A 57,671-nucleotide genomic window follows, 5' to 3' on the forward strand; every position below is an offset into this window, starting at 1 on the left:
GCCTGTCGATTCCGCTCAGCATGGAGCGCGGCATGATGCTCTCCACCAATACCAACCGCGACTCGCGCGGCCGCGTGCAGGCCCAGGCCAACCTGTCCGGTCTGCTGGGCGACGACAACGCCATCTCCTACGGCCTCAGCGCCAACCACAACACCGGTGGCATGAATGGCAGCAGCACCAGTGCCAGCGCCAACGCCACCTACCGCGCATCGCAGACCGAACTCAGCGGCAGCGTCAGCGCCAGCAGTGGCTACCAGCAGTTCTCGGTAGGCGCGCGTGGCGCCATCGTGGCCCACCCGGGCGGCGTGACGCTGTCGCAATCGGTGTCTGACACCTTTGCCATCGTGGAGGCCAAGAACGCGGAGGGCGCGCGCATCAACAACGCGCCCGGAGTGAAGGTGGACAGCCGGGGCTATGCCGTCGTGCCCTACCTCACACCGTTCTCGATGAACGAGGTCTCCATTGATCCCAAGGGCCTTTCCACCGACGTTGAGCTCAAGGAAACCAGCCAGCACGTCGCGCCGCTGGCCGGTGCCGTGCCGCTGCTGGTCTTCAAGACGGCCTACGGCCGCTCGGCCGTGATCCGCGCGCGGCAGGCCGGCAACATGCCTGTGCCCTTTGGCGCCAGCGTGCTGGACATGGACGGCAAAGAGTTGGGCGTGATCGGCCAGGCCGGCAAGCTGCTGGCGCGCGGGCTATCAGACCAGGGCGAGCTGCAGGTGCAGTGGAAGACCGACACCGGCATGGTGGGCTGCAACCTCTCCTATACCCTGCCTGAAAGAAAGCGCAGCACCACCCACCAGCCGCCGCAAAGCCTGGAACTGCCCTGCGTGGCCAGCAACAAGCTGCTGCCTGCGGCCACCGACGTGGCATCTGCCAAGCCGGGCAAGACCGCGGCAACCTCAACCGCAACCACCAATGCCAAGACAGCCGTGGCAGGCGCCCCGGCCTCCAACGCTGCGTCGGCTGTGGCTCTGGCCGGCATCACCCAGGAACGCATGGCAGCAACGGCACCGGCCACGGCAGTCGCCAGCGCCCCGGCAGTCACTGCGGCGGCAGTGCTGCCCGCTCGTGCCACACAGCCGAGCGGCAGCCAGCAGGCACTGAAGCTGGAGCGCGACCTGGACGGCCTGCGCATGAGCGTCAAGATCAGCGCCTTGCCCACCACGGTGCCAGTCACCAGCAACACGGGCAGAACTCCCGTGGCGGCAGGGCACGACGCAGGCACCGGCAAGCACAAGCCGCCGCAGCAAACCCTGCGGGCTGACCGTCCGCTGGCCATCCTGCAGCCCAGCCTGAAGATCAGGGTCCTGGCATCGGCCGATCAGACATAAGCACCGGAAAGCAGCCCAAATAGGCCCCTGCCAATGCAGGGCCACGTTGATTGCCGGCACCAGCAGGCTTCCATTTCCGACTCCCGCGCCGACTGCAGATACGTTGGTACGGGTAGCCATCGGCATGCAGCTATTTGCCGCCACTGCCCAAACGCTGTTCATCAAGACCCGCAAGATTGACTGCGGGCCTTGTGCCGCAGGGCGGCACAGCCGAGACCTTGCTCTTCTCGCAAAGACCATCGTCCGCTTGTCTGCCGGCATCAGCTGCATCGCAGATCCCCCCAAACCCATAGGCGACAGCCTTCCCACAAGGCTTGGCCCCGCCATTTCTGGACCCGCGCACGCACAGTTCGGATCACCAATTCGTAAGCAACTGAAGACGAGATAGGACTATTCCTAGGGAATCCCAAAAAATCCGCTCAAAAATCAGGAAATTCCTAGAGAGAAAATCGCGAAATTCAGAATTATCCAATTTCATTTCAGCGAGCATGTGTTGACAATAAGCCGATCAGACAAATTGCCAAAAATCAGAATCTGATTCTTCGAAATCTCGTCATCAACGAGAAGAATCCAGCGTCAATTCATATTCCCCAAAAACCTCTTCAGCCATACCCCATTGACGCATAAAAAATATATTACCTGCAACTTTCAGCAGCAGCAACTCTATAGCCGTCGATATCTGGAATCATTCAAAAATATCCAATATCAAATCAGAAATGGAGGTGCATCAAAGAAAAAGTTTCAAACAAGATAATTACTTCAATCCACCATATTCATCAAACTCAATTTCACCAGGCATAAATATGAAATTTTCTGCATTGAAATTTTCGGTTGCGGGCTTGTCCTTGCTTGCACTGAGTTCTGTCCATGCGCAATCCACTCAGAGTGGAATCGTCAGATTCACAGGAAATATTTCTCCTGTCACTTGCATCGTCAATCTAGGAAGTCGAGACCAGAAGATCGATTTCGGTATCGTCCCTCCCAATGACCGCGGTTTTACTTCTGGCGGTGGCGCCGTGGGCAACGTTGCTCTTCCCGCCCATCAGAGAACGATCACCATCAGACTGGATGGCTGCTCAACCCCAGGAGCGAACAATCAGCCCACCACTGCCACGGTCCGTTTTGATGGCCCCATCAGGAACGGCCGCATCAATACGAGCAATGCCACGGCCGACATCCAGTTACTGGAGAACAACTCGACAACGGCCATCTGGGATCTGAGCGGCCCGTCCGCGCCTGTCAACCTGCAATCAGGAACCAATACGCTCAACTACATCGCCAGGTACTACGTGGCTTCCGTGCCCCTTGCCTCAGGAGAGGCGAATGCTGAAGCGACTTTCACCATGAACTATCAATAGGCAGTCCACCGCCTCAGAGAAGCGCCGGCCACCTTCTGGTGGCTGGCGCATTCAACCCCAATGCCTGTGGCATTTCTCTCATATACAGAAATTCAGGATCTCCTATGCCGGTGAAAAATCGCCGATCCAGTCTGCTGTCACATTGTTTCGCCATGGCCGCATTGCTTATTTGCGTCCTCCCGGCCAATGCCAGCATAGTCCTCTATGGAACACGGGTCATATTTTCAGGCGACGAGACGGAAGCCACTCTCAAGATTTCCAATGAAGGAAAATTGCCATCGCTGGTGCAGTCATGGCTGGACACGGGCGATGGAGATATGGCGCCCGAGGGCATAGATGTGCCCTTTGTGATCGCGCCGTCGCTCACCCGCCTGGAAGCCTCGGACCAGCAGATGCTGCGCATCATCCATTCCGGCCAGCCCCTACTCCAGGACAGAGAGTCATTGTTCTGGATCAACGTGCTGGACGTGCCGCCCAAGACCGAGAACGCGAAAGGCTCCCAGGGCAGCCTCGCACTGGCCTTTCGCACGCGCATCAAGCTGATCTATCGCCCCAAGGGCCTGCCGGGCGAGCCCAGGGATGCGCCTGAACAGTTGCAGTGGTCCGCAAGCACCACCCAAGACGGACAGGCCGTACTTCATGCCCGCAATCCGACCGCGTATGTCGCCAATCTGGGTCATATCGCCATAGAGGCAGCTGGCCAGAGTTTCAAGATGAATGTAGGACATGTGCTGCCAGGAGAAACGGCAAAGTTTGCATTCCAGAAGCCCGCCGAAAACGAACAACTACCCAAGGAGCTTCCCGCGGACGCAGTCGTGGTCTACACCAGCCTCAACGACTGGGGCGGGGCCGAGGGCCACAGGGTCGAACTTGGGCGCTGACGGTAGCCGAAGCCCTAACGCAGCACCGAAAGCCTCCATGCCGGTCACGCGTGACTGGCCGAGGTAGGCAGCACGGCGCAGCAGGTGCAAAAAAAGGCATGTCCATCGAGAGGGATTGCTATGAAGAAAAAAGCCGATAGGGTACGGAAGCCAGGCTGTTTCCCGTTCAAGGCCAAACCACTACCTGCCTTGCTGCTGGCAGTACTGGCCTGTTGGCAAATGGATATGCGCGCCTCGCAAACAGAGCACACCGCCGGCAGGATGCCGCCCGCACGCGCACAGCACATCGAATTCAACAGCAGCTTTCTGCGAGGAGGCGACGGGATCGATGTCTTGCGTTTTGCAGAGGGTAATTCTGTGGAACCGGGTCTCTACAACCCGGACCTTCTGGTCAACGGCAACTGGATGGCCCGCACCGAGGTGCGGTTCACTCAACGCAGTCGGGGTGCCAGTGCCCAGCCCTGCTTCAACATGTCCCTGCTGGAGCAAATGGACATTGACATGGCGAGCCTGCCGGCGAATGAGGATGTTGTGGATGGAGACCCGGCGTGCCTGCGCATTGAAAAGGTCGTCCCCGGCGCTTCCGCAAGCTTCAACGTAGGTTTGCAACGACTGGATGTGAGCATTCCCCAGATCCTGATGCGGCGCGTGGCAAGCGGCTACGTGAGTCCGGAGCAGTGGAACGCGGGCGTGACGACCGGCACGCTCGGCTATGACTTCAACACCTACCATGCGCGCGGCGGGCCAGCGGGCAGCAGCACCCAGGGCTACCTGGGCCTGAACAGCGGCTTCAACTATGCGCGCTGGCATTTCCGGCACAGTGGCTCGTTCAGTTGGAGCGATCAGGGACCGAGCCGTTACCAGAGCATCTCGGCCTATGCGCAGCGCGACATCGCCGACTGGTCATCGCAACTGATCCTGGGCGACACCTACACCGACGGGGAGATCATGGACTCGGTCTCCTTCCGCGGCCTGCGGCTGCGCACGGACGACCGCATGCTGCCCGAGTCGCAGCGCGGCTTCGCGCCCGTGGTGCGCGGCGTGGCCAATTCCAACGCCCGGGTGGTCATCCGCCAGAACGGCATCAAGCTGCAAGAGACCACGGTGGCACCGGGCGCCTTCGTGATCGATGACCTGTACCCCACCGGCTATGGCGGCGACCTGCAGGTGGATATCGAGGAGGCCGACGGCTCCGTGCGTTCCTTCTCGGTGCCCTATGCGGCCGTTCCTCGTTCGCTGCGCGAGGGCCAGCACCGCTACAGCCTCACAGCAGGCGCGGTGCGCGGCCTGCGTGAGAGCGCTCCGCTCTTCTCGCAGGCAGGCTGGCAGTACGGCCTCTCGAACATGCTCACGGCCTATGGCGGCGCCACGGTCGCCAAGGGCTATTTCTCGCCCACGCTGGGCGCCGTGTTCAATACACCATGGGGTGCCTTTGGCCTGGACCTCACACACGCCAGCACCCGCATCCCCCATGACCGCAGCTACTCAGGACAAAGCCTGAGAGTCACCTACGCCAAGACCTTCCCGGAGTCCGGCACGGGCATCACCCTGGCTGCCTACCGCTATTCCACCAACGGGTTCTTCGGCATCAACGAGGCCATGCGGGCGCGCGACCTGACCCGGCCCGCTGCCAGCGGCGCACCGCCCCTGCTGTCGCGCCCGCGCACGCGCGCCGCAATGACACTGAGCCAGCGCCTGGGCGAGCAAGGCGGCAACCTGAGCATTTCCGCCTCCATGGACAACTACTGGAACCGCGCGGGCCGCCGCGTGGACTACACGCTCAACTACAGCAGCTCGTGGCTGGGCGTTCCCTACAACCTGTCGGCCTCGCGCCAGCGCGATGCCTGGGGCCGCCCCAGCACGCAGCTGTACGCAGGGGTGACGATTCCGCTGGGGGCGGGAAAGCCCAGAGTCATGAGCCGTTTCACACATGACTCGCGCGGCGGCAACCAGTTGCAGGCCAGCACCTACGGGCAGGCCGGCAGCGATCTCTCCTATGGCCTGAATGCCGAATACGGCAGCAGCGGCAACCAGGGATCGCGCCTCAATGCAGGCGCCAATGCCCTCTACCGCCGCCCGTACACGCTGTTCAGTGGCAGCGTGAGCGCGGGCCGGGCCGGCCAGCAACTGTCACTGGGCGCGCGCGGCGCCTTGGTCGCCCATCCCGGAGGGGTCACGCTGTCGCAGCCCCTGGGCGAGACCTTCGCCATCGTGCAGGCCCCGCATGCCGAGGGCGCGCGCCTCACCAATGCGCCCGGTGTACGCATCGATGCACGGGGCTATGCCGTGGTGCCCTACATGACACCCTACGCCATGAACGAGGTGTCGCTGGACCCCAAGGGCATGTCAATGGATGTGGAACTGCAGGAAACCAACCGGCGCGTCGCACCGGTGGCCGGTGCCGCCGCCATGGTGGTGTTCAGGACGGCCTACAGCCGCTCGGCCGTGCTGCGCCTGACGCAGGCGGACACGTCGCCCGTGCCTTTCGGCGCCGTCGTCTCGGACGAGAGCGGCAAGGACCTGGGCATAGTGGGCCAGTCCGGCAAGCTGATGCTGCGCGGCCTGTCGGACCAGGGACAGTTGCACGCCCAGTGGAAGGCCGGCGATGGCACCGCCCATTGCAGCATGGCCTATTCGCTGCCGGCGCGGGAGCGCTCCACCGGCTCCCGTGTGCCAGCCAGCATGGACCTGCACTGCGTGCCGTCCCATCTTGCCGCAGCGCCGTCCCATCAGGCCGCGCTGACACACAGAGCCGAGACCTCGCGCCCCATCGCCATCCGCCAGTCCAGCCTGCCCTTCCAGGCCGAGAAGCACCTTGGCGATTTGCGGCTGAGCCTGCGCATCAGTGTCTTGCGCACCACGGCCGATGCGAAGCAGTACACGGGCCAGGTGCAGCCGCCCTTGGCGCCGGACGGCCAGGCAGACAACAGCCCTGGCCTGCGGATCGATCGCAGCCTGGTGGGTGAATTGCGGGACTCGCCGACACAAGCCCAGGCCTCGGTCGGCGTCTGAACCGACGCGGTACATGGCGGTGCCCACCCACTTTCCGGCACGCGGTCCGCCGGTCACCTGCCCTGCGATATTGAAATCCAAGAACCGCCTTTTCTTTCAGCAACGGAGCATTTTCATGACCATTACCCGTGCCATCGCATTGTCCTCAGTACTCTTCATTTTTTCCATAGGCCAGGCATACGCGCAAGCTTTTTGCTCTAACGATGGAGTCGGCAATTCCATCAACGATGGCAAAAATCACTATGTCCTCCTGCCCAGTAGAACGCTGGAGGTCCCACTGCCGTTTGATATTGAATCTCGTGCAATCGGCAGTGTAGTGGGCCGCGTCGCCTTTCTCCCTTATATCATCAACAAGAAATATACTGGAATGAAAGGGGGTGCAATGTTCTGTGCAAAATACCAAACCTCTGGCTGGTATGGCGTGGGCACCTTTCACCAGAAGCACCGGGCTTATGAGAGCTCCATTCCCGGCATAGGACTGCGCATAGATTTCAGAAAAATGCCTGTTCCGACCGACCCAAGCAATGCAATACAGAGCTACTTTCCCATCCAGGAACTGTCCGATGCTCCCATCTATATCTATCTGGTGAAGATTGGCCCGATCAAACAGGCAGGACCCCTCAAAGGGGTTTTCCTTCAATACAAGGTCGACGACGTGGTCATCGCCCAATACCAGTTTGACCGTGAGGCCACCGCTCCGACCGGTCCGTTCTGCACCGCGAGCCTCAGCGCAGAGAACCCGGCCACGGCCGCCGTCGCCCATTCTTCCGGTCGCCCCGCTGCTGAGGGCAGGCTGCCGGAAATGATCGCCAAAGCTCCATCCTGCCTTGCGGATGAACTGCCAGGCATCAAGCCGGTCATGGGAAGTTCCAGTGTCGCCCAGCTTTCGTTCAACCGCCACTGATCCCAAGCCTGCCTTTGCGAGGGCCTTGGAGCAGGCGCTGCACTCCTCAGAGATGCCATGCGCCTGCACATGCCAGGGCTAACGGCACACGGCACAAGACGCCACGTTGTTCTTTCGAAGTGGCGCCTTGATTCCAGATGGAGAACCAGAATGAATATATACAAGCTTTTCGCATTTTCCATGGGAATCATTTTTTCCACCATTTCCGCATCCCATGCAGCAATCTGCATGCCGGCTGACTCCAATCCGACCACTGATGGAAAGAACCATTACATTGCATCTTACCCCGTGAATCAGGTCCTGAGTTTACCCATCAACATAAACTCCGAACCAAACGGCAAAGTGTTTGCAACAATTCCGATTAAACCAGTAGTCAACAACAAGACTCATTCATCAATAATTGCGCAAGTGGTTTGCTCCGGCGCTAGCAGACCTTCATTTTCAGGAATCGGAGCACCTGATGTCAGAATCTACCCCAGCAATGTCTCCGGAATAGGATTGCGCATATCGATGAAGGGGATTGGAACAATTCCCAACGAACTGCCCATACTGACAAATTCGTATCCCATTCCCGAGGGAGAAAATTTCATCATTACAATAGAATTCATAAAAACAGGACCCATCAGTACTATTTTTGGAGATATCCAACTGGCAGGACCATACATGGAAATGAAAATTGCCGGAGCACTCGCCGCGCAATACGTTTTCTCCGGTGTCACCCTGGTCCCCACCAATCCCACCTGCACGCTGGTGTCGGACAGCATCAGCGTACCGCTGGGCACGCATCCCGACACACGCTTCACGGGTTTGGGTGCGACCACGGACAAGGTGCCCTTCTCCATCGAGCTGAGCTGCTCCGGCGGCGACCCGAACACCCAGATCAAGCCTTTCGTGACGCTGTCGGGCACGACGGACACGCAAGTCCCCTCAGTGCTGGCGCTGACCGGCTCGCAGGTCAGCGGCGTTGGCGTGGAGGTGCTGAGAAATGGCGCGGTCCAGGGCTTTGGCGCAGCCAACGGCTGGCAGGCGGGCACGATTTCGCAGGGCACGGCAAATTTCCAGATCGACCTGGAGGCGCGCTACCGGCAGATCAGGAATACCGTGAGCGGCGGTGGCAGTGCAAATGCCTTGGCGACCTTCACCATCGACTACCAGTAGGCCGGTCGCAGCACGGCCGTAACACGGCGGTATCGGCTTGGGCCGCGAGACAAAAGGGTTAACCCCAGTCCAAAAACGTCGCAACCTCTGCGACATTTCAACCAAGCAAGGTTGCACCATGTCTTCTTCATGGTGCATCTCCATTCGCATTTCCCACCTTTCCATTCCTCACTGACACACCATGTCCACCACCGTAGGCATCAAGGTTGATGACGCCCTGCGCGAGCGCATCCGCATCTCCGCCCAGCAGATCGGGCGCACACCGCACTGGCTGATCAAGCAGGCCGTCGTCCGGTACGTCGATGCCCTGGAGCGCGGCGCAACCACCATCCGGCTTGCAGGCGCAGGCGACAGCCCTGGCGATGTCACGATCGAAGAGGCGCAACCCAACACCAGCCAAGAGGTGCAACCCTTTCTGGAATTCGCCCAATCCATCCTGCCGCAGACGCCGTTGCGCGCTGCCATCACGGCCGCCTGGCACCGGCCCGAGCCCGAGTGCCTGCCCGTGCTGCTGCCGCTGGCACGCGCCCAGGATGCCCAGCAGGCCGACAGGGTGCGCGAGCTGGCGACCCGGCTGGTACAGGGCCTGCGCGATGCGCCGGCCGGCAGCGGCGTGGCGGCGCTGGTGCAGGAGTTTTCCCTGTCCAGCCAGGAAGGCGTGGCGCTGATGTGCCTGGCCGAGGCGCTGCTGCGCATTCCCGACCGCGCCACGCGCGATGCGCTGATCCGCGACAAGATCAGCAAGGGCGACTGGCGTGCCCATGTGGGCCGCTCGCCCTCGCTGTTCGTGAACGCGGCGGCCTGGGGCCTGGTGCTGACGGGCAAGCTCACATCCACCAGCAGCGAGAAGAACCTGTCTTCGGCGCTGACGCGCGTGATCGGCAAGGGCGGCGAGCCCCTGATCCGCCAGGGCGTGCACCGCGCCATGAAGCTGATGGGCGAGCAGTTCGTGACGGGCCAGGACATTGCCGAGGCGCTGGCCAACAGCCGCGCCTATGAAAAGCAGGGCTTTCGCTACAGCTACGACATGCTGGGCGAGGCGGCCGCCACCGATTCCGACGCACAGCGCTACCTGCAGGCCTACGAGCAGGCCATCCACGCGATCGGCGCGGCGTCCAACGGGCGCGGCATCTTCGAGGGGCCGGGCATCTCCATCAAGCTGTCGGCCCTGCACCCGCGCTACAGCCGCGCGCAGTACGAGCGTGTGATGGCCGAGCTGCTGCCGCGCGTGCTGCGGCTGGCCGAGATGGCCAAGCAGTACGACATCGGCATGAACATCGACGCCGAAGAGGCCGACCGGCTGGAGCTGTCGCTGGACCTGCTGGAGGCCTTGTGTGCCGCGCCCTCGCTCAAGGGCTGGAACGGCATAGGCTTCGTGGTGCAGGCCTATCAAAAGCGCTGCCCGCAGGTGCTGGACCACCTGGTGGACCTGGCCCGCCGCAGCCGCCGCCGCCTGATGGTGCGGCTGGTCAAGGGCGCCTATTGGGACAGCGAGATCAAGCGCGCCCAGGAAGGCGGCCAGGCCGGTTACCCCGTCTATACGCGCAAGGTCTATACGGACGTGAGCTACCTGGCCTGCGCGCGCAAGCTTCTGGATGCGCCCGACGCCGTCTACCCCCAGTTCGCCACGCACAACGCGCAGACGCTGGCCAGCATCTACCACATGGCCCAGGCTGTGGGCGGCAGCTACTACAGCGGCCAGTACGAGTTCCAGTGCCTGCACGGCATGGGCGAGCCGCTGTACGCACAGGTGACGGGCCCGGCCTCCGAAGGCAAGCTGGCCCGCCCCTGCCGCATCTATGCGCCCGTGGGCAGCCATGAGACGCTGCTGGCCTATCTGGTGCGCCGCCTGCTGGAAAACGGTGCCAACACCTCGTTCGTGAACCGCATCGGCGACGCCTCCGTGCCGGTCTCCGAGCTGGTGGCCGACCCGGTGGACGAGGTGATGAAGATCGCCCGCGTTGAAGGCCGGCTGGGTGCGCCGCACCCGCGCATTGCACTGCCGGCCGACCTGTTTGCACGGCAGGGCGAGAAAGACGCGCAGGCCCGCGCCAATTCCCAGGGCCTGAATCTGGCGCACGAGCAGCAGCTGGCCTCATTGGCCGCCGCACTGCTGCACAGCACGCGCCAGACTTATCTGGCCGCGCCCGCAGAGGCCGACCTGCCTGCCGACCCGGCGCGTGCCGAGGGCTGGCAGGCCATGCGCAATCCGGCCGAGCTGTCCGACATCGTGGGCTGGGTGCGCGAGGCCACCGCTGCGGAGGCCGAGGCCTGCGCCACCCGCGCCGCCCAGGCCGCGCCGATCTGGGCCGGCACGCCTGCTGCCGCCCGCGCCGATGCGCTGGCCCGCGCCGCCGATCTGCTGGAGCAGCGCAGCCAGCCGCTGATGGGCCTGATCATGCGAGAGGCCGGCAAGACCCTGCCCAACGCGGTGGCCGAGATCCGCGAGGCGGTGGACTTCCTGCGCTATTACGGCGCCCAGGTAGCTGCGCATTTCGACAACGCCACGCAGCGCCCGCTGGGCGTGGTGCTGGCCATCAGCCCCTGGAATTTTCCGCTGGCCATCTTCTGCGGACAGGTGGCCGCAGCCCTGGCTGCCGGCAATACCGTGCTGGCCAAGCCCGCCGAGCAGACCCCGCTGACGGCCGCCGCCATGGTGGCCCTGCTGCACGAGGCCGGCGTGCCACGCGATGCACTGCAGCTGGTGCCCGGTGCGGGCGAGACCGTGGGCGCCGCCCTGGTGGCGCATCCGCTGGTGGCCGGCGTGATGTTCACGGGCTCCACCGAGGTGTCACGCCTGATTGCGCGCCAGCTGTCGCGCCGCCTGTCGCCCGCAGGCCGCCCCATTGCGCTGGTTGCCGAGACCGGCGGCCAGAACGCCATGGTGGTGGACTCCTCGGCCCTGGCCGAGCAGGTGGTGGCCGATGTGCTGGCCTCGGCCTTCGACTCGGCCGGCCAGCGCTGCTCTGCCCTGCGTCTGCTGTGCCTGCAGGAAGAGGTGGCCGACCGCACGCTGACCATGCTGCGCGATGCGCTGCAGGAGTGGACGCTGGGCAACCCCGACCGCCTGAGCACCGATGTGGGCCCCGTGATCGACGACGCGGCACGCCGCCAGATCGAGGAGCACATAGAGCAGATGGCCGCAGCGGGCCAGAAGGTCACCCGCGTGGAGCGCAAGGACGGCGTGCTCAACGGCCACTATGTGGCACCCGCCCTCATCGAGATCGACAGCACGGAGCGCCTGCAGCGCGAGGTCTTCGGCCCCGTGCTGCACGTGATCCGCTTCAGGCGTGAGCAGCTGGACGCGCTGGTCGATGGCATCAACGCCACCGGCTACGGCCTGACCTTCGGCGTGCACAGCCGCATCGACGAGACCATTGCCCACCTCACCCAGCGCGTGCATGCGGGCAACATCTATGTGAACCGCAATGTGATCGGCGCCATGGTGGGCGTGCAGCCCTTTGGCGGCATGGGCCTGTCGGGCACGGGCCCCAAGGCCGGCGGCCCGCTGTATCTGCACCGCTTGGTGCAGGGGCCTGCCAGCGCGGCGCTGTCGGTCTTCGCACGGGCGGAGTCGCCCGTCCAGGCGCCGCTGCAGCTGTTGGGCCTGCTGCGCGAGACGCTGTCCAAGGCGCCGCCGGATGCCATGTCCGCCGACGAGCAGGTGCAGGCCCTGGCCGCCTGTGACGCGGCAGCCTCCGCATCGCGCCTGGACGCGGCCATGCCGCTGCCCGGCCCCACGGGCGAATCCAACCGCTACCGCCTGCTGCCGCGCGGCCCCGTCTGGGCACTGCCGCGTACGCCGCTGGGCCTGGTGGCCCAGGTGGCAGCAGCCCTGGCCAGCGGCAACGCCTGCCATGCGGTGCTGCCCGACAACGGAACAGGCGCCGACAGCGGCTGCGCCGCCACCTGGCAGGCGCTGCGCGCCGCTGCGGGCGATGCCGGTGTGCCATGGCTGCACAGCGCCAGCGCCGACTCCCTGGGCGATTCGGCAGCGCCCATGGCGGCCTTGCTGTTCGAGGGCGATGGCGACGCCCTGCTGCAGGTCTGCGCCCAGGTCGCCGCGCGCGACGGTGCCCTGGTGCGCGTGGAAAGCCGCAACAGCGACGAGCTGCATGCGGGCCGCGGCTATGACCTGGCCGCGCTGTTCCACGAGCAATCCATCAGCACCAATACCGCTGCCGCAGGCGGAAACGCTCAACTGATGACCATGGCTTGAACCGCCGGGGCCGGCACAACCGGCCCCTGGCAAGCGCCCCGCACCACCCGAAAAAACACGACCAACGCAGGACACTTCAATGCAATTCAACTGGAACGACCCGACGGCGATCATGTTCGCCATCTACCTGGTCGCCATGCTCGGCATCGGCGCCATCGGCTACTTCAGCACCAAGAATCTTTCCGACTACATCCTGGGCGGCCGCAGCCTGGGCAGCTTCGTGACGGCGCTGTCGGCCGGTGCCTCGGACATGAGCGGCTGGCTGCTGATGGGCCTGCCCGGAGCCATCTACCTGTCCGGCCTGTCGGAAGCCTGGATCGCCATCGGCCTGATCCTGGGCGCCTACCTGAACTGGCGCCTGGTGGCGGCGCGGCTGCGCCTGTACACCGAGCGTGCCGGCAATGCGCTGACGCTGCCCGACTACCTGGCCAACCGCTTCGAGGATCACTCCAACGTGCTGCGCATCGTGACGGCCGTGGTGATTCTGGTGTTCTTCACGCTGTACTGCGCCTCGGGCGTGGTGGCGGGCGCGCGCCTGTTCGAGAACATGTTCGGCATGCCCTACAGCACGGCCCTGTGGGTGGGCGCGCTGTGCACCATCGCCTATGTGTTCATCGGCGGCTTCCTGGCCGTGAGCTGGACGGACACCATCCAGGCCTCGATGATGATCACGGCCCTGATCCTGGCGCCCGTGATCGCCTGGCTGGCCGTGCAGGGCCATCTGCAGCCGGGCCAGGACCTGCACGCCATCGTGGCGGCAGAGAAGTTCGACCTGTTCCGTGGCGCCAGCTTCGTGGGCGTGGTCTCGCTGCTGGCCTGGGGCCTGGGCTACTTCGGCCAGCCGCACATCCTGGTGCGCTTCATGGCGGCATCGTCGGTGCAGACCATTCCCTCGGCCCGCCGCATCAGCATGACCTGGATGATCCTGTGCCTGGCCGGCGCCGTGGCCGTGGGCTTCATCGGCATCCCCTACTTCGCGGCCAACCCCGCTGGCGCGGCCGCCGTGAACGCCAATGCCGAGACGGTGTTCATGGAAATCACCAAGCAGCTGTTCAACCCCTGGATCTCGGGCGCACTGCTGGCGGCCATCCTGGCAGCCGTGATGAGCACGCTGTCGTGCCAGCTGCTGGTGTGCTCCAGCGCGCTGACCGAAGACGTCTACCGCACCTTCCTGCGCAAGAACGCCAGCCAGATCGAACTGGTCTGGGTCGGCCGCGCCATGGTGCTGCTGGTGGCCTTGATCGCCATCGCCATCGCCAGCAACCCCGACTCCAAGGTGCTGGGCATGGTCAGCTACGCTTGGGCCGGCTTCGGCGCCGCCTTCGGCCCGGTGATCATCCTGTCGCTGTTCTGGAGCCGCATGACGCGCGGCGGCGCGCTGGCCGGCATCATCACCGGCGCCGTGACGGTGCTGGTGTGGAAGCAGTTCGGCTGGCTGGGCCTGTACGAGATCATCCCCGGCTTCATCCTGGCCTGGCTGGCCACGGTGGTCGTCAGCCGCATGGGCCCTGCGCCTTCGCAAAGCATCCTGAAAGCGCATGCGGCGGTGGAGAGCGAGTTCGAGCGGATCGGGGCACGCTGAGTGGTAATGAGCTGACCCGCTCCATCTGAACCCGACGCCCGATGACGCTTGCGCGCATCGGGCGTTTGTCATTTCAGCACCTATGGCATCGCCAAATCAGATGCACCTCAACGCACATGACGAGCGCTTTGTACGTGGTCGCCACAAGGGGAGTGGTCACTACAATCCATGGGCTCTTTTTTTTCATCGCCGGGCTGCCCCAGGATGAAAAGCGGCCCCCTGCGGGGGACCGCAGGCCTTGCCCTGCAAGGGGAGCGTGGGGGCCATTTTTCAACACACAACAAGTGAGACTGCCGCTATGCAAATGATCCGCCGCACCCTTCTTTCGACCTGCGTGGCCGCCATGGCGGCTGCTTCGGCTGGCGCCGTACTGGCCCAGACCAAGGAGGTCAAGGTGGGCTACGCCCTGGCCGTGAATTCGCACTACGGCGCGGCCGCCCAGGCCTGGGCCGATGCGGTGGAAAAGGGCACGAACGGCGCCTACAAGTTCAAGCAGTTCCCCGCGTCCGCCCTGGGCGGCGAGCGCGAGCTGATCGAGGGCCTGCAGCTGGGCACGGTGGAGGCGGCCATCGTCTCGACGGGCGCCATCAGCAACTTCGTGCCCGATGTGGGCGTGGTGGACATTCCCTTCCTGTTCCGCGACACGCAGCATGCGCGCGCCGTGCTGGACGGCGCCTTCGGCCAGGAGCTGCTGGCCAAGTTCAGCAAGCGCGGCCTGGTCGCGCTGGCCTGGGGTGAGCAGGGCTTTCGCCACCTGTCCAACAACAAGCACGCCGTCAACGGCGTGGCCGATCTCAAGGGCCTGAAGATCCGCGTGACCGAGAACCCCGTGCACATCACGGCCTTCCGCACGCTGGGCGCATCGCCCACGCCCATGTCCTGGCCCGAGGTGATCGGTGCGCTGCAGCAGGGCACGATCGACGGCCAGGAGAACCCGATCTCGGTGCTGGCCTCGGCCAAGCTGTGGCAGGTGCAAAAGCACCTGACGCTGACGGCCCATGTGTACGCGCCCATGGCCCTGCTGGTGTCGCCCTCGTTCTGGGGCACGCTGAACGACAGCCAGAAGGCGGCCTTCACGCAGGGCGCCAAGTCGGGCGCCATCGCTTCGCGCGTGTTCGTGGACACGGTGGAGAAGAAGGGCGTGGAAGAGGCCAAGAGCCACGGCATGCAGGTGGTGGAGAAGGTGGACCAGGCCGCCTTCCGCACCGCGCTGGAGCCGGCCTACAAGGAATACGCGAAGAAGTTCGGCCAGAAGACGCTGGACACCATCGCCAACGCCAAGTAATCCCCTGACGCATTGCGGGCTGCGGCCCGCAATGCAGGGCGCCCCGCTGCGGGCAACACCTGTGGCCCCGCACGGCGCCCGCGCCGATGATCTGACATCCGGCGGCAGCCCGGCCCTTGCGCCGCTCCCCTCCTGCCCTCGCCCATTCCTATGCTCAACCGAATCGAACGCGCCCTTGTGGCCTGCAACCGCTGGCTGCTGATCGTGCTGTTGCTGGCCATGGCCTGCATCGTGTTTGCCAATGTGGTGCTGCGCTACACCACGGGCGACTCCATTGTCTGGGCCGAGGAAGTGGCCCGGCACATGATGATCTGGGTCACCTTCCTGGGCGCGGGCCTGGTGCTGCGCTTCGGTGGCCATGTGGCCATCGACAACCTGCACCGCTCGGTGGGCACGCGCAAGGCGCAATGGCTTCGCCGCCTCGTGGTGCTGGGCGTGGGCCTGTTCTGCGCGGTGATGGCGGTGGCCTCGTCGCAGTACGTCTGGGCCACGCGCTTCCAGACCACGGCGGCCACGGACATTCCGATCTCCTTCGTCTACGCGGCCATGCCCGTGGGCTTCGTGCTGATGCTGGTGCATCTGCTGTTCATTGCGCGCGGGTATATCGCAGACGGCTCGTTCGCGGAGTCGGATGAGATGGATGCCGACGCAGCCGCATCGATCTGATCCACCAGGCAGACACATCATGGGTATCACGCTTTTCATCGCCATCATCGTCCTGCTCACGCTGGGCTTTCCGGTGGCCTTCGCGCTGGCGATCTCCGCTGCGCTGGCCGTCTTCGTGGGCGGCCGCTATCCGCAGCTCATCGTGTTCAAGGAGATGTTCACGGGCATAGACAGCTTTCCGCTGATGGCCGTGCCCTTCTTCATCCTGGCGGCCGAGCTGATGTCGGGCGGCGCGCTCACGCATGTGCTGCTGCGCTTTGCAGCGCAGTTCGTGGGCCATCTGCGCGGCGGCCTGGGCTATGCCAATGTGCTGTCACTGACGCTGTTCTCGGGCATTTCGGGCTCGGCCCTGGCCGATGCGGCCGGCCCCGGCTCGATGATGGTCAAGATGATGGACAAGGCCGGCTATGCACGCTCCTACGCGGCGGCGCTGACGGCCAGCACGGCCATCGTGGGGCCCATCATTCCGCCGTCGGTGAGCATGATCATCTACGCGCTGCAGGATGAGAACGTGTCGGTGGGCGGGCTGTTCATGGCCGGCTTCATCCCCGGCATCCTGATCGCGCTGGCCATGGCCGCCGTGAACTGGTGGGTGTGCAGGAAGCGCGACTACCGCTCCACCGAGCCGCGCCCTGACGGCCGCACGATGTGGATCAACAGCTTCAAGGCGATTCCCGCGCTGATGCTGATCGTGCTCATCGTGGTGGGCATCCGCTTCGGCATCTTCACGCCCACCGAGGCTTCGGTGGTGGCTGTGTTCTACGCCCTGGTCTGCGGCAAGTGGGTTTACCGCACGCTGCAGTGGTCGGCGCTGCCGGGCATTGCGGCGCGCTCGGCCATGCTGACGGCCTCGGTGCTGCTGGTGATGGCGACTTCGGCGGCCTTTGCCTGGGTGCTGACGGTGGAGGGCATTCCGCAGTACCTGTCCGAGCTGATCGTGAGCTGGGAGCTGTCGCCCACCCTGTTCCTGATCGCGGTGAACATCCTGCTGCTGGTGTTCGGCATCTTCATGGAGCCGCTGCCCGGCGTGATGATCCTGGTGCCCATCCTGGCGCCCATTGCGTTCAGCCTGGGCATCGATCCCACGCACTTCGCCATGGTGGTGATCGTGAACCTGACGCTGGGCATGATCACGCCGCCCGTGGGCGGGCTGCTGTTCGTGACCTCGGTGGCCACGCGCGTGTCCATCACCGATCTCACGCGCGAGATGCCGCTGTTCCTGCTGGCGCACTTCGTGGTGCTGTGCCTGCTGACCTTCATCCCCGCGCTGTCCACCTGGTTGCCGCATACGCTGGGCTTCCAGTGACGACAAGGGCCTCCGAGTGAGGCCCTTTTTTTTGCCGCCGGGCCGCCCCAAGGCAAAAAGCGCCCCCCTGGGGGGCAGCGGACCTTGCGCAGCAAGGGTAGCGTGGGGGCCTTATTTTGCCGCCGGGCCGCCCCAAGGCAAAAAGCGGCCCCCTTGGGGGGCAGCGGACCTTGCTCAGCAAGGGTAGCGTGGGGGCCTTTTTTCTGGGGTGCCCAGCGCCTCAGAAGAGCAGGCCGGCCATGCGCTGGGCCGTTTCCTTCAGGTGCGGCAGGCCCTCCAGCGCCTGCGCCAGCGGCATGCGCGCCTCGGGCGCATGTACGGCCAGCGTGGCGCGGCACTGGCCCTTGGCATCGCGCACGGGCACGGCCACGGCGATCATGCCGCGCATGAATTCCTCGCGGTCGCAGGAGTGGCCTTCGCGCACGATGCGCGCGCACTCCTGCGCCAGCGCCTCGGGCGTGGTCAGCGTGTTGGCCGTGCAGGCGGTGAGTTCCACGCTGTCCAGAATGGCGGCGCGCCGGGCCGCAGGCATATGGGCCAGGAACAGCTTGCCGCTGGCCGTGGCGTGGATGGGCACCATCGATCCGGCCTCCAGCTGGATGCGCAGCGGCCAGTGGGTCTCGACACGGTCCAGGTAGCGCACGCGCGTGCCGTCCAGCACGGTGAGGTTGCAGGTCTCGCCCAGACGGGCCACCAGCTGGGACAGCAGCTCATGGCGCAGGGCCTGCCGCGGGTCGGCTTGCAGGGCGCGCACGGCCAGGCTCAGCAGCTTGGGGCCCGGGGAGAAGCTGCGGTCACCCTCGTGGCGCAGCAGCCATTGCCGCGCCTCCAGGTGGGAGCACAGGCGCGAGGCCGTGGCCTTGGGCAGATTGAGCGCGGCGGCAATGTCCATGAGCCCCGGCGGGGCCTCGGCCTGGGTGACGAAATCGAGCACGGCCAGCGAGCGGTCGGAGACCGAGTTCGCTTCGTCCTGCCGTGTAGGGGTGGGGTCCGGGGCAGCGCTGGCAAGGGATGGCGGCATGGGGCGGTGTCGTGTCGTGTGGAAGGCCGGAAACGCTTTCGATCATGCCTGATCGCCAGGAGGCGGCAAGGGTTTGCGCGGGGTTGCAGTCCACGGTGGCAACGAATAAGTTTCATAAAAAGGAACAAATAGTTCCTTCAAAAGAAACTCAAAAGGAGCCACTGCATGCCAGACCCCATCGACAGCTATGACTACGTGATCGTGGGAGCAGGCTCTGCCGGCTGCGTGCTGGCCGCGCGCCTGTCCGAGGACCCGGCCACGCGCGTGCTGCTGCTGGAGGCCGGCCCGCCGGACCGCTCGCCCTGGATCCACCTGCCCATCGGCTACGGCAAGACCATGTGGAGCCCCGTCTACAACTGGAAGTTCGAGACCGACCCGGACCCCAACATGAACGGCAGGCGCATCTACTGGCCGCGCGGCCGCACGCTGGGCGGCAGCAGCTCCATCAACGGCCTGATCTACGTGCGCGGCCAGCGCGAGGACTACGACCACTGGGCGGCGCTGGGCAATGCGGGCTGGTCGTATGAGGAGGTGCTGCCCTACTTTGTGAAGTCCGAAGGCAATGCGCGCGGCGCCTTCCCGGGCCATGGCGCGGACGGGCCGCTCAAGGTCTCGGACATCGGCGCCCGGCATCCGCTGATCGAGGCCTTCATTGCCGGGGCAGGCCAGGTCGGCGTGCCCCGCACCGAGGATTTCAACGGCCGCGACCAGGAGGGCGCAGGCTACTACCAGCTCACCACCCACAAGGGCCTGCGCTGCAGCACGGCCAAGGCCTATCTGGGCGAGGCCCGGCGCCGCCCCAATCTGCGCATAGAGACCGATGCCATGGCCACGCAGCTGGTGCTGCGCGGCCGGCGCGCCACCGGCATCCGCTACCGGCAAGGCGGGCAGGAGCGCCAGGCCCAGGCGCGGGCCGAAGTGATTCTGTCGGCAGGCGCCATCCAGTCGCCGCAGCTGCTGCAACTGTCGGGCATAGGCCCGGCCGCGCTGTCGCAGTCCCTGGGGATTCCCGTGGTGCACGATCTGCCGGGCGTGGGCGAGAACCTGCAGGACCATCTTCAGATCCGCCTGGGCTACGAATGCAGCCAGTCCATCACCACCAATGACCAGCTCAATTCCTGGGTGGGCAGGACCAGGCTGGGGCTGGAGTGGCTGCTGTTCCGCTCGGGCGCGCTGGCCGTGGGCATCAACCAGGGCGGCTGCTTCATGCGTGCGCTCAGGGACGAGCAGGGCCGGCCCGTGGCGGACACGCCCGACATCCAGTTCCACGTCTCCACGCTGTCGGCCGACATGGCAGGCGGCCAGGTCCATCCGTACTCGGGCTTCACCATGTCGGTCTGCCAGCTGCGGCCCGAATCACGCGGGCAGTTGCGCATCCGCTCGCGCGATGCCTTCGAGCCGCCTTCCATCCAGCCCAACTACCTGGCCACCGACCTGGACCGCCGCACCAACGTGGCGGCGGTGCGCGCCGCACGCGCCATTGCCGACACGCCGGCCATGCGCCCCTTCGTGAAGCGCGAGGTCAAGCCCGGCCCCGATGCGCACAGCGATGCGGAGCTGCTGGAGTTCTGCCGCAACCACGGCGCCACCATCTTCCACCCCAGCGGCACCTGCCGCATGGGCAGCGACGCCCTGGCCGTGGTCGATGCGCGGCTGCGCGTGCATGGCATGGCCGGGCTGCGCGTGGTCGATTGCTCGGTCATGCCCACCCTGGTCTCGGGCAACACCAATGCGCCCGTGGTGATGATGGCCGAGAAGGCCGCCGACATGGTTCGCGAAGACAGGCACGGAGAGACAGGGCAGCTCAAGGTCGCATGACTGCCCGTTCCTGCATCCCGGCAATGCGACAGACAACCAGGAGACAGCATGACGACGGCAACCGATCCCAGGGTCATCCGCAAGGTGGTGACCTCCGCGCTCATCGGCGCAACCATCGAGTGGTATGACTTCTTCCTGTACGGCGTGGTCGCCGGCATCGTGTTCAGCAAGCTGTACTTTCCCAGCGACGATCCGCTGATCTCCACGCTGCTGGCCTACACCACCTTTGCCGTGGGCTTCGTCACACGGCCGCTGGGCGGGGTGATCTTCGGGCACTTCGGCGACCGCGTGGGGCGCAAGAGCATCCTGGTGGTCACGCTGATGATCATGGGCGTGTCCACCTTCCTGATCGGCCTGCTGCCCACGCATGCGCAGATCGGCGTGGCCGCGCCCATCCTGCTGCTGCTGTTGCGCGTGGCCCAGGGCATAGGCCTGGGCGGCGAATGGGGCGGCGCCGTGCTCATGGCCTACGAATACGCGCCCAAGGAAAAGCGGGGCTTCTACGCCTCCCTGCCCCAGGTGGGCCTGGCCATCGGCCTGTTCATGGCCTCGGGCGTGGTGGCCCTGCTGTCCTGGCTGTGTACCGAGGAGCAATTCATGGCCTGGGGCTGGCGCGTCGCGTTCCTGATCTCGGGCCTGATGGTGGCCGTGGGCATGTACATCCGCCTGCATGTGAAGGAGACGCCCGAATTCGCGGCCGTCAAGGCACGCAATGCCGAGACCGCGATTCCCTTCATGGACATGATGCGGCGCTATCCGGGCAATGTGCTCAAGGGCATGGGCGCACGCTATATCGACGGCGTTTTCTTCAACGTCTTCGGCGTGTTCTCGATCAGCTACCTGACCTCCACCCTGCAGATCAGCCGCACCGATGCATTGATCGGCGTGATGGTCGCCGCCGTGGTGATGTGCTTCACGATTCCACTGTTCGGCCGCCTGTCCGATCGCCTGGGCCGCAGCCGCGTGTATCTGTGGGGATCGCTGATCACCGCGGTCTCGGCCTTCCCGGCCTTCTGGCTCATGGCCCACAGCGGCGGCAATGTGCTGCTGATATGGATCGCCATCGTCGTGCCCTTCGGCATTCTCTACGCGGCGGTCTACGGTCCCGAGGCGGCCCTCTTCTGCGACCTGTTCGACGCCAAGGTGCGCTACACAGGCATTTCCTTCGTCTACCAGTTCTCGGGCATTTTCGCGTCCGGCATCACGCCCATCATTGCGACGGCGCTGGTCAAGACGGCCGGTGGCAGCCCGTGGCTGGTGTGCCTGTATGTGGTGTTGGCGGGAGCGGTATCGGCGTGGTGTGCCTGGGCGACCGGGAGGGATGGAGGCAGCACCCGTATCTATCAACCTGTCGAGAATGCCAGAGCCAGCCTGTGAACCGATGGATTCCATGCGATTTCAGGAAGGCTCAATCCTGTACGCCAGAAAATCAAATCACTGGCGTGCAAATCCATTCCAGGGATGCCGGCGGAAACTACCCGGCATTCAGCGCATTGCTTCTTTTTGTAAATACGTTAGATAGAATGCGCATGGATTTTCACATCTCAATAGAGAGACCATGTTCAAAAAAGTACTGGCTGCGGCCACCTTGCTGGGCTGCGGCTTGGCGCACGCATTCATGCCCAGCAATGGCACCTGGGTCGTGACCTCCGAACTCAACGGAAAGCCGGGCCGCGGGCTGGCCATCGATGCACAGAACGGCACGCTGGTCATGCAGATGTATGCCTACGAACCCAGCGGCCAGCCCACCTTCTACATGACCTCGGGCGCGCTGACCAACAACCGCTTTGCCGCTCCGCTGATCCGCTACAAGGGCGGCCGCTTTCTGGGCAGCGGCCCGATGTCAGGCTCCGAAGACCGGAACATGGGCCAGGTCAGCATGCGCTTCACCAGCGGCGTATCGGGTTTCATCACGCTGCCCGGCGAGCAGGAAGTGGCGATTTCGCGTTTCAACTTCGGTTACCCCGCCGTTGCATCCAGCCTGAGGGGACTCTGGGCGCTGACTTCGTTCGGCAGCGAAGGCGTTGCTTCCGAAGTGGTGAATATGCAGCTGCAAACGCCTGCCACCGCGAACGGCAATGGCCTGATGGAAACGGCGGACAGGCTGTTTGGTTGCGAACACCAGATCCGGGGCAATCTGGCGGGCGGCGTCCTGTGCGTCAAGGTCAACAACTACGGCCAATTGCTGCGCTCCTACTACTTCGTCTACAGCGTGAACGAGGGTGAAGGCAGCTCCCGCACCAATGGCACCCGCCCCGAACAGGTGCTGGTGGTCAAACGCCTGCTTGACCCGAAGGGCGTGGGCACAGGCATCGTCTACGCGGCCGATGCACCCGTGGACCCAGTGCCCACCGTGCTGCACGACATCATCGAGAACCTGTCCTTCAACGCCGCACCTCTGCCAGCCGAGCAGGAGTGACGCCCCCGCTGCCGGCTACCCCTCAGGACGGCGCCGGCAGCTGCTCCGCATGCCGCAGATCCACATGCGCCTGCAGGAAGTCGAGCACGGCGCGCGTGCGCGGGGGCAGGCGGTCGGGCTTGCCCAGGTAGACGGCGTGGATGGGTTCCAGGTCGCCCGTGTTGAATTCCTCCAGCACGGGCACCAGCCGGCCGGCGAGCACGTCGGCCCAGGCGTGGTACAGCGACAGGCGGGCCAGGCCCGTGCCGTGCAGCGCCAGCTCGCGCATCACATCGCCGTCGTTGACGCGCACCACCTCCCCGATATCGACGGCCACGCGCTGGCCGTCCACCAGAAACGGCCAGTGCGGTATGGCGCGCTGGTAGCTCCAGCCCAGGCGCACATGGTGGCCCAGCTCATCGGGATGGGTGGGCCGGCCCATGCGGGCCAGGTACTCCGGTGATGCCAGGATGACCTGGCGCGTGCGGCCCAGCAAGCGCGCGACCATGTCCGAGGGCGGAAGCTGGCCCCAGCGCACGGCGATGTCGGTGCCGGCCTCGACCAGGTCCACGATCTGGTCCGTGAAGCTCAGTTCCAGGCTCAGTCCGGGATGGCGCTGCAGCAATTGCGGCACCAGGGGCACGAGCAGCATTTTTCCGGTCGATGAGCTGGTGTTGATGCGCACCAGGCCGCGTGGTTCGCTGCGCACGGCCACGCAGGCCTCCAGTTCCTCCAGGTCGGCCAGCACGCGCTTGCCGCGCTCGAACAGCTGGCAGCCTTCGGGCGTGAGATGCAGGCGCCGCGTGCTGCGCTGCAGCAGCTGCACGCCCAGGCGCGCCTCCAGCCGCGACATGCTTTTGCTCACGGCCGAGGGGGAGATGCCCAGGTGGCGCGCAGCGGCCGAGAGGCTGCCGCGCTCGGCGACCAGGATCAGCATTTCCAGCTCGGCAAAGCGGTTGGCATCGGCGCTGCCCGTGTCGGCGGCGGCGAGAGGAACAAGTGCGGGCATGGTGTCTCCGAGAAAAGGATCATCTATTCCACACAGGAACAGATCCGTTTCCATTATTCCATCTACACAAAGGTATGTTGCAGTGCGACATTACTGGACATCACACCAAGGATCACAAGGAATCCGTCCATGCCTCTTTCCCTACTCGCCCTGGCGGCCGGTGCCTTTGGCATCGGCACCACGGAATTCATCATCATGGGCCTGCTGACCCAGGTCAGCCAGGATCTTCACATCAGCATTCCCACGGCGGGCTCGCTGATTTCGGGCTACGCCATCGGCGTGGCCGTGGGCGCGCCCGTGCTCACGCTGCTGACGCGCCAATGGCCGCGCAAGCGCCTGCTGCTGGCGCTGATGCTGATCTTCATCGCCGGCAACCTGGCCGCCGCGTTTGCACCCAGCTATGAATGGCTGATGTCGGCGCGCGTGCTGACCTCGCTGACCCACGGCACCTTCTTCGGCGTTGGCGCCGTGGTGGCCACGGGCCTGGTGCCGGTGGACAAGAAGGCGTCGGCGATTGCGCTGATGTTCTCGGGCCTGACCCTGGCCACCCTGCTGGGCGTGCCTGCCGGCGCCTGGATCGGCCAGATGTTCGGCTGGCGCAGCGCCTTCCTCGCCGTGGCCGCGATCGGCGTGCTGGCCTTTGCCATCCTGGCCGCCTTCGTGCCGCGCGACCAGGGCCGCCCCGAGGTCACGCCGCTGGCGCAGGAGCTTGCCGTGCTGGCCAACGGCCAGGTCTGGCTGGGCCTGGGCATCACAGCCTTCGGCTTTGCGGGTGTGTTTGCGCTCTACACCTATGTGGAGCCGCTGCTGACCCAGGTGACCCGCATGGGCGACAGCCTGGTGGCACTGACCCTGCTGCTGTTCGGCGCGGGCCTGGCCGCAGGCAATCTGCTGGGCGGCAAGCTGGCCGACCGGGGCGTGATGCGCGCCCTGGTGTGGAGCATTGCGGCGCTGATGGTGGTGCTGGCGGCAGGCCGCTGGGCCTTCGGGAACCAGGCCGTGGCCATGGCCTATGTGATCGTGCTGGGCGTCGTGGCCTTCGCCACGGTGGCCCCCATGCAGATGCGCGTGCTGGACCAGGCCGGCCCCCAGGGCGCCAACCTGGTCTCCAGCCTGAACATTGCGGCCTTCAACCTGGGCAATGCCCTGGGTGCCTGGGTCGGCGGCCTGGCCCTGGCCGGTGGCCTGGGCCTGGTCAACCTGGGCTGGGCCGCCGCCGCGCTGACGGCCGTGGGCCTGGTGCTGGTCTTCTGGAGCAGCCGCCTGCCCGCAGGCTCCGCACGCAGCGCAGGTGTGGCCTGCGCCTGAGGCTCAACGGGCCAGCACGGGCTTGAGCGCCTTGCCCGTGTGCGTGCCCGCAGCCACCAGATCCTCGGGCGTGCCGGCCGCAATGATGCGGCCGCCGTCCTTTCCGCCTTCGGGGCCGAGGTCGATGATCCAGTCGGCCTCGGCGATCACGTCCAGGTCATGCTCGATGACGACCACGCTGTGGCCCGCATCGACCAGGCGATGCAGCACGCGGATGAGCTTGTCCACATCGGCCATGTGCAGGCCCACCGTGGGTTCGTCCAGCACATAGAGCGTGTGCGGCGCCTTGTTGCCGCGCCGGGTCACGTCGTCGCGCACCTTGGTCAGCTCGGTGACGAGCTTGATGCGCTGGGCTTCGCCGCCCGACAGCGTGGGCGAGGGCTGGCCCAGCGTGAGATAGCCCAGTCCCACGTCCTTGAGCAACTGCAGCGGGTGGGCGATGCTGGGCATGCTGGCGAAGAACTCGACGGCCTCGTCCACCTCCATCTGCAGCACGTCGCCAATGCTCTTGCCGCGCCAGGAGACGGCCAGGGTCTCGGGGTTGAAGCGCGCGCCGTGGCAGACCTCGCAGGGCACCTTCACGTCGGGCAGGAAGCTCATCTCGATGGTGCGCATGCCCTGGCCCTCGCAGGCCGGGCAGCGGCCTTCGCCGGTGTTGAACGAGAAGCGGCCGGCCGCGTAGCCGCGCGCCTTGGCCTCCAGCGTTTCGGCATAGAGCTTGCGGATGGTGTCCCAGAAGCCGATGTAGGTGGCCGGGCAGCTGCGCGGGGTCTTGCCGATGGGGGTCTGGTCCACTTCCAGCACGCGGTCAATGCCTTCGAAGCCCTGCAGGCCCTTGCAGCCCGACAGCGCAGGCGCCTTGCCCGCGTCCATGGCATCGCGCCCGGCCTTGGTGGCGCGCTGGCCCACCCAGGCGGCCACATTGGCCAGCATCACGTCGCGCGCCAGCGTGGACTTGCCCGAGCCGCTGACGCCGGTGACGGCCACCAGGCGCTTGAGCGGCACGCGCGCATCCACGTTCTGCAGGTTGTGCAAATGGGCGCCGCGCACGGTCAGCCAGTCCAGTGCGTCGGAGGCGGGTTCGGCGTCGACAACGACAGGCACGGCCTTCTTTTTGGATTTGGATACCTTGACAGGCGCGGGTTCCGGCACCGGTTCGGCCACTGCTGCAAGCTCGGCGGCCGCCTGCGGCGGCTGGCCTTCGCCCACCCAGCGGCGCGGCTGGAACGGGTGGCGCATGGCGTGCAGCAGGTAGCGGCCCGTGATGGAGTCCTCGGCCGCCATGATGTCGGCCGCCGTGCCCTGGGCCACCAGGCGGCCGCCGCGTATGCCGGCGCTGGGGCCGATGTCGATGATGTGGTCGGCGCGGCGGATGGTGTCTTCGTCATGCTCGACCACGACCAGGGTGTTGCCCTTGTCGCCCAGCTTGTGCAGGGCGTTGAGCAGGATCTGGTTGTCGCGCGCATGCAGGCCGATGGTGGGTTCGTCCAGCACATAGCACACGCCCTGCAGGTTGCTGCCCAGTTGCGCGGCCAGGCGGATGCGCTGGGCCTCGCCGCCCGACAGCGTGGGCGCGCCACGGTCCAGCGTCAGGTAGCCCAGGCCCACTTCCTCGAGGAATTCGAGGCGGCTCTGGATCTCGGGAATGAGGTCGCGGGCAATGTCGGCCTCGCGGCCCGACATCGCCAGCGCCTGCACCCATTGGCGCACGTCGTTGACCGACAGCTGGGCGATCTCGGCAATGCCCACGCCATGGAAGCGCACGGCGCGTGCCGTGGCGTTCAGGCGTGTGCCCTGGCAGGTGGGGCAGGTCACTTCGGCCAGGTCTTCGATTTCCTGGCCTTCGAACTTGACTTCGCGGCCCCGGTTGTCCTCGACCAGCAGGGTGTCGTCATAGACCTTGCGCTGGTCCTTGGTGAGCTTGACGCCCGTGCCCACGCAGTCAGGGCACCAGCCGTGCTTGCTGTTGTAGGAAAACAGGCGCGGGTCCAGCTCGGCATAGCTGGTGGCACAGACCGGGCAGGCGCGCTGGGTGGAGAACACCTGCAGGCTGCCGATGCCGGCCGTGCTCCGGCCGCCGGCCATGGCATCGGCCAGGTTGTCCAGGCCGGACAGCACATGCAGCACGCCCTTGCCTGTTTCCAGCGCCTGCGCCAGGTGGCCGCGCAGCTCGCGCTCGCTGGCCGCCGTGACGGTGACGCTGGCCACGGGCAGCTCGATGGTGTGTTCCTTGAAGCGGTCGATGCGCGGGAATCCCGTGGTGGGCAGGAATTCGCCGTCCACTCGCAGATGGGTGTAGCCGCGTGGCCGAGCCCAGTCGGCCAGCTCGGTGTAGACGCCCTTGCGGTTGACCACCAGCGGTGCCAGCAGGCCGATGGTCTGGCCCCGGAACTGCGTGAGCAGCTGGGCCGCGATGCTTTCCTCCGTCTGCGGCTGCACCGCGGCGCCGTCGTGGATGCAGTGCTGCGTGCCCAGCTTGACGTAGAGCAGGCGCAGGAAGTGCCAGACCTCGGTGGTCGTGCCCACGGTGGACTTGCGCCCGCCGCGCGACAGGCGCTGCTCGATGGCCACGGTGGGCGGAATGCCGTAGACCGCATCCACCTCGGGCCGGCCCGCAGGCTGGACGATGGAGCGCGCATAGGCGTTGAGCGATTCCAGGTAGCGTCGCTGCCCTTCGTTGAACAGGATGTCGAAGGCCAGCGTGGACTTGCCCGAGCCCGAGACGCCCGTCACCACGTTGAACTTGCCGCGCGGGATCTCCACCGACAGCTGCTTGAGGTTGTGCTCCTTGGCGTTGACGATCTCGATGGCATTCCTGGCGGCCGCCCCCGACATGGCATGCGCCTTGCGCTGGCTCTTGTAGAGCATGGGGGCGACCTCGCGCACGGCCTCGCCGCCCACGCCCATGGCCAGGTCGTACTCGCGCAGCGCCTGGGCCGTGTGCGAGCCAGGCACCTGGCGCACTTCCTCGGGCGTGCCCTGGGCCACGATGGCGCCGCCGCCGTCGCCGCCTTCGGGACCGAGGTCGATCAGCCAGTCGCTGGCACGGATCACGTCCAGGTTGTGCTCGATGACGATCAGCGAATGGCCGGCCTCCAGCAGCTTGCGCAGCGCGCGCATGAGCTTGGCGATGTCGTCGAAGTGCAGGCCCGTGGTGGGCTCGTCGAACAGGAACAATGTGCCCTTCTTGGCCAGCGCCTGCTTCGACTTGGCCTGGGCCTTGGCGGCCTCCGCCAGGAAGCCCGCGAGCTTGAGGCGCTGGGCCTCGCCGCCCGACAGCGTGGGCACGGGCTGGCCCAGCTTCACGTATTCAAGGCCCACATCGACGATGGGCTGCAGGGCGCGGATGACCTCGCGGTCCTGGGCGAACAGCAGGGCCGCCTCGGCCACGGTGAGCTCCAGCACATCGGCCACGTTGAGCTTGCGCGGCTGCAGCTCGCCGGCCGCGTGGCGCTCGATCGTGACTTCCAGGATCTCGGGGCGGTAGCGCGTGCCGTTGCAGTCGGGACAGCGCAGGTAGACATCGGAGAGGAACTGCATCTCCACATGCTCGAAGCCCGAGCCGCCGCAGGTGGGGCAGCGGCCATCGCCGCTGTTGAAGCTGAACTTGGCGGCCGTATAGCCTCGCTGGCGCGACAGCGGCGCAATGGCGAACAGCTCGCGGATGGAGTCCCAGGCGCCCACGTAGCTGGCCGGGTTGGAGCGCGCCGTCTTGCCGATGGGCGACTGGTCCACGAACATCACGTCGCTCAGGTGGTCGGCGCCCAGCAGGCGCTCGAAGGCGCCGGCCGCATCCGTGGGCTTGCCGAAGTGGCGCATCAGCGCGGGCACCAGCACGTCCTGGATCAGCGTGGACTTGCCCGAGCCGCTGACGCCGGTGATGGTGACCAGTCGCTGCAGCGGAAAGTCCACGTCGATGCTGCGCAGGTTGTGCTCGCGCGCGCCTTCGAGGATGAGGCGCGGCGTGGACTCGGTCACCATGCGCTTGAGGCCGAAGCCCACCTGCTTGCGGCCGCCCAGGTAGGCGCCGGTCAGCGTGTCGGCATGGCGCAGGTCGTCGGGCGTGCCGTCGAAGACGATCTGGCCGCCGCGCGCGCCGGGGCCGGGGCCCATGTCGATCATGCGGTCGGCCGCGAACATCACGGCCGGGTCGTGCTCGACCACGACCAGGGTGTTGCCTGCATCGCGCAGGCGCTGCATGGCCTCGGTGATGCGTTCCATGTCGCGCGGGTGCAGGCCGATGCTGGGCTCGTCGAGCACGAACAGGGTGTTCACCAACGAGGTGCCCAGGGCCGTTGTCAGGTTGATGCGCTGCACCTCGCCGCCCGACAGCGTGCGGCTCTGGCGGTCCAGCGTGAGGTAGCCGATGCCCACGTCGCACAGGTACTGCACGCGCGCCATGATTTCGGCGTGCAGCATCTTGAGGGCCTGGGCCTCGCCGTCATGCAGCGGGGCATCGGCAGCCGGCGCCAGCTGCTGGAAGAAATCACGCAGCCGCACCAGGGGCAGCTGCATCAGGTCGTGCAGGCACAGGCCCGGCAGCGCTTCCAGCTGCTCGCGGCTCCAGGCCACGCCCTTCGGCATGAAGCGGCGGTAGCTGCCTTCGTCGCCGGGCGGCAGCACAGCATCGGCGGCCTGCTTGCCGCCCAGGCGCCACAGCAGGCTTTCGGTCTTCAGCCGCGCGCCGCCGCAGGTGGGGCATTCGGTATAGCTGCGGTACTTGGACAGCAGCACCCGGATGTGCATCTTGTAGGCCTTGCTCTCCAGGTATTCGAAGAAGCGCTTGATGCCGTACCAGGTCTGGGTCCACTTGCCATTCCAGTTGGGCGAGCCGTCCAGCACCCAGCTCTTTTGCGCGTCGGTGAGCTTGGCCCAGGCCGTGTCGCGCGGAATGCCTTCGGCCTCGGCGTGGCGCATCATGTCGTCCTGGATCTCCTTCCAGGCCGGTGTCTGCACGGGCTTGATGGCGCCCGTGCGCAGGGTGAGCTTGTCGTTGGGGATGACCAGCCCCCAGTCCACGCCGATCACGCGGCCAAAGCCCCGGCAGGCCTCGCAGGCGCCCACGGCGGAGTTGAAGGAGAACAGCGAGGGAATCGGCTCCTGGTAGCTCAGGCCGCTTTCGGGGCAATGCAGGCCCAGCGAGAACTTCCACAGCTGGGGTTCGGTGGGCTGGGCACCTGCGGCTTCCACGGCGGATTCAGGCAGCACATAGACCGTCATGTGGCCGCTGCCGCGCTTGAGTGCCACCTCGATGGCCTCGTAGGCGCGGGCGCGCTCGACGTTGCCCAGGCGGAAGCGGTCGGCCACCACGTCCAGCATCTTGACCTTGAGCGGCGCCGCCGCCTTGGCCTTCTTGCCCTTGGCGTCTGCGGCAGGCTCCACCGCGCCGGCCTTCTCGGCCTCGCGCTCGGCCTGGACCTTGGTGAAGCCGCTGGCCGACAGCCATTGCTCCACCTCGGCAGCCGTGGTGTTGGCGGGCAGCTCGACGGGGAAGGTGATGGCGATGCGCGGATCACCGGCCTGCCGGCAACGCTCGGCCAGCTCCTCCAGCACGCTGTCGGGCGTGTCGTGGCGCACGGGCACGGCGGTGTCGCGGTCGAACAGCTGCGCCGCACGCGCGAACAGCAGCTTCAGGTGGTCGTTGAGCTCGGTCATCGTGCCCACGGTGGAGCGCGAGTTGCGGACGGGATTGGTCTGGTCGATGGCGATGGCCGGCGGCACACCTTCCACACGGTCCACGGCCGGCTTGTCCATGCGGTCCAGGAACTGCCGCGCATAGGCCGAGAAGGTCTCGACATAGCGGCGCTGGCCTTCGGCATACAGGGTATCGAACACCAGGCTGGACTTGCCCGAGCCGCTGGGCCCCGTGACCACGGTCAGCTCGCCGGTACGGATGTCGAGATCCAGGTTCTGGAGATTGTGCTGGCGTGCGCCGCGAATTCGAATCAGACCGTGCGTCATGGATGTTGTGTGGTCAGTGGGAGCCAAACATTCTAGGCAGTCCATGCGTCAGGCATCGGACGCTTCTCAATACCTGTATTTTCATACAGGTTAAACAAAAAAAACGCCTCCTCAACGCATCCGCGCGACCATAAAAAAACCCCGGAACCAGTCCGGGGCTCGTGCCTCTTTCAAGGTCTTACTTGGCCATCTGCACGGAGGCAGGCATGGCCTGCCCGTCCGGCACGCCCTTCACCTGGGTGATGGCCAGCAGCGACACGACAACAAAGGCCAGGCAACCGGCCGCGATGATCCTCATGGGTATTTCCTTGATCAGGCTGTGAAAAGACGGGCCCAGACAAAAAGGCCCCGCACCTTTCGGTACGAGGCCTGATGGCAGGCAGGTGCTGATTGGAACAGACCTGCTTTGCTCGCGGCTTACGCCGCGCGGCGATCAGAATGCGTGACGCACGCCGACGGCGAAGGACGAGAAGTCCGCGCCCTTCACGCCGGTCATGTAGTTGGCGCCGGCCTTGTTGTCCACCTTGGTGTAGTAGCCGTAGACCTTGGTGCGCTTGCTCAGGTTGTAGTTGTAGCCCAGGGTCCACTGGTTGGCGCCGGAGTCGGCAATGTTGCTCCACTTGTTGGCGTGGCCCAGGTTCACGTGGAACTCGGAAGCGCCCAGGGTGTACATGCCCGACAGACGGAAGTTGTTGCGCGTGCCGCGGATTTCTTCGTCGTTGCGCTGGTAGTAGCCGCCCAGCACGAACTGACCGAGAGTGTAGGCAGCGCGGAAGGCCAGCTGCTTGTCTTCGTCGAACTGGCTGTAGCCGGCGCCCAGGGCCAGGGGGCCCACGTTGTAGTTGGCGGCCAGGTCGTAGCCGTTCTTCTTCTTGGCCAGGGCGGTGGCCTTCTCGTGCATGGAGACCGAGCCTTCCACCGTCAGGCCGCCGAAGTTGGGCGTGGTGTAGGAGATCTTGTTGGCGGTGCCCAGGCCGCTGGCGAACCAGACGGGATCGAAGTACAGCGCGTCGGAGGACGAACCCGTGTCATGGTTGTGCATGCTCACGTAGTCGGCCGTGGCGAAGTACGAGCCGGGGAAGAAGTTGCCCAGGCGCAGCATACCGAAGTTGCCCGACAGGTTCACTTCGCTCTGGCGGCCGAAGGTCAGCGCGCCGGTGGAGGAGGAGCCCATGCCGGTGTCGGAAGCGAAGCCGCTTTCCAGCACGAAGCCGGCCTTCAGGCCGCCGCCCAGATCTTCGACACCGCGCATGCCCCAACGCGAGGAGTTGTTCTCCATCTTGCTGACGCTTTCGTCACCGATCTTCTGGCGCTCGATCGTGGTGTTGATACGGCCATAGATCGTGACGCTGCTTTGCGCCATCACGGTGGTGGAACCCAGCACGGCCAGCACGGCCAGGGCAACGCGGTTCATCTTGATCATCTCGGCATCTCCTTGGGATTGTTGAGTGGGTATTCTTGAAATCTCAGGGCCGACTCCGGCTCTAGATCAGTGCCATTTGCGGCTGCTGCGAATTCTAGGTGCGGGCATGTCAAAAAATGTACGGCCGCCTCTGAAAATGCGCGATCTGATGCTTTGCTGCCACAGGCATGACATGGAAAACCAGTAGAAGCGCCATACGAAAAAGCCCATGGCAAACCGCCATGGGCTTTCGTCAATGCAGCGCCACAAAACACAGTCGGATACTGCGCACACCGCATGCAACCGGCGCGGCCCAACTCAGAGACGCCGAGCAAGAGCCGCCTCGCGGCGAGGGCGTCGTCCCCCTCCCGCGAAGCGAGAGAGGGCGCCGTGCATACGGGGGAAGGCGCGTCAGCGCCTCAGGGGGAGCCCTCAATCATTCGCGTAGATATCCACATCCTTGGTCTCGCGCAGGAACAGCGTGCCGATGATGGCCGTGGCGCCCGCGATGACGATGGGATACCAGAGGCCGCTGTACATGTTGCCGGTCTGGGCCACGATGGCGAACGACATGGTGGGCAGCAGGCCGCCGAACCAGCCATTGCCGATGTGGTACGGCAGGCTCATGGAGGTATAGCGGATGCGGGTGGGGAACAGCTCCACCAGCATGGCGGCGATGGGGCCGTAGACCATGGTCACGAGGATGACCAGGTAGGTCAGGATGGCGACCATCATCACCTTGTTCATCTTCGCAGGGTCGGCCTTGGTGGGATAGCCGTCCTCGGCCAGCACCTTGGCCACGGTCTTCTTGAACTCGGCGTCCTTGGCCTTGGCTTCCTCGGGGCTCAGGCCCTTGACGGAGAACGAGGGGATCTCGGTGCTGCCGATGCGGATGAAGGCCGTCTTGCCGGGAGCTGCGTCCTCGGAGTCATAGCTGACCGAGCCGGCGGCCAGCAGCTGCTTGGCCACGTCGCAGGAACTGGTGAACTTGGAAGTGCCCGTGGGATTGAACTGGAACGAGCATTCCTTGGGATCGGCAACGATCACCACCTTGCTCTTGGCCTGGGCCGCGGCCAGGTCGGGGTTGGCCGCCTCGGTCAGCGCCTTGAACACGGGAAAGTAGGTCACCACGGCCAGCACGCAGCCCAGCATGATGATGGGCTTGCGGCCTATCTTGTCGGACAGCGAACCGAAGATCACGAAGAACGGCGTGCCGATGATCAGTGCCGCCGCGATCAGCAGGTTGGCCGTCACCGCATCGACCTTGAGCTGCTGGGTCAGGAAGAACAGCGCATAGAACTGGCCCGTGTACCAGACGACAGCCTGGCCGGCGGTCAGGCCGATCAGCGCCAGGATCACGATCTTGAGGTTGCGCCACTGGCCGAAGGACTCGGACAGCGGAGCCTTGGAGACCTTGCCCTCGGCCTTCATCTTCTGGAAGGCTGGCGACTCGGACAGCGTCATGCGGATCCACACCGAGATGCCCAGCAGCACGATGGACAGCAGGAAGGGAATGCGCCAGCCCCAGTCCGCGAAGGCCTGCTCGCCGATGGAGGTGCGCACGCCCAGGATCACCAGCAGCGACAGGAACAGGCCCAGCGTTGCCGTGGTCTGTATCCACGAGGTGTAGGCGCCGCGCTTGCCGTGCGGCGCGTGCTCGGCCACATAGGTGGCCGCACCGCCGTACTCGCCGCCCAGGGCCAGGCCCTGCAGCATGCGCAGGCCGATGAGGATCACCGGCGCCGCCACGCCGATGCTGGCGTAGGTGGGCAGGATGCCGACGATGAAGGTCGACAGGCCCATGATCAGGATGGTCACGAGGAAGGTGTACTTGCGCCCGATCATGTCGCCCAGCCGCCCGAACACCAGTGCGCCGAAGGGCCGCACGATGAAGCCGGCCGCGAAGGCCAGCAGCGCGAAGATGAAGGCCGATCCCGCATCGAGCCCGCTGAAGAATTGCTTGGCGATGATGGCCGCCAGCGATCCGTAGAGATAGAAGTCGTACCACTCGAATACCGTGCCTAGCGACGAGGCAAAGATCACCTTGCGTTCTTCCGGAGTCATGGGCCGCGGGGTCGCCTTGACCCCCGCGCCTTGCGATGCGTTGATAGCCATGTCTGTCTCCTTGATTTATTGAATATTTAGCGGGCTTGCCATAGGCCCGCCGATTCACTATCCGCCTGCCTGCTGACGCGAATCTGACTCACCTCTTACAGAAATTGACGGCGAACTGAACGATTTCTTACTAACCCAGCAGCAACCCTGATGCCGTCTTTTTCCATGTGAAAAGCACCGTAAAAACCCTGGCAAACCATGCTGCACTGCGTAAGCACTCGGTCAGAAGCGCTTTCCAGAATGCGCCGCAAGGCTGCAGATCCATGGGGCTGCCGCCGCGATTCCAACTTCAGGAGACAAACCATGACCGATCCGGTGGTAGACAAAATACAGCGCCATCCCAAATACCAGGAGCTGCGATCCAGACGCAATCGCCTGGGCCTTTTTCTGACGCTGCTGATGCTGGTCGTTTATTACGGCTATATCGCGCTGATTGCCTTCGACAAATCCTTTCTGGCCCAGCCCATTGGCGCGGGCGTGACCTCGCTGGGCATTCCTATCGCCATGGGCGTGATCGTGTTCTCGGTGATCGTCACCGGCCTCTACGTGCGCCGTGCCAATGGCGAGTACGACAAGCTCACCCAGGACATCCTGAAGGACGCCACGAAATGAAGAATTCCGCACAACGCATGCTGCTGGCGCCCGCCGTGGCGCTGGCCCTGACGGGGCCCGTGCTGGCCGCCGGCGGCGATGTCGGCGTGGCCGCCAAGCAGGCCACCAACTGGACCGCCATCATTCTCTTCACGGCCTTCGTCGTGGCCACGCTGTGGATCACCAAGTGGGCCGCGGGCCGCACCAAGTCGGCCGCCGACTTCTATACGGCCGGCGGCGGCATCACGGGCTTTCAGAACGGCCTGGCGATTGCGGGCGACTACATGTCGGCCGCCTCCTTCCTGGGCATCTCGGCCTCGGTCATGGCCAGCGGCTATGACGGCCTCATCTACTCCATCGGCTTCCTGGTGGGCTGGCCCATCCTGACGTTCCTGCTGGCCGAGCGCCTGCGCAACCTGGGCAAGTTCACCTTCGCCGACGTGGCCGGCTACCGCTTCTCCCAGACACCGTTCCGCGCCTTCGCGGCCAGCGGCACGCTGGTGGTGGTGGCCTTCTACCTGATCGCGCAGATGGTGGGCGCGGGCCAGTTAATCAAGCTGCTGTTCGGCCTGGACTACTGGATCGCCGTGGTGCTGGTGGGCGGCCTGATGATGATCTACGTGCTGTTCGGCGGCATGACGGCCACGACCTGGGTGCAGATCATCAAGGCCTGCATGCTGCTGGCCGGCGTGACCTTCATGGGCTTCATGGTGCTGGCCAAGTACGGCTTCAGCCCCGAGGCGCTGTTCGCCGAAGGCGTGCGCGTGCGCTCCGAGATCGCTGCCAACAACGGCGCCGACCCCTCGGCCGCCGCCAAGGCGGGCCTGGCCATCATGGGCCCGGGCGGCTTCATCAAGGACCCGATCTCGGCCATCAGCTTCGGCATGGCGCTGATGTTCGGCACGCTGGGCCTGCCCCACATCCTGATGCGCTTCTTCACCGTGCCCGACGCCAAGGAAGCGCGCAAGAGCGTGTTCTGGGCCACGACCTGGATCGGCTACTTCTACGTGCTGATCTTCATCATCGGCTTCGGCGCCATCACCCTGGTGCTGACCAATCCCGAGATGGCCGACACGGTCAAGGGCGTGATCCACGGCGGCGCGGGCACGGCCAACATGGCGGCCGTGCTGGTGGCCAAGAGCGTGGGCGGCGACGTGTTCTACGGCTTCATCTCGGCCGTGGCCTTCGCCACCATCCTGGCCGTGGTCGCGGGCCTGACGCTGTCGGGCGCCTCGGCCGTGTCGCATGACCTGTACGCCACCGTGATCAAGAAAGGCAAGGCCGACAGCGCCGCCGAGCTGCGCGTCTCGCGCATCACCACGCTGACGCTGGGCGCCATCGCCGTGCTGCTGGGCATCGTGTTCGAGAAGCAGAACATCGCCTTCATGGTGTCGCTGGCCTTCGCGGTCGCGGCCTCGGCCAACTTCCCCCCGCTGCTGCTGTCGGTGCTGTGGAAGGACTGCACGACCAAGGGCGCCGTGATCGGCGGCTTCATGGGCCTGGCGTCCTCGGTGGGCCTGACCATCGTCTCGCCCCCGGTCTGGGAAGCCACGCTGGGCAACCCTGCAGGCTCGGCCTGGTTCCCCTATGCATCGCCCGCGCTGTTCTCCATGACCATCGGCTTCGTGGGCGTGTGGCTGTTCTCGGTGCTCGACAAGAGTGCCCAGGCCGCCAGGGAACGCGCCGTGTTCCCCGCGCAGCAGGTGCGTTCGGAAACGGGTCTGGGAGCTTCGGGCGCCTCCGGCCACTGAGCTGCCGAAGCGGCAACCACGCACAAGCCGGGCCATGCGCCCGGCTTTTTTTCATCCCTCGCCACACCAGAGACACTCAGTTTGATCGGCTGGAGAAGCCTTTTGAGCGGATGGGCGATGTCCTGCATTTTCCCCGCCCCTAGACTCGGGGGTCTGCCGAGCGCTTCGTGCAGCATGACTTCTCTCTTCAACGCACAGGATCCATCCGACATGCAACTCACCAGCCAAAGCTTCCAGGACGGCCAGGCCATCCCCGGCGAATTCGCGTTCGCCGTGCCCGATGCGGCATCCCACGTGGCGCTGTCGTCCAACCGCAATCCGCACCTTGCCTGGAGCGGCGCACCGGCGGGCACGCAGTCCTTCGTCGTGGTCTGCCACGATCCCGACGTGCCCAGCCGCGGCGACGATGTGAACCAGGAAGGCCGCGAAGTGCCGGCCAGCCTGCCGCGCGTGGACTTCTTCCACTGGCTGCTGCTGGACATTCCGGCCGCCACCACCGAGATCGCGGCAGGTGCCCAGTCCGACGGCGTCACGCCGCGCGGCAAGAGCGGCCCGGCCGCCCCCGGCGGCCTGCGCCACGGCATCAACGACTACACGGGCTGGTTCGCGGGCGACGAGCAGATGAAGGGCGACTACTACGGCTACGACGGCCCCTGCCCCCCGTGGAATGACAGCATCGTCCACCACTACGTCTTCACCGTCTATGCGCTGGCCACGCCCACGCTGGCGGTCTCCGGCGAACTGACCGGCGCCAATGTGCGCGCGGCGCTGCAAGCCGGCCAGGTGCTGGGCAAGGCCAGCATCACCGGCCTGTACAGCCTGAACCCTGCGGTCTCCGCCGCTTGAGCGAACGCCTTTCCGGGCGCCCTACGTCGCGCCGGCCAGCCTGCGCAGCTTGATGAAGGCCAGCGCCGCCATCACGGCGTCGTTGAGCGCGTCGTGGGCCTCGCGCTGCGGCAGGCCCAGGTCGGCCATCAGCGTGGCAAAGCGCAGGTCGATCTCGGGCGCCTGCTGCTGCCAGGGCAGCAGTTGCCGGAAGCGGTGGTCGTAGTACAGGGCCGAGACTTCGATGCGCTCGTTGGGCAGGCCCGTGCACAGCCAGGGGCGCAGCACGCGCTCGATCATGGCCACGTCGAATTCCAGGTAGTAGCCAACCAGCGGGCGGCTGCCGATGAAGCGCAGCAGCTGCGCGAGCGCGTCCTCGATGGCCAGGCCCCGGGCCAGGTCGCGCTCGCGCAGGCGGTGGATGCGCACGCTGTCGCCGGGCACGCTGCGCGAGGGGCGCACCAGCAGCTCCAGGCGCTCGCTGGACAGGATGCGCTCTCCCACGATGCGCACGGCGCCGATGGAGACGATCTCGTCGCTGCGCACGTCCAGGCCCGTGGTCTCGCAGTCCAGCGCCACCCATTCGCCGGGCGGCGGCGCACCGAAAAGGAAGTCATAGGCGGGGTCCGCCAGCCTGCGCCGCTGCCAGTTGCGCCGCAGGCCCGCCACCCATTTCGACAGGGGTGCCGCGCTCATACCGCGTCCAGCCGCAGGCGCTGGCGCAGCAGTTCCCGAAAGCGCCGCACCACGGCCAGCGTGTCCTTGAGCAGGTCACGCTCCAGGCTGCTCAGGCGCGCCGGGTCCACATGGCCGGTGACGGGCCGGCCCAGGTCGATCTCGGCCAGGCCCGCCTGCAGGCGCAGGCCCATGAGAAAGTGCAGTCCTTCAAGCAGTTCGCGGCCCTGGACTTCATCGAGCACGCCTTCGGCCACCAGGGCCGCCAGGCGCTCGGCCGTTCCCGTGGCGGCGATGTGGTGGGCCAGCGCCAGGCTGCGCACGCCGTGGACGATGGGAAAGATGCCGGCCTTCTTGAGGTGCACGGGCGCCCCCTCGTCACCACGGCCCAGCAGCCGCTCCCACCAGCTGCCCGGCTCGTGCGCGAAGGCGTCGACGGCCGAGGCAAAGCGCGCCACCTGGGCGTCGCTGTCCAGGGCCAGCGCCATCAGGTCCCGCCGAACCTGCGCCAGCAAGGCTGCATCGCCTGCCACGGCGTGGGCGTCCAGAAAGATGGCCAGGTGCATCAGCCCTTGCGGGCTGGGCAGGATCAGCCATTCGCGCACACGACGGCCAAAGTCGGCCACCGTGCCGCGCCACAGCGGATTGCTGAGCATGATGCCGCCCGGGCATTCGGGGTAGCCGAAGCGCTGCAGCTGCGCGGAAAAGCGCGCGCAGATGGCGTCGAGGTCCTGGGGCGGCGCATAGCCGTCGCGCAGCAGCAGGCCGTTGTCCTGGTCGGTCTTGAGCAATTGCTCGCCGCGCCCCTCGCTGCCCATGACGAAGAGGCAGCTGTGGGCCACCAGGTCCGGCGGCGCCAGCATCTGCCAGGCACGCTCGAACAAACGGGCATTGAGCTGCTGCACCAGGCGCGCCATGAGGGCAATGCGCGTGCCGCCCCGGTGCAGGGCGGCCACCAGGCGCGTGATCTGGGCGGCGGCCTGCTCCAGCGCCTGCAGGTCGGCGGCCTGCTCGATCTGCACCGTGATGAGGTGGGAGTGGTTGGCCAGGAAGCTGAACAGGTCCAGCGCCTCCAGGATGCCCAGCACCTGGCCCTGTGCATCGAGCACGGCCAGCCTGTGCACGCGCGCACGCAGCAGCACGACCAGGGCATCGCCCAGCTGGTCGTCGGCGCGCACGGTGAACACGGGCTGGCTGGCGAATTCGCCCACGGCCAGCCGCTCCAGCGGGCGGCCGTCGAGGATGGCGCGCTGCAGCGTGGTGCCCGTGAAGATGCCCAGGCCGCCCTGCGGCAGTCCCGAGACCAGCACGCTGGTCGTGCGCTCTGCATGGAACAGGCGCACCACGGAGACGATGTCGGTGGCCGCATCCACCACATGGGCGGTACGCAGATAGGCCTGGTCCACGCGCGCCAGCGTCAGCGACTGCAATTCGTGCCGGTCGGCGCGCTGGGCCAATGTGCCCAGCTTGTGGCCCAGGTCGGAGAACAGCAGGGCGCCAAAGGCCGTGTTGCGCGCGATCAGCTCGCCCACGGTTTCGCGCGCAAGCTGGTAGGCGATGAGTTCCTCGGCCACGGTGAAGCGGCTGCCTGTGCGGCCGGCCACCAGGGCGCGGCCGTCGAAGCTGTCGTCGGGGCCGTAGCTGGCCAGCACCTCGTCGCCCTCGGTCTGCACCACATGGCCCTTGATGATGACGAAGAGGTGGGTGGGCGCCGAGCCCGCGTCCAGCACCACGGCGCCCTCGGGGAAGTAGGCGATGTCCACGCCATCGCGCACCAGCGCCTGTTCGTCGGGCGTGAGGCAGTCGAAGGGAGAGGCGGCGAAGTTGAACGCGTTGGGCATGGGGCGGGGCCGTTGTTCCAGCCCCGCCATTCAAACCTTCAGGCCTTGCTCCACGCTTGCAGCCGCGTCCCAGCCGTTGTCGAACCAGCCATCGCCTTCCAGGTAGGCGCGCAGCATGGGCAGGCTGTCCAGGCCCCAGAAGAGGCGGCCATCGACCTCCCAGGCCGGCACGCCGAACAGGCCTTGCGCGGCCGCGGCCTCGGTGTTCTCGCGCAGCAGGCGCTTGGCGTTGTCCGCCGCATCCGTGCGCAGCTGCGGCGCCAGCGTGGCGCGCAGGGCGTCGAGCCGCGCCGGGTCCAGCGCGTCGGCGCCGCCCTGCCAGACATGGCGCAGCACCGCGCCCGCGACGAAGCGGTTGACCGTGCCGTCGTCGCTGCATTCCAGCGCCAGGCGCAGCAGCGGCAGCGGGTTGAACGGATGGCGGGCCGGCATGTCCAGCCCCACGCCCGTGGCATGGCCCAGCCAGCTCACATGGCGGTAGGTCCACTCGCGCTTGCCCGCAATGCCGGCCGGCCCCGGGTTGGCATGGCGCTGCAGCAGCGCGCCCAGCAGCACGGGGCGGTACTGCATGTGGTGGCTGATGCCCTGCAGGGCCTGAGGCAGTTGCTCGAAGGCCAGCCAGGCATAGGGCGAGACGAAGTCGAGATGGAAGGTGATCTGCTTCATGGCGGCAGGCTCCTGCAGTGCAGTCCAGGGGGTCTAGGGGACGGCGACCGTGATGCCCGCACGCTCGAGCAGCGCGTTCCAGATGACCAGGCGCTGCGACGCATCGGACTTGGACCAGGCACGGATCTCGTCGATGGTGCGAAAGCACCCTTCGCAATGGCTGCGGTCCGGCGTCATGCGGCAGACCGAGATGCAGGGCGATGGCACGGGCTCGTCGTCAGCGCGCGCAGCGAAGGCTGCGCCGGCCTTGTGGGCCAGCATTTCCTTGGGGCCCATCATGCCGCCACCTCCTGCACCACGTCGGCCCAGGGCGCGCCGGCCAGGGCCTGCAGCGCGGCCGGCGTGGCCGCGAACACCGCATGCGGATGGCCGGCGGCCGCCCAGACGGTGTCGAAGCGCTGCAGTTCCCGGTCCACCAGGGTCACGGGCGTGTTGGCATGGGCCACGGGGCTGACGCCGCCGATGGAAAAACCCGTCTGCGCCTTGACGAAATCGGCGTCGGCACGGCCCACGGGGCCGACCAGGGCGGCGACCTTCTTCTCGTCCACGCGGCGGTCGCCCGAGGCCACGACCAGCACGGCCACGCCGTCGCTGCGGCGGCGGAAGATGATGCTCTTGGCCACCTGGCCCACGAGGATGCCCAGCTGGTCGGCCGCTTCCTGGGCCGTGCGCGCCGCGCCGTCCAGCATGCGCGGCCCCTCGCCATGGCCGGCCTGCTGCAGGAAGGCCGCCACGCGCTGCACGCCTTCGGGAAGATGGTGGAGTTCAGATCCGCACATGCTCACACCGCCTCGCATGCAGACGCGCTGGCGCGCTTGGTGAGCAGTGCCTTGCCCACGCGCGACTGCGTGGGGCGGCCCAGGTGGTCCCTGATGAACTGGCCGGCGTCAATCAGCTTGTCCAGGTCGATGCCGGTCTCTATGCCCATGCCCTGCAGCATGTAGACCACGTCCTCGGTGGCCACATTGCCTGTGGCGCCCTTGGCGTAGGGGCAGCCGCCCAGGCCCGCCACCGAGGTGTCGAACTGCCACACGCCCAGCGACAGCGCGGCCAGCGTGTTGGACACGGCCTGGCCGTAGGTGTCGTGGAAGTGGCCCGAGACATCGTCGATGGCGAAGTGCTGCAGCGTGGCCTCGATGGCCTTGCGCACCTTGACGGGCGTGCCCACGCCAATGGTGTCGGCCACGCCCACATGCTGCACGCCGATGCCCTTCATGAGGCCGGCCAGGTAGGCCACGCGCTCGGGGGCGATCTCGCCTTCGTAGGGGCAGCCCACGGTGCAGCTCATGGCGCCGCGCACGTAGATGCCCTGGGCGCGTGCGGCCTCGGCCACGGGGGCGAAGCGGTCGATGCTTTCGGCAATGGAGCAGTTGATGTTCTTCTGGCTGAAGGCCTCGCTGGCTGCGCCGAAGACCACGATCTCGTCGGGCCACAGTTCGCGCGGCGCCGACAGCGCGGCCTCCAGGCCCTTCATGTTGGGCGTGAGCACGCTGTAGCGCACGCCGGGGCGGCGGACGATGCCGGCCATGACTTCGGCGTTGTCGGCCATCTGCGGCACCCATTTGGGGCTGACGTAGCTGGTGACCTCGATTTCCTTGAGGCCGGCTTCCTGCAGGCGGTGCACCAGCTCGATCTTGACGGCGGCGGGCACGGGCTGTTTTTCATTCTGCAGGCCGTCGCGGGGGCCTACATCGACGAGTTTGACGCGGGAAGGAATGCTCATGGGGTGTTCTCACCGGGATGACGGGTACGGCCCCTATTGTCCAGTCTTGCAGGCCCGGGCACCACCCCATATCCTGCCGGGCCATGCACAACGGCTGCCAGCGCCCCGTTCAGCCCGGCAGGGCCGCCATTTCCTCGCGCAGCATCTCCACCATGCGCGCGGCAGCCGGCGACAGGCGGCGGCCGCTCAGGCGCACCAGGCCGATGGGGCGGCGCAGCACCGGCCGTGCCAGCGGGCGCGCCACCACCTCCGGCCGCTGCACCACCTGCGCGGCCAGCAGGGGCAGCGCGCTCACGCCCAGATCGGCAGCCACCATGGCCGCGATGGTGGCCAGGTGCTCCACGGCGTACTGGGGCGCAAAGCGTATGCCGTGGGTCAGCAGGGCCTCGTCGGCGTACTGCCGCACGCTGGTGCCGGCCGGCATGGAGATGTGGGGCAGATGGGCCACGTCGGCCCAGCCCAGATCGCCACGCCCGCGCGCCAGCGCATGGCCGCGGCCCAGCAGCAGCACGAAGCGGTCGGAGGCCAGGGGCAGGTAGTCCAGGTCGGCATAGGCGGGGTTGGCCGCCGTGAGCGCAAAGTCCACGCGGCCTGCGCGCACCATGTCGAAGGCCGGCCCGGCCAGGCTGTCGAACAGCTCCAGGTGCACGCCCGGATGCTCGGCCGCGAAGCGCGCCAGCACGCGGGGCAGCAAGCCCGCAGCCAGCGAAGGCAGGGCCGCCAGCGCCAGCCGCCCCACCTGCACCTGGGCCACCTCCTGCACGCGGCGCACGGTCTCGTCCATCTGGTGGCGCAGGATGCGCGCCTGCTCGGCGAAGACCTCGCCGGCCTGGGTCAGTTCCACGGCGCGCGTGGTGCGCTCGAACAGGCGCGCGCCCAGCATCTCTTCCAGCCGCGCCAGCGTGCCCGAGACGGCCGACTGCGACAGGTGCATCTGCAGCGCCGTGCGCCGAAAGCTCAGCGAATCGGCCAGCGCCAGAAAGACATCGACCTCGCGGGCCGACCAATTGATCTTCATGGCCGATCAGTTTATCGAAAAATGCGTCTTTACCGTTCAATAACGTCTGCCTAGACTGCGCCTCAAATCCATGAAATCAGCAGGAGACAGCATGCACAGCAGTTCGCCGCGCAACGCGCGCACGGTGGTCGTCGGGGGAGGCACCATGGGTGCCGATGTGGCCGTGGTCCTGGCCCGGGGCGGCGCCCTGGTGACCGTGGTCGACCCCGGCGCGGCACGGCGCGAGCTGCTGCTGCAGCACATTGCCATCGAGCTGGCCACGGCCGGCTTTGCCCGGTGCGCGTCCCAGGTCTCGGTCTGCGCGGCGCTGGAGGATGTGGCCTGGGACGGCGTGGCCCTGGTGGTGGAATGCATCACCGAGCGGCTGGATGCCAAGCAGGCGCTGTTCGCCGAACTTGAGGCGCATGCGCCGGCCGACGCCGTGCTGGCCAGCAACAGCTCGGGCTTTCCCATCAGCGCCATCGCCAGCGGCCTGCCCACGGCGCAGCGCATGCTGGGCCTGCACTTCTTCATGCCCGCCCATTTGGTGCCACTGGTGGAAGTGGTGCTGGGAGAGCGCAGCGACCCGGCCCTGGGCCAGTGGCTGCACGCCTTCATGCGCGGCTGCGGCAGCGTGCCAGTGCTGGTGAAGAAGGACAAGCCCGGCTTTCTGGCCAACCGCATGCAGCATGCGCTGTCGCGCGAGGCCTTCGCCCTCATCGACGAGGGCATTGCCTCGCCCGAGGATGTGGATGCCGCCGTGCGCTTCGGCTTCGGCTTCCGCTTCCTGGCGGCCGGCCCCGTGCTGCAGCGCGACCATGCAGGCATCGAGGTGCATTGCGCGGCCGCCGCCACCATGTACCCCACACTGTCCAACACCGATGTGCCGGCCCAGGCCCTGCGCGATCGCGTGGCGCGCGGCGATCTGGGCATGAAGACCGGCAAGGGCTTCTTCGACTGGCCCGAGGACCGCCGCCTGGCCGAGCGTGCCCGCTACGACGCGCTGCTGCGCCAGGGCCTGGCCCTGCTGGCCAGCGAGCTGCCGGTGCCGGAGCAGGCACAGGACACGCCATGAGCACGCCGGTCCCCACGTCAACCACGTCGCCCACATCGCCCACGTCAACCACGTCGCAGTGGAGCGACCCGCTGATCATCACCGTGGCCCCCAACGGCGCCTACAAGCAGCCGGCCGACCACCGAGCCCTGCCGATCACGCCGCAGGCGCTGGCCGCCACGGCACGCGCCTGCCTGGATGCCGGCGCGGCCATGATCCACATGCACATCCGCGACGCCCGGGGACGCCACAGCCTGGATGTGGACGGCTACCGCGAAGCCTGGCGCGTGGTGCGCGAGGCCGTGGGCACGGACATGGTGGTGCAGATCACCAGCGAGGCCGCAGGCGTCTACCGCGCGCCCGAGCAGATCGCCATGGTGCAGGCGCTGCGGCCCGAGGCCGTCTCCATCGGCCTGCGCGAGATCGACCGGCCCGAGATCGGCGATGCGGGACTGGCGCACTTTTTCACGGGCCTGGTGCGCGACCAGGTCATGGTGCAGGTCATCCTCTACGACGTGGCCGACCTGCGCCGCTGGCAGGCGCTGCGCGCCCAGGGCGTGGTGCCCGAGGCGCCGTGGTTCCTGCTTTTCGTGCTGGGCCGCTACAGCGCGGGCCAGACCTCGCGGCCGCAGGACCTGCTGCCCTTTCTTGCGGCGCATGACGGCGGCGAGCCCTGGGCCGTGTGCGCCTTCGGCGCCACGGAAAACACCTGCATCGCGGCAGCCGCCGCGTTTGGCGGCCATGCGCGCGTGGGCTTCGAGAACAACCTGCTGACGCGGGACGGCCACACCGCGCCCGACAACGCCGCCCTGGTCCGCCAGGCCGTGGTGTCCGCCCAGGCGCTGGGCCGCCCCCTGGCCACGGCCGACGACATACGCCGGCGCTTCACACCGGGCTGAGCACCAGGCGCCTTACAGGCCCATAAGCCGATAAGCCGATAGGCCCATGAGCCCGCACAAGACGGGCCTTCCATTCCAACCACAGGCAGGAGACACAACCATGCAACAGCCCACCCACGGCACGCGGCGTGACGCCATCGCCAAAATCAAGGCAGCCACCGCATTCACGGCGCTTCCCCTGGCCTTCATGGCCCTGGGCCTGGCGGGCCAGGCCTCGGCCCAGACCCCGTCGCCGGCGTTCCCCAGCAAGACCATCCGCTTCGTCGTGCCCTACCCGCCCGGCGGCCCCACCGACCTGATGGCACGCATGCTGCAGCCCGAGTTGCAGCAGCGCCTGGGCGTGACCGTCATCGTGGAGAACAAGAGCGGCGCGGGCGGCAACCTGGGCAGCGCCGAGGTGGCCCGCCAGGCAACGCCCGACGGCCACACCCTGCTGCTGGCCGCCAGCGGCCCCATGGCCGTGAATTCCTCGCTGTACAAGAGCATGCCCTTCAACCCGCTCAAGGACCTGGAGCCCGTGGTGCAGCTGTCGGCCTTCCCGCTGGTGCTGGAGGTCCATCCCTCGCTGGGCGTCAAGACCGTGGCCGAGCTGCTGGCCCTGGCCAAAACGGGCAAGACGCTGAGCTTTGCCTCGGCCGGCAACGGCACGCCCCAGCACCTGGCGGGCGAGCTGTTCAACTCCATGGAGCAGGTCAAGCTGGGCCATGTGCCCTACCGGGGTGCGGGACCGGCACTCAACGACCTGATCGGCGGCCAGGTGGGCTTGATGTTCGACATCGTGGGCAGCTCGCTGCAGCACATCCAGGGCGGGCGCCTGATCCCGCTGGCCGTCACCTCGGCCGAGCGCAGCAAGGTGCTGCCCGATGTGCCCACCATGGCCCAGGCCGGCGTGCCCGGCTACCAGATCACGGGCTGGCATGGCATTGCCGTGCGCGCGGGCACGCCGCCCGCCGCCATCGACAAACTCAATGCCACGGTCAACGCCATCTTCAAGGACCCGGCCTTCCGCACGCGCTGGGAAGCCATAGGCACGCCGGCCGTGGGCGGCACGGCGGCCGAATTCGGTGCCTTGATCAGGAGCGACTCCCAGCGCCTGGGCGCGCTGGTGCGCAGCACCGGCGTGACGCTGGACTGAGCGCGCCCGTCAGTAGCCGCGCCGCAGGTCCACGCGGCCGCTCACGGCCTCGCCCCGGCTCAGCGCGGCGACCTTGCCCACGATCTGCTCCACGCTGTCGCGCGCCAGGGTGCGGGCCGAGGTGTGGGGCGTGAGCGTGATGCACGGATGCCGCCAGAAGGCATGGCCGTCGAGCAGCGGCTCGGTGCGGAACACGTCGAGCAACGCGCCGGACACTTGGCCCCCGTCGATGGCGGCGATGAGGTCCTCGTCCGCCACATGGCCGCCGCGTCCCACGTTGATCACATAGGCGCCCGGCTGCAGCAGGGCCAGGCTGCGCGCGTCGATGATGCTGTCGGTCTCGGGTGTCAGCGGCAGCAGGTTGACGAGGATGCGGGTGGCGCGCAGAAAGGCGTCGAAGTCCTGCGGGCCGCAGAAGCCCCGCACGCCGTCGATGGCATGCGGCGTACGGCTCCAGCCGTTGACGGGGAAATCGAACACCGTCAGCGCGCGCGCCACGCGCTCGCCCATGCAGCCCAGCCCCATGACGCCCACGGGGAAGTCCACGCGCCGAGGATTGGGCCGGTGCTGCCACAGGCCGGCGGCCATGTCTGCCTCGTAGCCGTCCAGGCCCCGGAAGAAGCGGATCACGGCCTGGCTGACGTATTCGGCCATCTGCACGGCCATGCCGGCGTCCTCCAGTCGGTAGACGGGCAGCCCGGCCGGCAGGCGCAGCGGCAGCAGCGCATCGACGCCGGCGCCGATGTTGAACAGGGCCTTGAGGCCCGGCTGCTCGTCGATGAAGCGCTGGGGTGGCGCCCAGACCAGAGCGTAGTCGGCCTGCGGCGCGCCCGGCGACCAGATGTCCACCTCGGCGCCCGGCAGGGCCGCGCGCAGTCCTTGCAGCCAGGCGTCGGGCCTGGTGTCTTCGCAGCAGAAAGTCACTCGCATAGGTGGCCAAGCCTAACGGCCTGGCGACGCCCACGCGCGACTTTTGCGCAAAACTGTCTTGCCTGCGGGCTCAGCTTTCCAGGCGCAGCAGCTCGGAGCCTTCGGTCACCTGGTCGCCGGGCGCATACAGCAGTTCGGCCACCACGCCGTCGCCGGGTGCGGCGATGGTGTGCTCCATCTTCATGGCCTCCATCACGGCCAGCGGCTGGCCCTTGCTGACCTTGTCGCCGGCCTTGACGGCAAAGGAGACCACCTTGCCCGGCATGGGCGCCGTCAGGCGGCCGCCTTCCGAATGCACATCGCCCGCATGGGCCAGCGGATCGGCCAGGCCCAGCACGGCCGCGCCCTGGGGAGCGAACACATGGCATTGCTCGCCCAGCACATGGACCTGGGCGCGCAGGCGCTGGCCCGCGAATTGCACGTCGAAGGCGCCGTCCCCGGCCTGTTGCCAGGACAGCAGGCCCTCGGCGAGGGACTCGCCCTCGCCCACGGCCAGTTGCAGCGCGCCGTCATGCAGGTAGCGCAGGCGCGCGGGCACGGCGGCCTCGCCCTGGCGGAAGTCCCAGCGCCGCTCGGCCACGCCGTGCGAGCGCCAGCCGTCGCGGCGGCTGAAGGGGTCGGCGGTTTCCTGCGCGCGCTCGGCCTGCAGTATCTGGGCCACGGCGGCGGCCACGGCCTGGGCCTGCGGCAGGCGCTGCTGGTGGAACAGATGCTGCTTCTCGCGCTCGATCAGCGCCGTGTCCAGCTTGGCGGTTGCAAAGGCATCGCTGGCGATGACCTGGCGCAGGAACTGCACATTGGTGGCCAGGCCCACGATGCGTGTCTCGGCCAGGGCGGCATCGAGCCGCGCCAGCGCCTGTTCGCGCGTGTCGCCATGCACGATGAGCTTGGCGATCATGGAGTCGTAGAAGGGGCTGATGGCATCGCCCTCGCGCACGCCGTCGTCCACCCGCACGTCGCCGACATGGAAGCTGGCGCAGTCGGGCTTGCGGTAGACATGCAGGGTACCGGTGGCGGGCAGGAAGCCGTTGTCGGGGTTTTCTGCGCAGATGCGCGCCTCGATGGCATGGCCGGTGATGCGCAGCTCGTCCTGGCGCTTGGGCAGGGGCAGGCCGCTGGCCACGCGCAGTTGCCAGTCCACCAGGTCCTCGCCCGTGATGGCCTCGGTCACCGGGTGCTCGACCTGCAGGCGGGTGTTCATCTCCATGAAGTAGAACTTCATGGCCTCGGGCTGGTCGTAGCCGCCGGGCTGCTCGACGATGAATTCCACCGTGCCCGCGCCCACATAGTTCACGGCCTGGGCGGCGGCCACGGCGGCCTCGCCCATCTTCTGGCGCAGCGCAGGCGTCATGCCGGGCGCGGGGGACTCCTCCAGCACCTTCTGGTGGCGGCGCTGCACCGAGCAGTCGCGCTCGAACAGGTAGACGCAGTTGCCCTGGGTGTCGCCAAAGACCTGGATTTCGATGTGGCGCGGGCGCAGCACGTATTTCTCGACCAGCACGGCGTCATCGCCGAAGCTGTTGATGGCCTCGCGCTGGCAGCTGGCCAGGGCGGCGGCAAAGTCCTCGCTGCGCTCGACCAGGCGCATGCCCTTGCCGCCGCCGCCGGCGCTGGCCTTGATCAGCACCGGGTAGCCGATGCGGTCGGCCTCGCGCTGCAGCAGCTGCGGGTCCTGGTCGGCCCCGTGGTAGCCGGGCACCAGGGGCACGCCGGCCTTTTCCATGAGCTGCTTGGAGGCCGCCTTCAGGCCCATGGCGCGGATGGCCGAGGGCGGCGGGCCGATGAAGACCAGGCCGGCATCGGCGCAGGCCTGGGCGAATTCCTCGTTCTCGCTGAGAAAACCGTAGCCGGGGTGGATGGCCTGGGCGCCCGTGGCCTTGGCGGCCTCCAGAATGCGCTCCCAGCGCAGATAGCTGTCCTTGGGGGCGCTGCCGCCGATGTGCACGGCCTCGTCGCAGGCCTGCACATGCTTGGCGCGGGCATCGGCGTCCGAGTACACGGCCACGGTGCGCACGCCCATGCGGCGGGCGGAAGCCGCGACGCGGCAGGCGATTTCACCGCGGTTGGCGATCAGGATCTTCTTGAACATGCGTTATCTCCAGTGTTTTCTCTGCAGCCCCGGTCATTCGGCGACCGGCGGCTATGGTTTTTGATTCATCGCGGGAGACCCGCCGAACAGCGCGCCCAGGCGCTGCACCACGGCCTTGAGAAAGCGCCACAGCGCCCAGGTCAGCAGCCACAGGGCGATGACCACGACCAGCAGCACGGCGGCGAAGGCCAGCGGATGCGTGAGCGCCAGCCAGATCGCGCCCACCGAGGCGCCGTCCTCCACCAGGCTGGCGCCCACGTTGGAAAACGGCTCGGGCGAGGTGTTGATGGCCGCGCGCGTCGTGCTTTTGGCCACCTGGCTGGACAGGGCCAGCGAGCCGCCCATCAGGGCCGCCATGGTGGCCATGGTCGCGCTGTCGGCGCCGAAGACGCCGGCCGCCAGCGCCGCGCCCGCCGGGATGCGGATCACGCTTTGCAGCAGGTCCCAGACCGAGTCCACGCCGGGGATCTTGTCGGCGAAGAACTCCACGAACAGCAGCGCGCCGCTGGCGAACAGCAGGGCTGGATGCTCCAGCACATGCAGCCCGCCAGGCAGCGCCACCCAGCGCAGCGCCCCCAGCAGCCCGGTCACGAAGACCACGGCGTAGAGCCGAAAGCCGCTGGCCCAGCCCAGTGCGGCGGCCAGCGCCAGCAGGCCGGCCATGTCCATGCCGCTGGTGGCCTGGCCCACGCGCTCGGCCACCTCGCCAGCCGCCTCGCTGACCGTGTGGTGCACGGCCGGGCCCGGGTACAGGCCCACGGACTGCAGCCACTGGACGAGGGAGTCGGTCAGGGTGCTCATGGCGTTCGCTCGGTGATGGTTCTGCGGACAGGCTGCTTTCGGGTATCAGGCCAGCCAGGCCGGCTTGCGCTTTTGCAGGAAGGCCTGCACGCCCTCCTTGCCCTCGGCGCTGGCGCGGATGTCGGCGATGCCTTCGACGGTGGCGGCGATCAGTTGCTCGTTGATCTCGCGCTCGGCCACGTCGATCACCAGGCGCTTGCAGGCGCGGGCGGCGGCGGGACCGGCACTGACTAGGTGCTTGAGCAGGCCGTCCACGGCGTTGTCCAGCTCGTCTGCCGCCACCACGCGGTGCACGAAGCCGATGCGCAGCGCCTCGGCCGCGTCGAAGCGTTCACCGGTCAGGAAGTAGCGGTGGGCGGCGCGCGCGCCCATGGCACGGATCACGTAGGGGCTGATGGTGGCGGGGATCAGGCCGATCTTCACCTCGGACAGGCAAAAGCCCGCGCCCTCGGCGGCCACGGCCATGTCGCAGGCAGCGACCAGGCCCATGCCGCCCGCATAGACATCGCCCTGCACGCGCGCGATGGTGGGCTGCGGGCATTCGTAGATCACGCGCAGCATCTCGGCCAGCAGGCCGGCGTCCTCGCGGTTCTCGTCGCGCGAGTAGTCGGCCATGCGGCGCATCCAGTTGAGGTTGGCGCCTGCGCAAAAGGCCGGGCCCTCGGCGGCCAGCACCACGGCGCGCACGTCACTGCGCTTGCCCACGGCGTGGAAGGCGTGGGTGATGTCGGCAATGACCTCGTCGCTGAAGGCATTGCGCACTTCGGGCTGGGTCAGCGTGATGGTGGCCAGGGGGCCCTGGAATTCGAGGGTCAGTGCGGTGGTTTTCATGAAGTACCTCGCTGCAAGGAAAGGGAAGCCGCCGTCACATGCGGAACACGCCGAAGCGCGTGTCCGCTATGGGCGCGTTGCGCGTGGCCGCCAGGCCCAGCGCCAGCACGCGGCGCGTGTCGGCGGGGTCGATGACGCCATCGTCCCACAGGCGCGCCGTCGCGTAATAGGGGTGGCCCTGATCCTCGTACTGCTGGCGGATGGGGGCCTTGAAGGCCTCTTCCTCCTCGGCCGTCCACTGGCCGCCCTTGGCCTCGATGCCGTCGCGCTTGACGGTGGCCAGCACGCTGGCCGCCTGCTCGCCGCCCATGACCGAGATGCGCGCGTTGGGCCACATCCACAGGAAGCGCGGCGAGTAGGCGCGGCCGCACATGCCGTAGTTGCCCGCGCCGAAGGAGCCGCCGATGATGATGGTGAACTTCGGTACGGCCGCCGTGGCCACGGCCGTGACCAGCTTGGCGCCGTGGCGGGCAATGCCTTCGTTCTCGTACTTGCGGCCCACCATGAAGCCCGTGATGTTCTGCAGGAAGACCAGCGGGATCTTGCGCTGGCAGCACAGCTCGATGAAGTGCGCGCCCTTGACGGCCGATTCGCTGAACAGGATGCCGTTGTTGGCGATGATGCCCACCTGCATGCCCTCGATGCGCGCAAAGCCGCAGACCAGGGTGGCGCCGAAGCGGGCCTTGAACTCGTCGAAGCGGCTGCCGTCCACCACGCGGGCGATGATCTCGCGCACATCGAAGGGCTTGCGCGTGTCCACGGGGATCACGCCGTACAGCTCGCCGCCGTCGAATAGCGGCGCCTCGGGGGGCAGGTCGCCAGCAGAAGGCTGCTTGGCATGGTTGAGGTTGGCCACGGACTGGCGCGCCAGCGCCAGCGCGTGGGTGTCGTTGTGGGCCAGGTGGTCGGCCACGCCCGACAGGCGCGTGTGCACGTCGCCGCCGCCCAGGTCCTCGGCGCTGACCACCTCGCCCGTGGCGGCCTTCACCAGCGGCGGGCCGCCCAGGAAGATGGTGCCCTGGTTCTTGACGATGATGGACTCGTCGCTCATGGCCGGCACATAGGCGCCGCCGGCCGTGCACGAGCCCATGACCACGGCGATCTGGGCAATGCCCTCGGCGCTCATGTTGGCCTGGTTGAAGAAGATGCGGCCGAAGTGCTCGCGGTCGGGGAACACATCGTCCTGGTTGGGCAGGTTGGCGCCGCCCGAGTCCACCAGGTAGATGCAGGGCAGGCGGTTCTGCGCGGCGATCTCCTGGGCGCGCAGGTGCTTCTTCACCGTCATCGGATAGTAGGTGCCGCCCTTCACCGTGGCGTCGTTGCACACGATCATGCAGTCCACGCCGCTGACGCGGCCGATGCCGGCGATCAGGCCCGCGCCGGGTGCATCGTTGCGGTACATGTTGAGCGCGGCCAGCGGCGCGATCTCCAGAAAGGGCGTGCCCGGGTCCAGCAGCATGGCCACGCGATCGCGCGGCAGCAGCTTGCCGCGCGCCACGTGCTTGGCGCGCGCGGCCTCGCCGCCGCCCTCGGCGACCTTGGCCACCTGGGCCTGCAGGTCCTCGACCACGGCGCGCATGGCCGCCGCATTGGCCAGGAAGTCCGCCGAACGCGGATTGAGTTGGGTGCCCAGAATGCTCATGTGTGGCCTCTTCTTGTGTTTGCCCGATGCGGGCGCTTGGTTTTTTCGAATGTGCTGCAAAGAACGGCGGCCCGGGCTGGGGAAAATGCCGTATGCACACCGTTGAAATCGTCTTGCTCGTTTTGCTGCTGGGGGCACTGACCGGCATTGCCGCGCGCTATGTGCGCGCCATCCCGCTGCCGCTGATACAGATCGCCCTGGGAGCGCTGATGGCCTGGCCGCAAAAGGGCCTGCACATCGCCTTCGATCCCGAGCTGTTCCTGCTGCTGTTCATCCCGCCGCTGCTGTTCGCCGACGGCTGGCGCATTCCCAAGCGCGAGTTCTTTGCGCTGTACCGCCCCATCCTGCGCCTGGCGCTGGGCCTGGTGCTGTTCACGGTGGTGGGGCTGGGCTGGCTGATCCACTGGCTGGTGCCCGGCATGCCGCTGACCGTGGCCTTTGCGCTGGCCGCCGTGGTCTCGCCCACCGATGCCGTGGCCGTCTCGGCCATCGCGCGCAACCTGGGCATGCCCGAGAAGACCATGCACATCCTCGAGGGCGAGTCCCTGCTCAACGACGCCTCGGGCCTGGTGGCGCTGAAATTCGCCATCGCGGCCACGCTGACCGGCCTGTTCTCGTGGACCGAGGTGGCCAAGGATTTCATGTGGATGGCCCTGGGCGGCCTGGGCGTGGGTACGCTGATCGGCTGGGGCTTTTCCTATGCGCGCAGCACCATCACGCGCCGCCTGGGCGACGTGGCGGCCACGCAGATGGTGCTGCTGCTGATCCTGCTGCCCTTCGCCGCCTACATCGTGGGCGAAAAGATCGGCGTGTCGGGCATCCTGTCGGCCGTGGCCGCTGGCATTGCCACCAACTTCGCCGACCTGGAGCGCAGCAGCTACATCAGCGAGCGGCTGCAGACCGAAGGCACCTGGAGCATGGTGGAAGCCTCGTTCAACGGCGCCATCTTCCTGCTGCTGGGCCTGCAGTTGCCGTCCATCATCGGCGTGACGCTGCACGATGCGGGCAGCGAATGGTGGGTGCTGGTGGGCTATGTGGTGATCATCTCCAGCGCGCTGCTGCTGATGCGCTGGATCTGGCTGACGCTGGGCGTGCAGCGCAGCCTGGCTCGCGCCCACTTCCAGGGAAAGATGGCCGAGCGCCCCTCGCACCTGCTGAACCTGGCCACCACCATGGCCGGCATACGCGGCGCCGTGACGCTGGCCGGCGCGCTGTCCGTGCCCATGCTGCTGAACAACGGACAGCCCTTCCCCGGCCGCGAGATGCTGGTCTTCCTGGCCACGGGCACCATCTTGTTCACCCTGGTGCTGGGCAGCATCGCCCTGCCGCTGATCCTGCGCCGCATGCCCCAGCCCGGCGAATCGCCCACGGTGCGCGAGGAGCGCCTGGCGCGCGTGGCCGCCTGCCAGTCCGCCATTGGCGGGCTGACGCTGAGCGAGGAAGAGATCCAGGGCCACACGCCCGAATGGGTGGCCATGCACCAGGAGGTCATGGGCCACCTGACGCAGGAGTACCGCAACCGCGTCCAGCTGCTGGACGACGGCAGCGGCACGGCCTCCAGCATCGAGATCCAGCGCGAGGCGCCCGAAGTCGTGCGCCAGCGCAAGCTGCGCTACCTGCTGGAGATCGAGCTGCGCCTGCGCTGCATCCACCAGGAGCGCGACGCGCTCTACGCCGAGCGCCAGGCCCACCGCATCAACGACGAGTCGCTGCGCCGCCTGGTCAGCGAGCTGGACATGCAGGAGATCTCGCTGCGCAAGCGCCTGGTCGTGGCGCGCCGCGCTGCAGCCTCGGCCGTGGCCGCGCCCGAAGGCGGCACGCACTAGGCGGCACGCGGTGGACAGCTGGCGGCAGCGCATGAAAGCAGCCCTCAGGCGGTCCTGGCCGGGCGCAGATCCAGCATGGCGATCATCTCGTCGCGGATCTTGAATTTCTGGATCTTGCCGGTCACCGTCATCGGGAAGGCCTCGACGAAGCGGATGTAGCGCGGCACCTTGTAGTGGGCGATCTGGCCCTTGCAGAAGTCGCGCACGCCGTCTTCGGTCAGCGTCTGGCCGGGCTTGACGATGATCCAGGCGCACAGCTCCTCGCCATAGCGCACGTCGGGCACGCCGACGACCTGCACGTCCTGCACCTGCGGATGGCGGTAGAGGAATTCCTCGATCTCGCGCGGGTAGATGTTCTCGCCGCCGCGGATCACCATGTCCTTGATGCGGCCGACGATGTTCACGTAGCCCTGCTCGTCCATGGTGGCCAGGTCGCCGGTGTGCATCCAGGCATCGTCGTCGATGGCCTCGCGCGTGCGGGCCTCGTCCCCCCAGTAGCCATGCATGACCGAGTAGCCGCGCGTGCACAGCTCGCCCGAGACGCCGGGCGCCACGACCTCGCCCGTGGCCGGGTCGACGATCTTCACCTCCAGGTGCGGCTGCACCTTGCCCACGGTGGAAACGCGGCGCTGAAGCGGCGTGTCGGCATCGCTCTGGCAGCTGACGGGGCTGGTCTCGGTCATGCCGTAGGCGATGGTGATCTCGGACAGGTGCATGTCGCTGACCACGCGCTTCATCACCTCGATGGGGCAGGGCGAGCCGGCCATGATGCCGGTGCGCAGCGTGCTCAGGTCGAACTCCTTGAAGCGCGGGTGGTCCAGCTCGGCGATGAACATCGTGGGCACGCCGTGCAGGCCCGTGCAGCGCTCGGCCTGCACGGTCTCCAGCACCAGCAGCGGATCGAATCCGTCATTCGGGTAGACGATGGCCGAGCCATGCGTGAAGCAGGCCAGGTTGCCCAGCACCATGCCGAAGCAGTGGTACAGCGGCACGGGAATGCACAGCCGGTCCTCTGGCGTCAGCCGCATGCACTCGCCGATGAAAAAGCCGTTGTTCAGGATGTTGCGGTGGGTCAGCGTGGCGCCCTTGGGAAAGCCCGTGGTGCCGCTGGTGAACTGGATGTTGATGGGGTCGGTGTTCTTGAGCGTGGCGGCCACGGCGTCGATGCGCGCATCCTGCGCATCACCGCGCGCCAGCAGGCTGGAAAAGCGCAGCATGCCGGGCTGCTCTTCGCCCTGCCCTGCCACGTCGATCCAGACCACGCTGCGCAGCTGGGGCAGGCGCGCGCAATGCAGGCGGCCGGGCTCGGCCGTGGCCAGCTCGGGGGCCAGTTCGCGCAGCATGCCCAGGTAGTCGCTGGTCTTGAACTGCGCCATGGTCACCAGGGCCTTGCAGCCGACCTTGTTGAGCGCGTACTCCACCTCGGAGGTGCGGTAGGCCGGGTTGATGTTGACCAGCACCAGGCCGACCTGGGCCGTGGCCAGCTGCATCAGCACCCATTCGGCGTTGTTGTGCGACCAGATGCCGACGCGGTCGCCCTTTTCCAGCCCCAGGCCCAGCAGCGCGCTGGCCAGGCGGCGCGCCTCGGTGTGCAGGCCGGCATAGCTGTAGCGCAGGCCCTGATGGCGGCTGACCAGGGCCTCGCGATCGGGCTGGCGGGCCGCCATGTCGGCAAAGAAATCGCCGATGGTCTGCTCGATCAGCGGCACATCGGTGCGGCCTTGGGCATGGCTGGAAGCGAGCGGGGCGTTCTGGGCGGGCATGCGTTGTCTCCTGTGTCGTCGGCGGCGCCTGGGACGGGCAAATGCAGTGGCCTGCCCCGTCACGGCAGCTATTGCGTGGCAGCATAAGGGCCAACCCCGAGCAGAACAGGCCACGAAGGTTGCAATAATTGCCAGCATGTTCACCCCCTCGCTGGTCAAGCCCCCCCTGCCCCAGGCGGCCGCCACCATGGCCTCCGCACACCCTGCAGTCACGCCCATGGCCTTTGTGCAGGCCATTATGCTGGCCTACGAACGCCGGGGCATCAGCGCCCTGTCCGCCCTGGAGAAGGCACAAATTGCGCCAGACTCCGTCAAAGAGCGCAACGAGTGCATCACGGCGCTGCAGATGGAGGCACTGTCCGATGCCGCCATGCGCGAACTCGACGACGAGGCCCTGGGCTGGTTCTCCCGGCGCCTGCCCTGGGGCAGCTACGGCATGCTGGCGCGCGCCAGCATGGGCAGCGAGCAGCTGGGCCTGGCACTGGCGCGCTGGTGCCGCCACCATGGCCTGCTGGCCGACGACATCCGCCTCACGCTCACGCAGGAAGACGGCTTGGCCACGCTGGCCATCGAGGAGCTGTCCACGCTGGGCGCCATGCGCGAGTTCTGCCTGCTGTCGGTGCTGCGCAATATCCACGGCCTGGCCAGCTGGTTCATCGACGAGCCGCTGCCGCTGCGGCGTGCCTGCTTTCCCTTCGAACCCCCGCCGCATGCGGGCGTGTATGCGCTGCTGTTCCCGCCGGGCGAGGTGGAGTTTGGCGCGGCCCGGGCCTGCCTCCAGTTCGACGCGCGTTTTCTGGATATGCCGCTGACGCGCGACGAGCCCGCGCTGCAGCGCATGCTGCAGCGCGCCCTGCCGCTGCAGGTGCGCCCCTACCGGCGCGAGCGCCAGCTG

41 protein-coding genes (2 of these 41 running past the window's edge) are annotated in these 57,671 nt (G+C 66.9%); 23 read left to right on the forward strand and 18 right to left on the reverse strand.

What is annotated here, in order from left to right; all coding sequences use genetic code 11:
* From PO605_RS18310 to PO605_RS18360, 11 genes are all read left to right on the forward strand, one after another.
* Window positions 1–1,334 carry the end of a fimbria/pilus outer membrane usher protein gene (locus PO605_RS18310; RefSeq protein ID WP_047472411.1) on the forward strand. The gene continues 1,759 nt to the left of window position 1, outside the view, so 1,334 of the gene's 3,093 nt are visible here — the last part of the coding sequence; its start codon lies beyond the left edge, outside the window; it ends in the stop codon at window positions 1,332–1,334.
* 716 nt (window positions 1,335–2,050) lie between these two features.
* Window positions 2,051–2,692 carry a fimbrial protein gene (locus PO605_RS18315; protein ID WP_272206718.1) on the forward strand — a complete coding sequence of 214 codons (642 nt, stop codon included), beginning with the start codon at window positions 2,051–2,053 and terminating at the stop codon, window positions 2,690–2,692.
* 104 nt (window positions 2,693–2,796) lie between these two features.
* Window positions 2,797–3,573 (forward strand): fimbrial biogenesis chaperone, encoded by a 777-nt coding sequence (locus PO605_RS18320; protein WP_052195805.1) that lies wholly within the window; start codon window positions 2,797–2,799, stop codon window positions 3,571–3,573.
* 261 nt (window positions 3,574–3,834) lie between these two features.
* Complete coding sequence (locus tag PO605_RS18325; protein ID WP_442874732.1) at window positions 3,835–6,585, forward strand: fimbria/pilus outer membrane usher protein; 2,751 nt, start codon at window positions 3,835–3,837, stop codon at window positions 6,583–6,585.
* A 115-nt stretch (window positions 6,586–6,700) separates the two neighbouring features.
* Window positions 6,701–7,489, forward strand: coding sequence for a hypothetical protein (locus PO605_RS18330; protein WP_047473725.1), 789 nt, complete (start codon window positions 6,701–6,703; stop codon window positions 7,487–7,489).
* Window positions 7,490–7,639: 150 nt separating this feature from the next.
* The gene (locus PO605_RS18335; RefSeq protein ID WP_197065175.1) at window positions 7,640–8,647 is read left to right on the forward strand and encodes a fimbrial protein; all 1,008 of its coding nucleotides are present in this window, start codon (window positions 7,640–7,642) and stop codon (window positions 8,645–8,647) included.
* A gap of 181 nt (window positions 8,648–8,828) precedes the next feature.
* On the forward strand, window positions 8,829–12,866 hold the full coding sequence (gene putA, locus PO605_RS18340; RefSeq protein WP_272206720.1) for a trifunctional transcriptional regulator/proline dehydrogenase/L-glutamate gamma-semialdehyde dehydrogenase: 4,038 nt from the start codon (window positions 8,829–8,831) through the stop codon (window positions 12,864–12,866).
* A gap of 79 nt (window positions 12,867–12,945) precedes the next feature.
* The gene (gene putP / locus PO605_RS18345; protein ID WP_047470111.1) at window positions 12,946–14,448 is read left to right on the forward strand and encodes a sodium/proline symporter PutP; all 1,503 of its coding nucleotides are present in this window, start codon (window positions 12,946–12,948) and stop codon (window positions 14,446–14,448) included.
* A 298-nt stretch (window positions 14,449–14,746) separates the two neighbouring features.
* Entirely contained in the window at window positions 14,747–15,733 is a 987-nt protein-coding gene (locus PO605_RS18350; RefSeq protein ID WP_016450058.1) for a TRAP transporter substrate-binding protein, read from the forward strand.
* A 150-nt stretch (window positions 15,734–15,883) separates the two neighbouring features.
* The gene (locus tag PO605_RS18355) at window positions 15,884–16,399 is read left to right on the forward strand and encodes a TRAP transporter small permease (protein WP_013800419.1); all 516 of its coding nucleotides are present in this window, start codon (window positions 15,884–15,886) and stop codon (window positions 16,397–16,399) included.
* A gap of 19 nt (window positions 16,400–16,418) precedes the next feature.
* On the forward strand, window positions 16,419–17,705 hold the full coding sequence (locus tag PO605_RS18360) for a TRAP transporter large permease (protein WP_047327929.1): 1,287 nt from the start codon (window positions 16,419–16,421) through the stop codon (window positions 17,703–17,705).
* Window positions 17,706–17,925: 220 nt separating this feature from the next.
* Here the strand turns inward: PO605_RS18360 and PO605_RS18365 are convergent, their stop codons facing one another.
* Window positions 17,926–18,726 carry an IclR family transcriptional regulator gene (locus tag PO605_RS18365; RefSeq protein WP_047470115.1) on the reverse strand — a complete coding sequence of 267 codons (801 nt, stop codon included), beginning with the start codon at window positions 18,724–18,726 and terminating at the stop codon, window positions 17,926–17,928.
* 165 nt (window positions 18,727–18,891) lie between these two features.
* Here PO605_RS18365 and PO605_RS18370 point away from each other — a divergent pair, with 165 nt between their 5' ends.
* The 3 genes from PO605_RS18370 (at window position 18,892) to PO605_RS18380 (ending at window position 22,963) form a co-directional block, all read left to right on the forward strand.
* Complete coding sequence (locus PO605_RS18370) at window positions 18,892–20,544, forward strand: GMC family oxidoreductase (protein WP_047470117.1); 1,653 nt, start codon at window positions 18,892–18,894, stop codon at window positions 20,542–20,544.
* 48 nt (window positions 20,545–20,592) lie between these two features.
* Window positions 20,593–21,921, forward strand: a complete 1,329-nt coding sequence (locus tag PO605_RS18375) for an MFS transporter (protein WP_047470121.1) — start codon at window positions 20,593–20,595, stop codon at window positions 21,919–21,921.
* Between the two features lie 181 nt (window positions 21,922–22,102).
* Window positions 22,103–22,963, forward strand: a complete 861-nt coding sequence (locus PO605_RS18380; RefSeq protein WP_047470124.1) for a hypothetical protein — start codon at window positions 22,103–22,105, stop codon at window positions 22,961–22,963.
* 22 nt (window positions 22,964–22,985) lie between these two features.
* Here PO605_RS18380 and PO605_RS18385 read toward each other — a convergent pair whose 3' ends face one another.
* Window positions 22,986–23,951, reverse strand: a complete 966-nt coding sequence (locus tag PO605_RS18385; protein WP_047470127.1) for a LysR family transcriptional regulator — start codon at window positions 23,949–23,951, stop codon at window positions 22,986–22,988.
* Between the two features lie 129 nt (window positions 23,952–24,080).
* Here PO605_RS18385 and PO605_RS18390 point away from each other — a divergent pair, with 129 nt between their 5' ends.
* Complete coding sequence (locus PO605_RS18390) at window positions 24,081–25,259, forward strand: MFS transporter (RefSeq protein ID WP_012207748.1); 1,179 nt, start codon at window positions 24,081–24,083, stop codon at window positions 25,257–25,259.
* 3 nt (window positions 25,260–25,262) lie between these two features.
* Here PO605_RS18390 and uvrA read toward each other — a convergent pair whose 3' ends face one another.
* The 3 genes from uvrA to PO605_RS18405 form a co-directional block, all read right to left on the reverse strand.
* On the reverse strand, window positions 25,263–31,220 hold the full coding sequence (gene uvrA, locus PO605_RS18395) for an excinuclease ABC subunit UvrA (protein WP_047470131.1): 5,958 nt from the start codon (window positions 31,218–31,220) through the stop codon (window positions 25,263–25,265).
* Between the two features lie 433 nt (window positions 31,221–31,653).
* Complete coding sequence (locus PO605_RS18400; protein ID WP_016450048.1) at window positions 31,654–32,643, reverse strand: porin; 990 nt, start codon at window positions 32,641–32,643, stop codon at window positions 31,654–31,656.
* A 411-nt stretch (window positions 32,644–33,054) separates the two neighbouring features.
* Complete coding sequence (locus PO605_RS18405) at window positions 33,055–34,737, reverse strand: MFS transporter (protein WP_016450047.1); 1,683 nt, start codon at window positions 34,735–34,737, stop codon at window positions 33,055–33,057.
* Between the two features lie 303 nt (window positions 34,738–35,040).
* On the opposite strand from PO605_RS18405, the gene PO605_RS18410 reads away from it, so the two are divergent.
* The 3 genes from PO605_RS18410 to PO605_RS18420 all read left to right on the forward strand — a co-directional run bounded on the left by PO605_RS18410 (window position 35,041) and on the right by PO605_RS18420 (window position 37,925).
* Window positions 35,041–35,349 carry a DUF485 domain-containing protein gene (locus tag PO605_RS18410; RefSeq protein WP_012207753.1) on the forward strand — a complete coding sequence of 103 codons (309 nt, stop codon included), beginning with the start codon at window positions 35,041–35,043 and terminating at the stop codon, window positions 35,347–35,349.
* Window positions 35,346–37,079, forward strand: coding sequence for a cation acetate symporter (locus PO605_RS18415; protein WP_016450046.1), 1,734 nt, complete (start codon window positions 35,346–35,348; stop codon window positions 37,077–37,079). The genes PO605_RS18410 and PO605_RS18415 overlap by 4 nt, the downstream gene beginning before the upstream one ends.
* Before the next feature lie 210 nt (window positions 37,080–37,289).
* Complete coding sequence (locus PO605_RS18420) at window positions 37,290–37,925, forward strand: YbhB/YbcL family Raf kinase inhibitor-like protein (RefSeq protein ID WP_047470133.1); 636 nt, start codon at window positions 37,290–37,292, stop codon at window positions 37,923–37,925.
* A gap of 21 nt (window positions 37,926–37,946) precedes the next feature.
* Here the strand turns inward: PO605_RS18420 and PO605_RS18425 are convergent, their stop codons facing one another.
* From PO605_RS18425 to PO605_RS18455, 7 genes are all read right to left on the reverse strand, one after another.
* A complete protein-coding gene (locus tag PO605_RS18425; protein WP_047470136.1) occupies window positions 37,947–38,600 on the reverse strand; it encodes a 3'-5' exonuclease in 654 nt (217 codons plus the stop codon).
* A complete protein-coding gene (locus tag PO605_RS18430) occupies window positions 38,597–40,450 on the reverse strand; it encodes a putative nucleotidyltransferase substrate binding domain-containing protein (RefSeq protein ID WP_272206721.1) in 1,854 nt (617 codons plus the stop codon). Before PO605_RS18430 ends, PO605_RS18425 begins: the two co-directional genes overlap by 4 nt.
* Window positions 40,451–41,086 carry a DsbA family protein gene (locus tag PO605_RS18435; RefSeq protein ID WP_272206722.1) on the reverse strand — a complete coding sequence of 212 codons (636 nt, stop codon included), beginning with the start codon at window positions 41,084–41,086 and terminating at the stop codon, window positions 40,451–40,453.
* Between the two features lie 33 nt (window positions 41,087–41,119).
* Window positions 41,120–41,365, reverse strand: a complete 246-nt coding sequence (locus tag PO605_RS18440; RefSeq protein ID WP_016450040.1) for a DUF1289 domain-containing protein — start codon at window positions 41,363–41,365, stop codon at window positions 41,120–41,122.
* Complete coding sequence (locus PO605_RS18445; RefSeq protein WP_016452780.1) at window positions 41,362–41,865, reverse strand: YbaK/EbsC family protein; 504 nt, start codon at window positions 41,863–41,865, stop codon at window positions 41,362–41,364. The genes PO605_RS18440 and PO605_RS18445 overlap by 4 nt, the downstream gene beginning before the upstream one ends.
* Window positions 41,866–41,867: 2 nt before the next feature.
* Window positions 41,868–42,809 carry a hydroxymethylglutaryl-CoA lyase gene (locus tag PO605_RS18450; RefSeq protein ID WP_272206723.1) on the reverse strand — a complete coding sequence of 314 codons (942 nt, stop codon included), beginning with the start codon at window positions 42,807–42,809 and terminating at the stop codon, window positions 41,868–41,870.
* A 109-nt stretch (window positions 42,810–42,918) separates the two neighbouring features.
* Window positions 42,919–43,827: a LysR family transcriptional regulator gene (locus tag PO605_RS18455; RefSeq protein ID WP_012207762.1), complete on the reverse strand. Its 909-nt coding sequence runs from the start codon at window positions 43,825–43,827 to the stop codon at window positions 42,919–42,921.
* A 91-nt stretch (window positions 43,828–43,918) separates the two neighbouring features.
* Here PO605_RS18455 and PO605_RS18460 point away from each other — a divergent pair, with 91 nt between their 5' ends.
* The 3 genes from PO605_RS18460 to PO605_RS18470 all read left to right on the forward strand — a co-directional run bounded on the left by PO605_RS18460 (window position 43,919) and on the right by PO605_RS18470 (window position 46,894).
* Window positions 43,919–44,881 (forward strand): 3-hydroxyacyl-CoA dehydrogenase family protein, encoded by a 963-nt coding sequence (locus tag PO605_RS18460; RefSeq protein WP_047474196.1) that lies wholly within the window; start codon window positions 43,919–43,921, stop codon window positions 44,879–44,881.
* Window positions 44,878–45,759, forward strand: coding sequence for a 3-keto-5-aminohexanoate cleavage protein (locus tag PO605_RS18465; protein WP_047474198.1), 882 nt, complete (start codon window positions 44,878–44,880; stop codon window positions 45,757–45,759). The genes PO605_RS18460 and PO605_RS18465 overlap by 4 nt, the downstream gene beginning before the upstream one ends.
* A 100-nt stretch (window positions 45,760–45,859) precedes the next feature.
* Window positions 45,860–46,894: a Bug family tripartite tricarboxylate transporter substrate binding protein gene (locus PO605_RS18470; RefSeq protein ID WP_047474200.1), complete on the forward strand. Its 1,035-nt coding sequence runs from the start codon at window positions 45,860–45,862 to the stop codon at window positions 46,892–46,894.
* A 9-nt stretch (window positions 46,895–46,903) separates the two neighbouring features.
* On the opposite strand, the gene PO605_RS18475 is transcribed toward PO605_RS18470, so the two are convergent.
* The 5 genes from PO605_RS18475 to PO605_RS18495 all read right to left on the reverse strand — a co-directional run bounded on the left by PO605_RS18475 (window position 46,904) and on the right by PO605_RS18495 (window position 53,187).
* On the reverse strand, window positions 46,904–47,824 hold the full coding sequence (locus tag PO605_RS18475; protein ID WP_047474202.1) for a 2-hydroxyacid dehydrogenase: 921 nt from the start codon (window positions 47,822–47,824) through the stop codon (window positions 46,904–46,906).
* 70 nt (window positions 47,825–47,894) lie between these two features.
* Entirely contained in the window at window positions 47,895–49,913 is a 2,019-nt protein-coding gene (locus tag PO605_RS31030; RefSeq protein WP_209671731.1) for an acetyl/propionyl/methylcrotonyl-CoA carboxylase subunit alpha, read from the reverse strand.
* Between the two features lie 51 nt (window positions 49,914–49,964).
* The gene (locus PO605_RS18485) at window positions 49,965–50,714 is read right to left on the reverse strand and encodes a DUF4126 domain-containing protein (protein WP_082001623.1); all 750 of its coding nucleotides are present in this window, start codon (window positions 50,712–50,714) and stop codon (window positions 49,965–49,967) included.
* A 45-nt stretch (window positions 50,715–50,759) separates the two neighbouring features.
* Entirely contained in the window at window positions 50,760–51,545 is a 786-nt protein-coding gene (locus PO605_RS18490) for an enoyl-CoA hydratase/isomerase family protein (protein ID WP_047474059.1), read from the reverse strand.
* 34 nt (window positions 51,546–51,579) lie between these two features.
* A complete protein-coding gene (locus PO605_RS18495) occupies window positions 51,580–53,187 on the reverse strand; it encodes a carboxyl transferase domain-containing protein (RefSeq protein WP_046238867.1) in 1,608 nt (535 codons plus the stop codon).
* Window positions 53,188–53,279: 92 nt separating this feature from the next.
* On the opposite strand from PO605_RS18495, the gene PO605_RS18500 reads away from it, so the two are divergent.
* Window positions 53,280–55,013 (forward strand): Na+/H+ antiporter, encoded by a 1,734-nt coding sequence (locus PO605_RS18500; protein WP_272206724.1) that lies wholly within the window; start codon window positions 53,280–53,282, stop codon window positions 55,011–55,013.
* Window positions 55,014–55,057: 44 nt separating this feature from the next.
* Here the strand turns inward: PO605_RS18500 and PO605_RS18505 are convergent, their stop codons facing one another.
* A complete protein-coding gene (locus PO605_RS18505) occupies window positions 55,058–56,776 on the reverse strand; it encodes an AMP-binding protein (RefSeq protein ID WP_047472938.1) in 1,719 nt (572 codons plus the stop codon).
* A gap of 136 nt (window positions 56,777–56,912) precedes the next feature.
* Here PO605_RS18505 and PO605_RS18510 point away from each other — a divergent pair, with 136 nt between their 5' ends.
* Window positions 56,913–57,671, forward strand: the 5' portion of a protein-coding gene (locus tag PO605_RS18510; RefSeq protein ID WP_272206725.1) for an AraC family transcriptional regulator. 318 nt of this gene lie beyond the right edge of the window; only the first 759 of its 1,077 coding nucleotides appear in the window; it begins with the start codon at window positions 56,913–56,915; the stop codon falls past the right edge of the window.

The organism is Delftia sp. DT-2 (assembly GCF_028401915.1).
GTDB lineage: Bacteria > Pseudomonadota > Gammaproteobacteria > Burkholderiales > Burkholderiaceae_C > Comamonas > Comamonas tsuruhatensis.

Bases quoted from the DNA above. Each gene is read 5' to 3' on its own strand.
- PO605_RS18315 (WP_272206718.1), top strand. From the start codon at position 2,051: ATGGAGGTGCATCAAAGAAAAAGTTTCAAACAAGATAATTACTTCAAT.
- PO605_RS18320 (WP_052195805.1), top strand. From the start codon at position 2,797: ATGCCGGTGAAAAATCGCCGATCCAGTCTGCTGTCACATTGTTTCGCC.
- PO605_RS18325 (WP_442874732.1), top strand. From the start codon at position 3,835: ATGCCGCCCGCACGCGCACAGCACATCGAATTCAACAGCAGCTTTCTG.
- PO605_RS18330 (WP_047473725.1), top strand. From the start codon at position 6,701: ATGACCATTACCCGTGCCATCGCATTGTCCTCAGTACTCTTCATTTTT.
- PO605_RS18335 (WP_197065175.1), top strand. From the start codon at position 7,640: ATGAATATATACAAGCTTTTCGCATTTTCCATGGGAATCATTTTTTCC.
- putA (WP_272206720.1), top strand. From the start codon at position 8,829: ATGTCCACCACCGTAGGCATCAAGGTTGATGACGCCCTGCGCGAGCGC.
- putP (WP_047470111.1), top strand. From the start codon at position 12,946: ATGCAATTCAACTGGAACGACCCGACGGCGATCATGTTCGCCATCTAC.
- PO605_RS18350 (WP_016450058.1), top strand. From the start codon at position 14,747: ATGCAAATGATCCGCCGCACCCTTCTTTCGACCTGCGTGGCCGCCATG.
- PO605_RS18355 (WP_013800419.1), top strand. From the start codon at position 15,884: ATGCTCAACCGAATCGAACGCGCCCTTGTGGCCTGCAACCGCTGGCTG.
- PO605_RS18360 (WP_047327929.1), top strand. From the start codon at position 16,419: ATGGGTATCACGCTTTTCATCGCCATCATCGTCCTGCTCACGCTGGGC.
- PO605_RS18365 (WP_047470115.1), bottom strand. From the start codon at position 18,726: ATGCCGCCATCCCTTGCCAGCGCTGCCCCGGACCCCACCCCTACACGG.
- PO605_RS18370 (WP_047470117.1), top strand. From the start codon at position 18,892: ATGCCAGACCCCATCGACAGCTATGACTACGTGATCGTGGGAGCAGGC.
- PO605_RS18375 (WP_047470121.1), top strand. From the start codon at position 20,593: ATGACGACGGCAACCGATCCCAGGGTCATCCGCAAGGTGGTGACCTCC.
- PO605_RS18380 (WP_047470124.1), top strand. From the start codon at position 22,103: ATGTTCAAAAAAGTACTGGCTGCGGCCACCTTGCTGGGCTGCGGCTTG.
- PO605_RS18385 (WP_047470127.1), bottom strand. From the start codon at position 23,951: ATGCCCGCACTTGTTCCTCTCGCCGCCGCCGACACGGGCAGCGCCGAT.
- PO605_RS18390 (WP_012207748.1), top strand. From the start codon at position 24,081: ATGCCTCTTTCCCTACTCGCCCTGGCGGCCGGTGCCTTTGGCATCGGC.
- uvrA (WP_047470131.1), bottom strand. From the start codon at position 31,220: ATGACGCACGGTCTGATTCGAATTCGCGGCGCACGCCAGCACAATCTC.
- PO605_RS18400 (WP_016450048.1), bottom strand. From the start codon at position 32,643: ATGATCAAGATGAACCGCGTTGCCCTGGCCGTGCTGGCCGTGCTGGGT.
- PO605_RS18405 (WP_016450047.1), bottom strand. From the start codon at position 34,737: ATGGCTATCAACGCATCGCAAGGCGCGGGGGTCAAGGCGACCCCGCGG.
- PO605_RS18410 (WP_012207753.1), top strand. From the start codon at position 35,041: ATGACCGATCCGGTGGTAGACAAAATACAGCGCCATCCCAAATACCAG.
- PO605_RS18415 (WP_016450046.1), top strand. From the start codon at position 35,346: ATGAAGAATTCCGCACAACGCATGCTGCTGGCGCCCGCCGTGGCGCTG.
- PO605_RS18420 (WP_047470133.1), top strand. From the start codon at position 37,290: ATGCAACTCACCAGCCAAAGCTTCCAGGACGGCCAGGCCATCCCCGGC.
- PO605_RS18425 (WP_047470136.1), bottom strand. From the start codon at position 38,600: ATGAGCGCGGCACCCCTGTCGAAATGGGTGGCGGGCCTGCGGCGCAAC.
- PO605_RS18430 (WP_272206721.1), bottom strand. From the start codon at position 40,450: ATGGCGGGGCTGGAACAACGGCCCCGCCCCATGCCCAACGCGTTCAAC.
- PO605_RS18435 (WP_272206722.1), bottom strand. From the start codon at position 41,086: ATGAAGCAGATCACCTTCCATCTCGACTTCGTCTCGCCCTATGCCTGG.
- PO605_RS18440 (WP_016450040.1), bottom strand. From the start codon at position 41,365: ATGATGGGCCCCAAGGAAATGCTGGCCCACAAGGCCGGCGCAGCCTTC.
- PO605_RS18445 (WP_016452780.1), bottom strand. From the start codon at position 41,865: ATGTGCGGATCTGAACTCCACCATCTTCCCGAAGGCGTGCAGCGCGTG.
- PO605_RS18450 (WP_272206723.1), bottom strand. From the start codon at position 42,809: ATGAGCATTCCTTCCCGCGTCAAACTCGTCGATGTAGGCCCCCGCGAC.
- PO605_RS18455 (WP_012207762.1), bottom strand. From the start codon at position 43,827: ATGAAGATCAATTGGTCGGCCCGCGAGGTCGATGTCTTTCTGGCGCTG.
- PO605_RS18460 (WP_047474196.1), top strand. From the start codon at position 43,919: ATGCACAGCAGTTCGCCGCGCAACGCGCGCACGGTGGTCGTCGGGGGA.
- PO605_RS18465 (WP_047474198.1), top strand. From the start codon at position 44,878: ATGAGCACGCCGGTCCCCACGTCAACCACGTCGCCCACATCGCCCACG.
- PO605_RS18470 (WP_047474200.1), top strand. From the start codon at position 45,860: ATGCAACAGCCCACCCACGGCACGCGGCGTGACGCCATCGCCAAAATC.
- PO605_RS18475 (WP_047474202.1), bottom strand. From the start codon at position 47,824: ATGCGAGTGACTTTCTGCTGCGAAGACACCAGGCCCGACGCCTGGCTG.
- PO605_RS31030 (WP_209671731.1), bottom strand. From the start codon at position 49,913: ATGTTCAAGAAGATCCTGATCGCCAACCGCGGTGAAATCGCCTGCCGC.
- PO605_RS18485 (WP_082001623.1), bottom strand. From the start codon at position 50,714: ATGAGCACCCTGACCGACTCCCTCGTCCAGTGGCTGCAGTCCGTGGGC.
- PO605_RS18490 (WP_047474059.1), bottom strand. From the start codon at position 51,545: ATGAAAACCACCGCACTGACCCTCGAATTCCAGGGCCCCCTGGCCACC.
- PO605_RS18495 (WP_046238867.1), bottom strand. From the start codon at position 53,187: ATGAGCATTCTGGGCACCCAACTCAATCCGCGTTCGGCGGACTTCCTG.
- PO605_RS18500 (WP_272206724.1), top strand. From the start codon at position 53,280: ATGCACACCGTTGAAATCGTCTTGCTCGTTTTGCTGCTGGGGGCACTG.
- PO605_RS18505 (WP_047472938.1), bottom strand. From the start codon at position 56,776: ATGCCCGCCCAGAACGCCCCGCTCGCTTCCAGCCATGCCCAAGGCCGC.